Raw genomic sequence first — 57,671 nt, 5'->3', positions numbered from 1 at the left:
CCAGGTCTGGCCCAGGTCGGTCTCGCAGTTCCGGGCACGCCGCCGGCGATAATCGAGATCGTGGAGAAACTGGTCGGTTCGTTGACTGCGCAAGGCTTCACACCCCACGATGCGATATTGGCGGTGGACTTCATCTCCGAGGTGACGATGACGCAGTTCGCAATGATGGCGGCGATGGACAAGACCGTCAGCTCCGCCGATTCACGTTCCGCGCGACAGGCGTATCAGGAAAGTTGGAATGCATCGGAGTCGTTGATCGAGGGAATCGGCGACGAATCGACGTGGCACGGGCGAGGTTGGTTGGACGAGAAGATCACGATCATGCTCGACGGCCTGGAAAAGCGTGTTATCGGCTGACATTTCTACTAGCTTTGAGAGTAATGCCCGTTTCGGCGTGATACAGGCTAATGTGCACACATAGGACGGGTGGTTGCTGCACCGGGAGGCGGGGATCATGGATCTCGAAGCGATTGTTCTCATCCAAAGACTCAAGTACCGATACGCACGCGCCTTGGACACCAAATCGTGGGTCGAATTCGCCGACACTCTGACCGTCGACGCCACCGCGATCTACGGAGAACAACTCAGTTTCGATTCCCGAGATTCGTTCGTCTCCTTCCTCGAGAACACTCTCGGATCACACATCATCACCGAACATCAGTGCGGGCAACCCGAGATCGACGTCGACGGAGACACCGCAACCGGGATCTGGTGCCTCGCGGACACAGTGGTCATCCCCGAAGACGGCATGCTGCTTCGCGGATCGGCCTTCTATCACGACAGATACACCCGCTGCAGCGACGGTGAATGGCGAATCTCCCACACGAGCTACGAGCGGACCTGGGAATCGGTGGTGGCGCTCGCCGACATGCCGAGTTTCCGATTGACGTCCAACAAGTGGGCGCTGCTGCAGCAACCGTCGTTCGGCGACTCGGTCGTTCGCAACGTCTCCTGAGGCCACCCGCGATTAGAGTCGGCTCATGGTTGATGCAGATTTTTCGCTGCCTGACGTACGGACGTGGATTCGCGGTATCCCCGCGCTGACCGGAACTCCGCCGCCCGCGCCCGAGTGTTTTCCGGAAAAGCCGGGGGAGTTGTTCCTCGACTGGCTCCGTGCGGCCGTGGCCTTCGGCGTCGTCGAGCCACACGTGTGTGCGCTCTCGACCGTGGACGGCGACGGTATGCCTGATTCTCGTTTCCTCATCCTCAAGGACGTGACCGAGGGTGGGTTCTGGTTCTCTGGTTCAGCTGCTTCGCCGAAAGGTGTTGAGTTGAAAGAAAATCCGCGAGCATCGCTCGCCTTCTACTGGCGCGAAACAGGCCAACAGGTCCGGATTCGCGGAACGGTTCGCGAGGGCGACGACGCACTTCGACGCCGAGACTTCGTCGAACGCTCCGTCACGGCGAGAGCGGTGGCGACGGCAAGTGAGCAGAGCGAGGTGCTCGAAGACTTAGGGGCGTACGACACGTCGGTGGCCGCTGCGGAAGCAAGAATCAGCGACGACCCAGGGTTCGTGTCGGAGGACTGGCGTGCGTGGTGCCTCGAGCCGGAGTCTGTCGAGTTCTGGCAGGCAGACTCCGGGCGTCGACATCAGCGGTGGTTGTACCGGCGCGGCTCGGACCGGGCATGGACACGAGCAGTGCTGTGGCCCTAGGTGACAGCTGGGTCGAGCTCAGCTGGCGCTGATTTCCGGTGAAACGAGGTTGACGACAATCGACTGTCCGCCCAGCTTGGCGTGGATTTCGGGATGTTCGAACCCCGAGGACAACAGGTAGCTGCCGAGCATCGTGAGCAACTCGTCCAGATCCGTCGTGGGGTCGGAGGAATGTGTGCTCGAGGGTGAGGCCTGATTTGCGATGAGTTCGGTGTGGGTGAGTCGACCGGCCACTCGAACGGCGGCTACGCCCATCGCGTCGCGACGTACGACGGTACGACTCCGAGTTTCGAGCGTCCTCGATGATTCGCGTGTTGAAGCTGGCACTGAAAGGTCCTCTCCGCTGCTGTGTGCGGCCGTGGTTCGGGCAGGAAGCGGAAACGTGAATGCATCGGATTGCTTGGGTGCGGTCGACAGAAAATCCGCTGTGGCGGTGGCACTGCTGGAACCGTTACCCGTGGAAAGGTTGCTCCCAGAACCATTGCTTGCAGAACCATTACTTGCGGAACTATTGGCTCTCGATCCGTTGCCGGAACCGTTGGGGCCCGCTATTCCGTGAGAATTCTTGTCTTCCATTGTTTCGCTCCTGATGCCCGTAAACAGACCGCCGGTTTGCTTAATCGACGCAAACATACCAGGAGTTGGTTTACGGTCACACCCCTTGTGGAGTTCGGCGTTGAATGCGCAGCCACATTGCGAAGCCCCACAGGACGAAGAATGCATAGACCAGATAGAGGATCGCCGAAGGGTAATAGCCGGCTCGGAAAAGAAGGGGAACACCAACGGCGTCGACGCCGATCCAGATGAGCCAGAATTCGGTCCAGCCGCGCGCCATGCCGTATGTCGCGAGGATGGAGCCGGTGAAGATCCAGGCCTCCGCCCACGCTCCGTACGAGCCGAGGAGGTCGAAGATCCAGGCAAAAGCGATTGTGCCGCTGGTCATGACGGCGATCATGGCGACGCGCTCGCGAGTTGTCGCCCAATGGGGCAGGACTGCGCGACCGGAGTCGCGTGCCCCGCGTCGCCACTGAGTCCACCCGTAGACGCTGACGGTGATGAACAACAACTGACGGCCGGCCTGGCCGTAGAGATTGAGCTCTTGCGGAGTGTGGAAAAGTGCGCCCATGAACACCGTGAACAACAAGGCATTTCCGGCTATACCGACGGGCCACGCCCATACCGAGCGTCGCGCGCCCGCGATCGCGGAGCCGATTCCGAACGCGTTTCCGATGATCTCCCGCCAGAGAATCGTGGCGCTGCCGATGTGCAGTTCGGCGTCGAACAGCGCCTCGATCAGGCTCATCAGTCCGCAGCAGCGACGAGGGGTTCGAGCGTCAGATCCGGGAGTTCCTTCTGGATGTACTGCAGGCGCCACTTGTCACTGACCAGGGCGAGCAGAACACCGTCGGATCGGGTGAAGACCTCCACACCGCGCTGACGGTTCAGTTCGACCTCGGACGCGGCGTCGGTACGGCGAGCCAATGCGTAGCCGAGCGGTTCCATCTTGGCCTCGACGTTGAACTCGGCCTTCATGCGCGCTGCGACGACCTCGAACTGCATCGGGCCGACAGCCGCCATGACGGGGGATGCGTCGCCGCGGATGTCGTTGCGGAGAATCTGGACGACGCCCTCGGAATCGAGTTGGTCGACAGCACGGCGGAACTGCTTGTACTTGCCGGCGCTTTCGGCGCGCAGGATCGAGAAGTGTTCCGGCGCGAACGACGGAATCGGCGGGAACTCCACCTTCTTCTCGGTGTACAGCGTGTGGCCGGGTGCGAGTGCGGTGGCGTTGACGAGGCCGACGACGTCGCCGGGGAACGCGGATTCGACGGTGGAACGTTCACGTCCGAATACCGTCTGGGCGTACTTGGTCGTGAAGGGCTTGCCGGTTTGGGCGTGTGTGACAACCATGCCGCGCTCGAACACGCCGGAGACGATGCGCATGAACGCCAGACGGTCGCGGTGCGCGGTGTCCATACCGGCCTGCACCTTGAAGACGACCGCACTGAACGGATCGGTGACCTCGCGCGGCTTGCCGCTGAGGTCTTCGCGCCCACGCGGCGGCGGCGCCAATTCGACGAGGGTGTCGAGGATCTGGCGGACGCCGAAGTTGAGCATCGCGGACGCGAAGATCACCGGGGAAGTCTGACCGGCGAGGAACATCTCCTGATCGTGGTCCTGGCCGGTAGCGGAGAGCAGTTCACTCTCCTCGGCCGCGGTCTCCCACTCGGAGCCTTCCTTGGCGAGCGCCGCGTCGGCGTCCATGACCTCTTCGGGGGCGATCTTCGCGCCGCCTGCTGTGCGGGTGAAGCGGACGTACTCGCGAGCCTCACCGTCTTCACCGCGCCGCAGCAGTCCGCGGAAGTCGCCGGCGATGCCGACCGGCCAGTACAGGGGGGTGGGCGTGAGGCCGATCCGTTCGCTGATCTCGTCGAGCAGTTCGAGAGGAGTCTGACCGGGACGGTCCCACTTGTTGATGACGGTGATGACCGGAATGCCGCGGTGACGACACACCTGAAACAGCTTGAGCGTCTGCGGTTCGAGGCCCTTGGCAGCGTCGATGAGCATGACCGCCGCGTCGACGGCGGTCAGGACGCGGTACGTGTCCTCGGAGAAGTCGGAGTGACCGGGGGTGTCGACGAGGTTGATGACGTTGATCTGCTCGTCCGGGGTCTCGGAGGAGTGGTAGTTGAACTGCAGTGCGGTGGAACTGACGGAAATGCCGCGGGCTTTCTCCATCTCCATCCAGTCCGAGACCGTCGACTTGCGGCCTGCCTTGCCGTGGACGGCTCCTGCCTCCGAGATCTTCTTCGCGTGCAGTGCCAGCGCTTCGGTCAGCGTCGACTTTCCGGCGTCGGGATGCGAGATGACGGCGAAGGTGCGGCGACGCTCTGCCTCGGCGGACAGGCCCTTGGTCGTCGTCGTGACCGCGACCGACCCGCTCTCGGTTGAATCGGGGCCTTCGGTGTCGGACTGGACAGTCGAGTCGGAAGGGACGGTCGAGTCGGACGGGGTAGTCAACGAAGAACCTCTCGAAGTGGGCGTCGGTGCCGGCGAGTGCCGGTGCGCGGACAGGTGGAGAGTGCGGCAGCACAACAGAGAAAGGATACTCGCAGACCACGATGCAATAGCCACTGCGGCGTAACACTCGGCGAACGATCGCTGATTATCCATGTATGTGTGTGTTCGAACACACAGCCATTTGTGTCCTGCGAAGAGTTGCACTGATCGAAGAGTGACACTGACCGAGGAGTTGCGTTGAGCAAGTTCACCGAAGAGATGTATGCGACCGCCGCAGTCACCGACCGCGGCCTGGTGACGGGAGAGCCGGACAACGCTTTCCGTCAGACCTGGGGCGACATCCACCAGGAGGCTCGGCGCATGGCCGGCGGCCTGGCCGAGGTCGGTATCGATCGCGGCGTCGCGATCGGCATTCTCGCCGGACAGCCCGTCGACATCGCACCTGCCTGCCAGGCGACGTGGATGCGCGGTGCGTCGGTGACGATGCTGCATCAGCCGACCCCCCGAACGGATCTGGGCGTCTGGGCTCAGGACACCGAGACTGTGATCGACATGATCTCCGCGAAAGCCGTCATTCTGGGTGCGCCCTTCGACGCGGCCAAGCCGCTCCTCGAAGAGCGTGGCATCACCGTCGTGACGGTGGACGAGCTTCGCAGCGGAACGTCGATCGATCCCGTGGAGACGGCCGAATCGGATATCGCACTCCAGCAGTTGACGTCCGGTTCCACCGGTTCGCCCAAGGCCGTGCAGATCACGCACGAGAACTTCTACACAAATGCCTACGCCATGATCAACCGCATCAAGTTCTCCATCGAGGACGACGTGATGGTGAGCTGGCTTCCGCTCTTCCACGACATGGGCATGGTCGGCTTCCTCACGGTTCCGATGCAGGTGGGCGCAGAGGTCATCAGCATCACGCCGATGGATTTCCTGCGCACCCCGGTGCTGTGGGCCGAGCTGATGGGCAAGTACGGCGGAACTGTCACCGCCGCACCGAACTTCGCGTACTCGCTCTTGGCTCGTCGACTCGCACAGGCGGAAGACGGGGCAGTCGACCTGTCCAGCGTCCGATACATGTGGAACGGCGCCGAGCCGGTGGATCCCGACACGATGGATGCACTCGCCGAGGCCGGTGCGCGTTTCGGTTTGAACCCGACTGCGCTGGCGCCCGTGTACGGAATGGCGGAAACCACGCTCGCCGTGTCGATTCCGGATCCCGATCAAGGTCAGGTCCTCGACTACGTCGATCCAGACTTTCTCGAATCGATGTCTCGAGCGGTGCCGTCCAATCGCCCCAACGCTCGTGCCCTCGCCACACTCGGCAAGATGGTGCCTGACCTCGAGGGACGCATCGTCGACCGTGACGGTCAGGTGCTTCCGGCCCGCGGTGTCGGAATCATCGAGGTTCGCGGCAAGGCAGTCACTCCCGGGTACGTCACGGTCGACGGACACAAGCCGGCCCAGGACGCCGACGGTTGGCTCGACACCGGTGACGTCGGGTACTTCACCGAGGAAGGACTGGTCGTGGTGTGCGGGCGAGTCAAGGACGTCATCATCATGGGCGGCCGGAACGTGTACCCCACAGACATCGAACGGGCGGCCGGAACCGTTGCCGGTGTGCGTCCCGGAAATGCCGTCGCGATTCGTCTCGACGCCGGCCAGAAGCGTGAGAGCTTTGCAGTCGCCGTCGAGACCAACGCTTTCGAAGATCCGGAAGAGGTCAAGCGTATCGAACGCGAAGTGGTCCACGCCGTGGTTGCCGACGTCGGTGTCCGACCTCGCGCCGTTGCGGTCCTGGGTCCCGGCAGTATCCCGAAGACGTCGTCGGGGAAGCTCCGCCGCGCGAATTCGGCTGCACTGCTGGGTAACTGACCGTCAGTGCAGGCGGTTCTGTGCGGCTTCCAACCCGAGTTCAAGCAGTAGCTCCACTGCATCCGCAGCCTCTTCGCATACGAGATCGAGTTCTTTTCGCTCCGTGGACGAGAACGGCTTGAGAACGTAGTCCGCCGGGTCCATGCGGCCCGGCGGACGACCGATCCCGACGCGCGTGCGCAGGTAGTCCTTGGTGGTCAACGAACTCGAAATGGACCGCAGGCCGTTGTGGCCGCCTTCGCCGCCGCCGAGTTTGAGTCTGATCGTCCCGAAATCGAGATCCAGTTCGTCGTGGACGACGATGATGTTCGCGGCGTCGACCGAGAAGAACCGTGCGAGACCGGCGACAGCGCCACCCGAGAGATTCATGTACGAGCGTGGTTTTCCGAGAATCACGCGCCGGCCGGCGAGGCGACCTTCGACGATTTCGGCACCACTCTTCTTGTGTACGTTGAACTTTCCGCCCATGCGCCCGGCAAGGGTGCCGGCGACCATGAAGCCGACGTTGTGCCGGGTCTTCTCGTACTGGGGGCCGGGATTACCCAGGCCGATGACGAGGGCGGTATCTGTGCTCAACGGACGCTACTTTCTGGCTTGATTTTTCCTGCTACGCACGAACGGCGCGTCACTCCGAATCGGAATGACGCGCCGCGCGCAGTGAGTTCTGTTGGAACCGAGAGGATCAGGCCTCTTCTGCAGCCTCGTCGGCGGCGGGAGCTTCTGCGCCCTCTTCGAGGTCTGCCTCGGTGGGTGCAGCAACGACGTTGACGATCAGGGTGTCGGCGTCAGCCTGCAGGGTCGAGCCCTTGGGCAGTTCGAGCTGGCTGGCCAGGATCTGGGTGCCGATCTCGAGACCCTCGACCGAAACCTCGATCTGCTCGGGGATGTGAAGCGCGTCGGCCTCGATGGAGATCGTGGATGCGTCCTGCGCGACCATCGTGCCTGCAGCAGCATCGCCGACGACGATGACGTTCACGTCGATCGTGACCTTCTCGCCCTTCTTGATGACGAGGAGGTCGGCGTGCTCGATGTAGTTGCGGATGGGGTGCACGACGACCGACTTGGTCAGTGCAACCTGCTCCGTGCCCTCGATGTCGAGGGTGAGGATGGCGTTGGTGCCGTGTGCACGGAGGATGGCGGCGAAGTCGCGAGCCGGCACATTGAGGTGGCGGGGATCTTCACCGTGGCCGTACAGAACCGTGGGGACCTGGCCGTCACGACGTGCGCGGCGAGCTGCGCCCTTGCCGAATTCGGTGCGGACGACGGCGACGAGGTTGTTTTCTTCAGACATGATGAAACGGCTCCTACAACTCACGGGGTTCGTGCTCGGTTTACTGACGTGTGGTTTTGCCTGCGGCAAGGCGGACAGGCGCGCACACGGCCAGGAGCGAAACGCTCGAGCTGAGCCGTAGCCGCGTCGATCACGGTAAACCTGCAACGTGTGGAACTGCTGCGATTCACCCTCGCCGAGACAACTTTGGATACGCTACCGGAGTTTGCTCCCGGCCGCTAATCGCAGGTGGTGGGGACCTGGCCGTGTGGACGTGGTTCGCGTCACATCGAAAGCGGTAGCCTGACGGAGTGACCATCGTGGGGAACGCTCCCGAAGGCAGTCGGCTCGGTGCCGTCGTGCCGGGTACCGACCTGTCGCAGCATGCTCGCCTACTCAGTCGGGTGCACGACGCAGTTCTCTCCGGCCAGGAACCACCGGCGCAGCCGCGGACCGTCGTGGCGCGGTCGTGGTCGAGGGTGGCCGCCGGCGGGCTCACGCCGGATCACTGCGGTGCGTCTACTGTCGCCGATTTCTCCGAGTTGGAGGCGAGGCGTTCGCGTACCGCGCTGCGAAGCGTTCTGCCCGAACTGCGAACCACGCTCACCGAGGTCGCCGAGGACGCGGGCTTCATCGTGGTCGTTGCCGACGCCGACGGTGTCCTGCTCTGGCGCGAAGGGGCGAAGACCGTCAAACGTGCGGCGGACGCTCTCGGGTTCGCGGAAGGCGCACGCTGGTCGGAGCAGTCGGTGGGGACCAACGCGATAGGTACCGCGCTGATCGAAGACTCTGCGGTGCAACTCTTCTCGGCCGAGCACTATGCGCCCACGCATCACAATTGGTCGTGTACCGGCTCGCCTGTGCACGACCCACGGACGGGCGAGATACTGGGCGTGGTGGACATCAGTGGATCCGCAGCTTCGGTGCATCCCACCACCGTCGCGCTGGTGCGCACCGCGGTTCGCCTCGCGGAGGCGACGCTGTGGCGCGAGCACGCGGCTTCGCTCGAGCGCCTGCGCTCGCGGGCGGCACCGCTGTTCGCGGCAGGAACAGGTCCGGCGCTGGTGGTCGACGAGTACGGCTGGGTGGCCGGCGCCAGCGGGATTGCCGCGCCTGACCGCGTGGCAGCACCCAGTGCGGGAAAGCCCGTCATCGTGCCAGGTCTGGGGATGTGTCTGCCTGAGCCGCTCGGAGACGGCTGGCTGTTGCGCACCGGCGTCGGCGGGCCGTTGATCGAGCTGGAGCTGGCCCTCGGCGCATCGCCGCAGGTGACGGTGCGTGGTGACGCCAACTGGACGCGCGCGCTTTCGCCGCGTCACGCTCAGATCTTGCGGGCACTGGCAGCCGTCGGTTCGGCAGGTGTGGATGCCGCAGGCCTGAGCGAAGTGCTCTTCGGTGATCGCGAGCATGTCGTGGCAGTGCGCGCCGAGGTGTCCAGACTGAGGAAACACCTCGGCGCGGTCCTGCAGACTCAGCCGTACCGCTTTGCCGAGGGCGTGCGAGTTGTGGTGATCTAGCGCGCCGCGCTGATTCCGGCACGACGTCCGAAGAAGCTGCCGTCGCCGAGACTTGTCCCGCTGGCGTAACCGCCCGCACAGACACCGGACGTGCAGCGACCCGCTGCGAAGAGTCCGGGGATCGGCGCACCCGAGACGTGCAGAACCTCGGAATCGACGGTGGTCTTCAATCCTCCCAGCGTGAATCCGCCTGTGCGGCCACGGAGATCGATTGCCGCGAACGGGCCGACGATCGGCTTCACCCACTCGGACTTCTTGCCGAGCACCGGATCCGAACCTTCAGCCGCGTGCCGGTTGTAGAGGTCGACGGTGGATTGCAGCGATCCGGCGGGCAATCCCATCTCGCCTTCGAGTTCCTCGACGGTCTCCGCCACCCAGCTCGGCTGCGCCCGCAACTGTGCACTGGACGATTCGGCATTCATGCCTTCCTCGTACGCAGCTTCGTCGATCACGAGGAATGCCTGGTTGTCCTGCTGGAACAGCGTTGCCTGGCCGACGCGGCCGGGGTAGGTGTCCTCGGGGATGTATCGCTGACCGCGGCCGTTGACAAGAATGCCGCGCACCATCAACTGCGGGTCGCAGAAGAACGCGACCTCGGTGGCGTCCATGTGTGCGGTGTCGGCGCCGAGTGCCTGACCGATCTGGATTGCGCGGCCGTCGTGCGCCTCGATGGAGGCCGCCGGGTGGCCGAAGATACGCGGTGCGTTCGAGCGCACCATCTCGTTGTTGTACGCGAAGCTGCCCATCGCCAGCACGACGCCCTTGCGTGCGCGAATCGCGACGTCTTTGCCGTAACGCTTGGCGACGACGCCGACAACCCGATCGCCGTCTACCACCAGAGTTTGGACGCGCAGATCGTATTCTGCTCGGACACCGAGCTTTTCGGCCGTCTCGACGAGTGGCTTCATCAGCATGTAGCCGCCGCCCTTCTCGCCGGTGTTCTTCTCGGACATCTGCGGAACGTGTCCGCGGGGCGCGGGATCGACGAGGGTGTTGAACGGCGCGGCGTTCTCGCCTCCCGAGTACATCAGGCCGTCGTCGTACGGCGGTTCCCAGCCGGGCTGACCCCAGAACGATTCCTTGAACGGGACCCCGGCGTCGACGAGCCAGTTGTAGTGATCGACGCTGCCCTCGCAGTACGCGTCGATCTTCGTATCGTCGGTTCCGGGGCCGAGCGCTGCCTTCATGAACGTCTTCATGTTCTCGACCGAGTCCTCGAACCCGCACGCCTTCTGCAACGGCGTTCCACCGCCCAGGTAGATGAATCCACCAGCCAGTGACGCGGCTCCGCCCCAACCGCCCGTCCGCTCCAGGACGAGCACCTCGGCGCCGGCACGCGCTGCTTCGATCGCAGCGGTGACGCCGGCGATGCCGTATCCCGCGACGACGACGTCGGCCTCGTAGTCCCAGGTGGTGATGTCGGCAGCGGAGATCGGTCTGACGGTGGGGTCGGCCATGCGAATAGTCCTCTCGGAAGGCGAAACTGCTGATCACCCCACAGTTGCAGTTTCGACTTCCACAGATCAGGCATGGTCCCGGTCAACGGGAGGTTTGTAATCCCCTGACCGCGCACAGAAATGTGTCCAGGTCGGCTTCGTCGACGAAGTAGTGCGGCGATGCGCGAACCACGGCATCGAGCCCGCGGGCATCCATGTCGAGGAGGGTGGACCCGCGACCACTGACGGTGACGGTGATGTTCTGTGCTGCAAGCTGATCCCGAACCAGGTGCTCGGAAATACCGTCGACGGTGAAGGAAACGATGCCGCTCAGATCGGTTCCTCGATCGCGGACTTCGACTCCGGAAATCGCTGCCAGACCTTCCCTCAGCGTGACTGCTCGGGATTCGATCTGCTCCCACGCCGTGTCGGTGCCGATCGTGAGCAGATAGTCGGCGGCGACGCCGAGACCCAGGCGCGCAGCGACACTCGTTTCCCAGAGCTCGAATCGTGTTGCGTCCGGTGCGGGTACGAAGCTGTTCTCGCCGGTCCATTCCGCTCCGTGCAGGTCCATCGCAGCGGGTTCGAGTGCGTCGACGAGTCCGGGGCGGACGTACAGGAATCCGGTTCCGCGTGGCCCGCGGAGCCACTTGCGGCCGGTTGCGCTGAGGGCGTCGACGCCGAGTTCGGTGACGTCGATGGGCAATTGGCCGAAGGACTGGCATGCGTCGAGCAGAACGAGCGAGCCGTGGGCCCTCGCGAGTTCGACGACCTCGCGGACGGGGTTGATCAGGCCGCCGTTGGTGGGGACGTGGACGACGGAGACGACGCGAACCCGATCGTCGAGCATGTTCTCGAGTGCGTCGAGGTCGATGCGTCCGTACTGATCGCTCGGGATGATCTCGACGTGGGCACCGGTCGAACGCGCCCGCCCCAGTGCAGCGATGGCGTTGCTCGCGTATTCGACTCCGCTGATGAGAATTCGATCACCGGGTCCGAGCGGAACGGCAGCGAGGAAGTCGTTCCACGCGCGGGTCGCGCTGTCCGTCAAAGCGATATCGGTTGCCTGAGCACCGATGACCCGGGCCAGCGAATGGGGAACAGCAGCGAGGGCGCCGCTCTGACGAGCAGCTGCGACGTATCCGCCGACGTCGGCTTCACGTCGCAGGTGCTCGATCATCGTGGTCAGCACCGGCTCGGGCGGGAGCGAGGATCCCGCGCTGTCGAGGAACACCTTGTCGAGGCATCCGGGAGTGTCGCGGCGGATCGTGTCGAGATCGAACATGGCACCTTCCGTTCATGTCGGTGTGGTTCAAACTACCTGTGAACGAAGCTGTCCCGATGGAGCGAAGGCTGGGCACGGTCGATGCCGTGGTGATCGGCCTCGGCGCGATGATCGGCGCCGGAGTCTTCGTGGTGTTCGCGCCTGCTGCCGCAGTAGCCGGTACCGGGTTGCTTGTGGGCCTGGTGATTGCAGCGTTCATCGCCTACTGCAACGCGACGTCGTCGGCGCAACTTGCGGCCCGATACCCCACTTCAGGTGGGACCTACGTCTACGGACGTAAGCAGCTCGGACCCTGGTGGGGGTTTGCCGCCGGCTGGTCGTTCGTGATCGGGAAGACCGCGAGCTGCGCGGCAATGGCTCTGACTTTCGCGACGTATGTTGCGCCTACGGCCTGGCGTGTCCCCGTCGCGGTATTGGTGGTGGCAGCGCTGGTTGCAGTCAGCTACCGCGGAGTCACGCGGACGGCGCACATGGCCAGGGTGATCGTCGCCGTGTCGACGACGGCGCTGTGTGTAGCGCTGGTGGTTGCCGTCGTCGGTCCTGGTGCGGTGCGCGAGTTCCCGGATCTCGCATTCGGGTCGTGGTACGGCATTCTGCAATCGGCGGGACTGCTGTTCTTTGCCTTCGCCGGGTACGCCAGGATCGCGACGCTGGGGGAGGAAGTGCGTGATCCGCGTCGAACGATTCCGCGGGCGATCCTGATCGCACTCACCGTCGCCGTCATCCTCTATGCGCTGGTAGCGGTGGTGCTGTTGGTGACGCTGGGACCTGATCGGCTGGCGAATTCGGCGCGACCACTGGCAGATGCGGTGGGCGCAGTCGGGTGGAGTTGGGCCGTTCCCGTAGTGGTGATCGGTGCCGCGGCGGCGTCGGCGGGGGCGCTGCTGGCTCTGATCGCCGGCGTGAGTCGTACGGCGATGGCGATGGCCCGCGAGCGCGATCTGCCAGTGGCCCTCGCTGCAGTCCATCCACGGTTCGGGGTCCCTCACCATGCGGAACTTGTGGTCGGTGCCGTTGTGATCGCCTTGGTCGCGACAACCGATCTTCGTGGGGTGATCGGCTTTTCGTCGTTCGGAGTGCTGCTCTACTACTTCGTCGCGAACGTGAGTGCGTACAGCCAACGGGGTGTGGACCGGTTGTATCCGAAGTGGCTGCAAGCGGTCGGCGCGGCTGGTTGTGTCGTTCTGGTCGTCACACTTCCGTGGATCGCGGTTGTTTCCGGGGCAGGTGTGGTTCTGGCCGGTTGTGGGTACCGGTGGATACGACTGAAGAAATTCAACGACACGTAACACCACAAAGGGTGCATCTCGGACGTTGGCGTTCTATCGTCGGTAGCGACCGCGAAGACCGCCCGAAGGGGAAGTCGAATGGTGACAGCAGCGTTGACAGCAGCACAGACCACGCAGGTGGATTCACGTCCTGCGGCCGAGGCCTACGTCGGTGGTGTGTGCTTCAAACAGGGGCCACCCCGTTTGGTCGGAGCTGAGCTCGAATGGCTGACCAGCCAGGTTCCCGGTGGGGAGCGGCCGTCAGCAGCGACTCTGGCAAAGGCACTCGGGCGACACGCACCCACCAGTATCGACCCGGATTCACCAGCGGTTCCGCTTCCTCGTGGCAGCCTCGTCACCGTAGAACCTGGCGGACAGATCGAACTCTCGTCAGCGCCGCGGACGTCCGCCCGAGAACTGTGTGACTGTCTCGACGAAGACCGTCGTACTCTCGAAACACTCCTCGCGTCGTACTCCATCGAAATCAGTTCTGCCGCGGCCGACGTCGCCCGCCCACCTTCCCGGATTCTCCGGTTGCCACGTTATTGCGCAATGGAATCCCGCTTCGCCGGGATAGGACCGTACGGCACCTTGATGATGTGCAATACAGCAGCAGTGCAGGTCAGTGTCGATGCCGGCGGCAGCCCGGAGTCCATTGCCCAGCGTTGGCGGCTCCTCGGGGACATGGGGCCGGCGCTCATCGCTGCGTTTGCGTGTTCTCCACGCTTGCAAGGGGTTCCGAGAGGGGATTGGGCGTCCCAACGCATGCGGACGTGGCTCGAACTCGATTCCTGGCGAACGGTCGCAGTCCCGGAAGTGCAGGACTACGCCGGCTGGGCGCTCGATGTTCCGCTGATGTGTGTGCGAAACGAGGGCGACGATTGGACGGCTCCGCGGGGTGCCACTTTCGGGGACTGGATAGACGGCGCTTTGGATGCCGAGATCGGACGCCGACCCGTCTGGGCGGACTTGGACTATCACCTGTCCACGCTGTTCCCGCCGGTTCGCGCTGTCGGCCATCTGGAGGTTCGCTACATCGATGCGCAGCCGGGAGATCTGTGGCGAGTACCGGTAGCAGCGATCGACGCGTTGCTGTCCGGGCCTGCCGTGATGCGTGAGGCGAGTGATGCCGCAGCGTCGACGGCCGGGAGATGGCGGGATGCGGCAGAGTACGGTTTGGACGACGTCGAACTGCGTTCGGCGGCAACCTCTCTGATGTCGCTTGCCGCGTCGTACGCGCCGGAGCCGCAGTTTGTCCGTCTTCTCGATGCCGCAGCCGAACGGTGTTGTCGCGCAATTGTGCCCGGTGAGAGCGACACATGACGGGGGAGATCACCAAGGAAGCGGTCGAGGCCGTACTTCTGCGAGCGCGTGAGCGGTCGACGCTGCTCACCGACTGCGTCGACGATACCGAATTGGTCGCTCAGCATTCCCCGTTGATGAGTCCACTCGTGTGGGACCTGGCGCATATCGGCAATCAAGAGGAACTCTGGCTGGTGCGAGATGTCGGTGGCCGCGATCCGGTGCGTAGCGACATAGACGAGCTGTACGACGCGTTCAAGCATTCGAGATCGTCGAGACCCACACTTCCCCTGCTCAACCCGGCCGAGGCGCGCGAATACGTACGTACGGTTCGCGGGAAGGTCTGGGATGTGCTCGAAGCCAGCACCTTCGGACGCACAGAACTCGACATGGACGGTTTTGCCTTCGGGATGATCGCGCAGCACGAGCAGCAACACGCCGAAACCATGCTCGCAACACACCAATTGCGTTCGGGACCCACGGCACTCGTTGCGACACCCGCTCCGCAAGCGGCCCGCATGCCGGAACTCGACGAGGTCACGATTCCCGCCGGCCCCTTCGTCATGGGGACCGACGACGAACCGTGGGCACTCGACAACGAGCGCACTGCGCATCAGGTCTATCTCACCGACTTCGCGATCGACAGATTCCCGGTCACCAATGGGCAGTTCGTCGAATTCATCGAGGACGGCGGCTATTCCCGACCGGAACTGTGGTCCCGTGACGGTTGGCGGCATCGCGTCGACGCGAAGCTCCGTGCACCACTGTTCTGGGAACGCGACAGTTCGGGTTGGTGGCACGAGACTTTCGGCGTCGAGGCTCCGGTCCCACCGGACAAGCCCGTCGTGCATGTGAGCTTCTACGAAGCCGAGGCCTACGCGTGCTGGGCAGGCAAACGGCTTCCCACCGAGGCGGAATGGGAAAAGGCCGCGCGGTGGGATCCGGAATCCGGAAGATCGCGACGATTCCCGTGGGGGGACGTGTCCGCAGACGAGAAACTTGCCAATCTCGGTCAGCGCCATCTCGGTCCCGCCGGCGTCGGCTCGTACCCGGTGGGTGCATCGGCAGCGGGTGTCGAGCAATTGATCGGTGACGTGTGGGAGTGGACGTCTTCGGGTTTCCATCCGTATCCGGGTTTCCGGGCCTTCCCCTACCGGGAGTACTCGGAGGTGTTCTTCGGCGGCGACTACAAAGTGTTGCGAGGGGGATCGTTCGGGACCGACAGCGTTGCCTGCCGGGGGACGTTCCGCAACTGGGACCACCCGATCAGGCGCCAGATCTTCTCGGGTTTTCGCTGCGCCAGAACGATTTCGGGTAGATCCTGACATGTGTCGGCACCTCGGGTATCTCGGGCCGCCGCGTTCGGTTCGTGAACTCCTCCACGACGGCGAGAACTCACTGATGCGACAGTCGTGGGCACCTCGCGAGATGCGTGGCGGCGGGACCATCAATGCCGACGGATTCGGCGCGGTGTGGTGGAACGGTGGAAGGCAGGGACGGTACCGCAGTATCTCGCCGATCTGGTCGGACCCGACAGTCGACGAGACGTTGTCCCACATCGTTTCCGGATCCGTTCTCGCCGCCGTACGTTCCGCGACGGAGGGGATGGCCGTCGAGATCGGTGCCTGCGCACCGTTCGTCGACGGAACCTACGCTTTCAGCCACAACGGAGCGGTATCCGGTTGGCCTGGCTCACTCGCCGACTTGGCAGCAGAAGTTCCGGCCGTCGAATTGCTGAAGATGCCCGCGCCGACGGATGCTGCCTTGTTGTGGACAGTGCTTCGGCATCGGTTGAAGTCGAAGCCCGCGGAAGCCGCCGTGACGAGCCTCGTTCACGATGTGGCTGCGGCGGCACCGGATTCACGATTGAACCTCCTGTTCGGCGACGGGCAGGAACTGTGGGCCACGGCGTGGGGCCACACGTTGTACACGCGGGTCGACGAGTCGCGGGCACTGATCGTTTCCGAACCGTCCGATCGTTCACCGGACTGGGAGCAGGTGCCGGACCGGCACATCGTCTGCGCGCGTCCCGGCCATTTGATCATCACCCCGATACCGATGGGAGAACAATGAAAACCCCTACGCTCGAGGTTTATCTGACACCGGCCGAATCGGTCGACGCATTGCGAGCCGAGGCCAGGGAGGGCTTGACCGCTACGCCGAAGTGGCTCTCGCCCAAATGGTTCTACGACGCGCGTGGAAGTGAACTGTTCGAGGAGATCACGGCCTTACCCGAGTATTACCCCACCCGTACCGAACGCGGCCTGCTCGCTCGGTACGCCGACGAGATCGCGGCGTTGACCGAACCCGAGATCCTGATCGAACTGGGTTCAGGTTCCTCTGAGAAGACGCGGTTACTCCTCGACGCGATGACGGCTCGCGGAACTCTGCGAACGTATGTACCACAGGATGTTTCGGTGACGGCCCTCGAAGGTGCGGCGCAGCAAGTCGGTGCCGAGTTTCCCGGAATCGACGTGCTCGGAGTGGTCAGCGACTTCACCGGTTCGCTGCATCATCTGCCAGGTGGTGGACGGCGGGCGGTCGCGTTTCTCGGTGGAACTCTCGGCAATCTCGTTCCGGCAGAACGAGCCGAGTTCCTCTCGGGGATCGCAGCGGTGCTCGCTCCGGGGGAGAACCTGATCCTGGGTGTGGGATTGGTGATCGATCCCGCAGTTCTCGTGCCCGCCTACGACGACGCTGCCGGTGTGACTGCGCAGTTCAATCTCAATGTTCTCTCGGTCCTGAACAAGCAACTGGGAGCGAACTTTCCCTTGGAGGACTTCCGTCACGTCGCGCTCTGGGATGCCGAGAACGAGTGGATCGAGATGCGCCTGGAAGCACTTCGTGAAGTCTCGGTGCATATCGACGACCTGGATCTGGAGATCACCTTCGCAGCGGGCGAGCAGTTGCGCACCGAGATCTCGGCGAAGTTCACCGAGGAGGGGATTGCCGCGGAACTCGCGTCCGCGGGCTTCGGGGTACGGAAGGTGTGGACGGATCAGGATCAGCGCTTTGCGCTGTTGTGCGCGCAGCGGGCGTGAGCGTTCTCTAATCGACTCGAAACGCGGGTTTCCGCGTCTGGGAACGACTTCTGTGCGCTCGGTTCCGGCAGCGCAGACCGATTTGTCTGTTTATAGTGAGGCGCAGAACGGTTTCCGACCCGAGGAGAACGCGTGCGTCATCCGAAGCTCGCCGCATTGACCGTGGCCCTGACTGCAGTACTGGTGATGCCGGTAACGCAGAGCGTGGCTCAACCATTCCCCTTCGACCCCGGCAGTTTCGGCAACGGAAGCACCGGATCGTTGGGGAGCGACGACCCGGACATACCCATCGAGGACACCCTCCCGCAGTTGTCGGTCACCACACTGGTCGACGGACTCGACCACCCCTGGGACGTGGTGGCGGCCCCGGACGGTGCAATCCTGACCGGACAACGATCCGGCGGATTCTTCGTTCGCCGAGGCGACAACACGACAGGTCCAGTCGCTGCTGACCTTTCGGATCTCTACGCGCAGTCCGAAACCGGGCTCATGGGCATCGCGCTTGCTCGCGACTTCGCTCAGTCGCGCACCTTGTACACCTGCCAAGGATTCAGCGCTGGGGGAGTCACGGACGTTCGAGTGATCGCGTGGACCGTCGACGCCGGATGGACCGCACTCACGCGAACCGGAACTGTATTGCCAGGAATCCCGGTCTCGTCCGGGCGTCACGGGGGTTGCCGAATTCTTGCGGCGCAGGACGGAACGCTGTTCGTCGGGACGGGTGACACCGCGACGCCGAGCGTCCCCCAGGATCCGAATTCGCTGGGCGGCAAGGTCTTGCACATCAACGCCGACGGAACTCCGGCGGCGGGGAATCCGAATGCTTCCAGCCCGGTCTACACGCTCGGGCACCGCAACGTCCAAGGCTTGGCCGTGCAACCCGGAACCGGCCGGGTGTACTCGGTTGAACAGGGCACAAGTGTCGACGACGAAGTCAACCTGCTTACCCCCGGCGGAAATTACGGCTACCGCCCGGATCGGCTTCCCGGAACGTACGACGAATCCGTGCCGATGACCGACCCGGTGCGAGTGCCGGGAGCAATTGCGGCGGTGTGGCGTTCGGGTAGCTCGACGTTGGCTACCGCCAGCGCTGCCTTCACCGGTGGAGCTGCATGGGGTGCCTGGGACGGTGCGCTCGTAATGGGTGGCCTCAAGAGCAAGGAACTGATCTTCCTCCGCCTGAATGCCGACGGACGCTCGGTCGACGCGCAGACCTTCGGGTTGGAGAACCAGTTCGGTCGCTTGCGGTCGGTGACCCCGACGCCCGACGGCTCGCTCCTGGTGACCACCGACAACGGCGCCGGCGACAAGGTGCTGCGGGTGACGCCCACGCCCTGATCTTCAGTACCAGGCGATGACCCGGCACGGACCACCCGAACCACCCGCATGCGTCGGCGCTCCCACCATCACCGTGGCGCCGACGGCCGGAAGTGCGGACAGATTTGCGATGGCTTCGACTGCGTACTTTCCTGAGCCCAAAGCGCTTCGGTGAGCCCCGTGGGTGGTGCTTCGGCCCGCGTCGATGCTGAGGGTGTCCGAGCCCACGGCGACGATGTTGCGCTCGCGGACGAGAAAGTCGATCGCCTCGGGGTTGAATCCCGGTGTGTGTTGCACGCCGAGTGCATCTCGATTCGTGAAGGCGCCACCGGCACCGGCCCGGGTATCCCAACCCGAGTTCATCGCAACCAGGCTGCGGGGAGCGATGGTCCCGTGGAGGGACTCCCAATCGAGGATATCCTGGCGGGTGAGCAGTGTGTCGGGGTCGACGGAGGCTCGGGCACTGATGTCGACGACCGCAATCGGCACGACGAGGTCGGCGACGGGAATCTTCTCGACGGTGATTCCGTCCGCACTGGCGTGTGCGGGAGCGTCGATGTGAGTACCAGTGTGTTCTTCGAGGCGGAGTTCGTTGAGGTAGAAGTTTCCACCTGACTCGGCGGAGCCGAGCGAGCCCAGAGATCCGGCGGCGTCGGCGATCTTCGCCAGGTTCCTCATCTCGAACGAGCGCGCGCCCGGCCACACCGGGAACTCCGGCGTCAGTACGTGGGTCAGATCGACAATGGTCCGACCCGATGGCGTTGCCGACGCAGTGGGCTGTACAGCGCCGGCCATGACGGTCGCGCCGAGGGCACCGGTGCCCAGCGCCGCGAACATCGATCGACGGCTGATCTTCCTGCCTTCGCGTCCGATCGATTCGTAGACCTCCGACAAGACCTTCGGTGAGCACATCAGAAACTCCAGATCACTGGGATCAACACCGTTGCAACTATCAGGAACCACAACAACATCGGGAGTCCGAGCTTCCAGTAGTCGCCGAACTTGTAACCACCAGGGCCCATCACCATCATGTTCGCGGGAGTGGCTACGGGCGTCAGGAAGGAGGCCGCGGCAGCGACGGTGACCGTCATCAGAAGGGGCAGCACCGAGATGTCGAGTTCGATGGCGACCGAGATCGCGATCGGCGTGATGATCAACGCGGTTGCAGTGTTGCTGATCAGCTGGCCCAGAGTCGCCGTCACGACGAAGAGTCCAGCGACGACGACATACGGGCTTGCCCCACCGACGACGTCGACAAACGCATGCGCGAGCTTTTCGGCCGCGCCGGTCTGCTGGATTGCGGTCGACAGCGGGATCATTCCGCCGACGAGAATCAACGTGGTCCACGAGATGGACCGATGCGCCTGCTCGACGCTGATGACTCGTAGCAGCACCATCGCACATGCCGCGAGGAGTCCGGCTATCGCGGACGGCACCAATCCGAACGTCAGCATCACTACCATCGCCGCAACGACGACGAGAGCGATGACCGCGCGGGTTCCCAACGGGGCTGCCTGCTTACGGATCTGGGCAGGTGCGTCGACCACGAGGACGTTCGGATCGACGGCGGTGTGGGTGTCGAGATCGTCCCAGCTTCCTTGCAGGAGAAGCGTGTCACCGGCCGCCAACTTGACGCCCTTGGGGCCGCAGTCCTCACCGGCGCGCTGGACTGCGAGTATCACCAGATCTCCACTGTCGGTCACCATGCCCGGAAAAGCCCTGTCGCCGATCATTTCCGAGCGCGGCGGGATGATCACTTCGACCACGCCGTCGTGCTTGGTGATCAAGGGCTCTGCGGACGGCGCATCCTTTCCCATGAGCTGATACTGCTTCGCGAGGGTCTTGGCATGCCGGCTCAGGTCAGGCGACATCGACGTCCCCGCACGATGGGGGAGGACGTGAGGACCGAGAAGTACGGCGATCGCAATCGTTCCCAATACGAGCGGCGCACCGACCAAGGTGAAACTGAAGAACCCGAAAGCACCGGCCCCGGATTCCTCGGCGGCTTCGGAAACGATGATGTTGACCGGTGTTCCGGTCAAGGTGAGCATCGATCCGGCATGGGCGGCAAATGCCAACGGCAGAAGCAGTTGTGACGTCGATTTACCGAGACGTACCGCCAAGACGACCACCATCGGTACCAACGCGGCTACGGCCCCGTTGACGCTGATCAATGCGGTCAACGCGGCAACCAGCAACATGATCGCACTCACGAGACGGACTCGGGATTCGCCGACTTTCGCCAGCAGTTTCTCGCCCGCCCATGTGGTGACACCGGTGGCGTCGAGGGCTTCGCTGACGACAAAAAGCGCGGCGATGAACACCACCGTGGGATCGCCGAATCCGGCGAGCGCCTGCTCCATCGTGATCACACCGGTGGCGTACAGCGCCAGGGCAGTGCCGATCGCGATGATGCCGACCGGGATTCGGCCGATCACGAACAGCGCCACGACCAGTGCAAGCACGACGAAAGTGATGGTGATGTCATTCACGATTCGTAAAGGTACCTGCTCATACAGAACGGCCCCGTCTCGCAAGTGAGACGGGGCCGTGGGACGGACGCGAGGGGAATTAGTTGGAGGCGGCGATGCGGGCCTTCTCGAGAGCGGCCAGCGTGCGAAGAACCGTGGCCTTCTGCTTGTTCAGATCGCTCAGTCGTGCGCGAGCCGGCAACCCTTGTGCGAGTTCGGCGACCTTGATCTGCTCGTCGATCGAACCGAGCTGATCGAGAAGCCCTAGGACGCGCGTCTGGAGCGTGTCGATGTCCACGGTGTCGGTCTTGACCGGAGCGGCAACACGCGTCGCTGTGCCCGTGCTGGCGGGGCGGGAAGCGCGTGCGGGTGACGTGTCGGCGACAACCGTTGCGGCGCGGGGCCGAATTGCCTTGCGAACAGCGGCCGCATCAGGAAGGACGTCCATACGGATCTCGTTCAGGACTCGGCGTGCCTCGCGTGCGTTGACGCGGTACTCGCGCTCTTCGTCGTCGTCGGACTGCAGCGTGCCGCCGAGCGGGCGCAGACCGTACATGCCGAGGAAGCGCTTGGCGTCGTCGATGATGCCTTCGTTTTCACGGCATTTTCCGCAGCGGGGTTCGTTGCGGAACATGTCCACGGAGTTGTCGTCTCCGCACCAGACACAAGATCCTGGGCGCCACCGCCGGATCGTCGGAACTGATGAATTCAGGGAATGAGATTCGGGCCGGGATTCCAGGGTTTGCGCGTCGATCACGACGAGCCACACTAGGCGAAGATTGCGGCGCGGTGAACACCGCCCCAACATCGACCTGGGTTTCTCGACGGGAGCGTGATCAAGATCATGTCAATCGCCGCATTCGGCGGTATTCGTGTGTCCCACAGGTGGTTTCATGATGACCGGGTGGTCTGTTTCTGAGACCTTCACGAAGACGACGACGGGCGCGTACCGGTGACCGTGAAGTCACAGGTACGCGCCCGTAGTGCGGCGCGAGACTAGGCGCTGCCGTTGAACAGCGAAGTCACAGAACCGTTCTCGAAAACTTCCTTGATGGTGCGAGCGAGCAGCGGTGCGATGGACAGCACCGTCAGCGTCGGGAACTTCTTCGACTCGTCGATCGGAAGTGTGTTGGTGACAACAACTTCCTTCGCGCCACACGTCGACAGACGCTCGGCCGCAGGGTCGGAGAGGACGCCGTGGGTTGCAGCGATGACGACGTCACCTGCACCGGCCTCCTTGAGCACCTTGACCGCGCCGGCGATGGTTCCGCCGGTGTCGATCATGTCGTCGATCAGGATGCAGGTGCGACCTTCGACCTCACCGACGACGCGGTTGGACTTGACCTGGTTGGGTACCAACGGGTCGCGCGTCTTGTGAATGAATGCCAGCGGTGCTCCGCCGAGCGAGTCGGCCCACTTCTCGGCGACACGAACGCGGCCCGAGTCGGGGGACACCACCGTGATGTTCTCGAGGTTGTAGCCCGCGCGAATGTGGTTGGCCAACTGGCTGTGTGCGTGCATGTGATCGACGGGGCCGTCGAAAAAGCCCTGGATCTGATCGGTATGCAGGTCGACCGTGATGATGCGATCGGCGCCGGCGGTCTTGAGCAGGTCGGCAATCAGGCGAGCGGAGATCGGCTCGCGTCCGCGATGCTTCTTGTCCTGGCGGGCGTACGGGTAGAACGGAAGAACGGCGGTGATGCGCTTTGCCGATCCACGCTTGAGAGCGTCGATCATGATGAGCTGCTCCATCACCCACGTGTTCAGCGGTGCCGGATGACTCTGCAGGACGAACGCATCGGAGCCGCGAACCGACTCTTCGAATCGAACGAAGATCTCACCGTTCGCGAAGTCGCGCGCGGTCTGCGGGGTGACGCGGATGTCGAGTTCCTTCGCCACCTGCTCCGCCAACTCGGGATGTGCGCGACCCGAGAACAACATCAGGTTCTTCTGGTTGTCGATCCAATTCGCAGTCACTGGTTCATGCCGTCCTTTTGTGCTTGCCGGTCGATCTGGTGGTGATCTGTGCTGTCTGTTGTGCAGGGCTGTCAGGTTGTTGCAGGGCCGTCAGGTTGTGCAGCTGCTGCAGCGGCATCGGCCGCGGGTGTGCCGGGACGATTCTTCTGGACCCAGCCCTCGATGTTGCGCTGCACCCCACCCGAGACGGCGAGCGCCCCAGGCGGTACGTCGTTCTTCAAGACCGTGCCCGCACCCGTGTATGCGCCGTCTCCCACGACGAGAGGGGCGACGAACATGGTGTCGGAGCCTGTTCGGACATGCGACCCCACCACAGTACGGCTCTTGTTCACCCCGTCGTAATTGACGAAGACGCTCGAAGCTCCGATATTGCTGTGATGGCCGATGGTGGCGTCGCCGACGTAGGTAAGATGCGGAATCTTCGAATGCTCGCCGATATCCGCGTTCTTGGTTTCCACGTAGGCGCCGATCTTGCCGTGTGCCCCGAGGCGGGTACCAGGCCGGAGATAGGCGAAGGGGCCGACAGTCGCGTCCGCGCCGACAACGGAGTCGGTCCCGTGCGAGCGGACGACGACTGCGCGCTCACCGACTCTCACGTTGTCCAAGGTGGTATCCGGGCCGATCACGGCGTCTTCGCCCACCGAGGTCGTGCCGGTCAACTGAACTCCGGGCAGGAGCGTCACGTCCTGTGCGACGTGCACGCCGCAATCTATCCATGTGCTCGCAGGATCGACGACGGTGACGCCGGCACGCATCCACTTCTCGAGGATCCGACGGTTCATCTCGCGGGCGAGCATCGAGAGCTGCACGCGATCGTTGGCCCCCGCGACGAGAACCGAATCCGCGATGTGCTGAGCACGAACACGCTTGCCCGCGCGACGGGCGATCATTATCACATCGGTGAGATAGAACTCGTGTTGTGCGTTGTTGGAGTCGAGGGACGCCAGCGCGTCGCGCAGAGTTTCGAAGTCGAAGGCGTAGACCCCTGAATTGACTTCGGTGATCGAGCGCTGCGAATCGGTGGCTTCCTTCTCCTCGACTATGGCGTTCACCTCGCCGTCCGTCGTACGAAGGATTCGCCCGTAGCCGGTGGGGTCGACGGCCGTCGACGTCAACACCGTCACCGCGGCCGCGGGAGCAGCCGTGTGCTGGGCGAGGAGGTCTGCGATGGTCTTGCCGTCGAGCAGAGGCACGTCGGCGGCTGTGACGAGTACGGTCCCGGAGAAGTCGGCCGGCAACCCCTCGAGCCCACAACTGACAGCGTGCCCGGTGCCCTTCTGCTCGTCCTGAACGGCGACGGTGACGGAACGGTCCAGTTCCCCGGCGACTGCGTTCACGGCTTCGGTGACACGCTCACGATCGTGACCGACGACGGTCACCAGGTGCGTGGGATTCAGTGAGGTTGCCGCGTGAAGCGAATGTGCCAGCATGCTGCGTCCGGCGAGAGTGTGGAGGACCTTGGGAGTCTTCGACTTCATTCGTGTACCGGCACCCGCTGCGAGAACGATCACGGCGGTCTGCACTGGTTTGAGCTCCCTCTGTCGATCAAGACATACATTCCGCTCGGGAAAGCATGTTGTTCACCAGCTCCGCCGCCAGGACTCGAACCTGAACTATCTGAACCAAAATCAGAGGTGCTGCCATTACACCACGGCGGATTGCCACGCATTGCCGAGCCTTGCGGCCGAACGCGCGAGAGAATAATCGCATGCCGACCCGCCGTAGGTCGAACCGCTCCTCCGATCGGGCCCCTGAAGTCCCGATAGGCTGAGCGTCCACAGCAGTAATTTGTGTGTCGGCGAGAGGAAGACAATGGCGACGGTGTCCGGTTCGGGTGGCGGGGATCCAGTTCCCGAACGAGTGACACGGATCCGGATGACCGGTACCCAACGTCGGCAACAGCTGATCGAGATCGGGCGGGCATTGTTCGCCGAACGGGGATACGAAGCGACCTCGATCGAGGAGATCGCCCAGCGCGCGAACGTGTCCAAGCCTGTCGTGTACGAGCACTTCGGCGGCAAGGAGGGGCTGTACGCCGTCGTAGTGGACCGGGAGATGTCGCGACTCCTCGAGATGATCACGTCTTCGCTCTCACAAAATCGCTCGAGAGTTCGAGTCGAGCGGGTTGCGTTGGCTTTGCTCACCTACGTGGAAGAGCACACCGACGGATTTCGGATACTCGTGCGCGATTCGTCCGTTGTCGCGCCCAGTGGGACATATTCGAGCCTCCTCAACGACGCGATCAGTCAGGTGGGCTACCTGTTGGCGGGGGACTTCTCCAGACGCGGTTTCGACCCCGGACTAGCAACGATGTACGCACAGGCGCTTGTCGGCATGGTGTCCACTACGGCTACTTGGTGGCTCGACGAACGGACTCCGTCGAAGGAAGTTGTCGCCGCTCACCTCGTGAATTTGTGTTGGAATGGGCTGACGAATCTGGAAGCCGATCCACAATTGGAGGGTTAACCAGGCGCGCCTGCCGCGCAGAGATGGATCGCGGTCTAAGCTGTGTTCGCTGTATCACGATCGTTTGATGGGCAAATGTCTCATTTGTTTGCAGGGTGGGTTGAATGCCGAACCGTGCCATCCATTTTGACGCTGTGAACGGGTAAGACCAAGAATTCGTTCGATGTGTGGTGATTGGAGGCCGGATCGATGGTGAGGCAAGAGCGGGCAGAAGCCACCCGTGATTCGGTGCTGCGCGGAGCAGCGGGTGTGTTCTTGCGCCTGGGCTATGCCAATGCCAGCTTGAGCGAGATCATCGCCGAGTCGCAGGTGACGAAAGGCGCCCTGTACTTCCATTTCGGGTCCAAGGAAGAACTCGCGCGGGCGGTGATAGACGAGGGTTCGGCACGTTTCGACGCAAAATGTGAGCTCTGGTTGGACCGTCGAACTCCCGCACTCGAGTCACTGATCGGTATTTCGTCGGTCATCGTCGACATCGGTGCGCATGACGCCATGGTTAGAGCGACGTTCCGCTTGTTGGTCGAGATCGGGGACTACCGGGGCTCCGGGCCGGCGACTCTGGACGTGTGGCTCGACATTTACCGTGAACTTGCCAGCCGTGCCGCCGACGAAGGTGATCTGCGTTCGGACGCGGATTCTGCTGACATTGCTCGTTTCCTGTTGGAAGTTGCGTCGGGAGTTCGGCTGATGGCAGCCGCGACCGGGACCGTTCGTGAGCTTTCGGACTCCATGAAGGCATCGTGGAATCTGATACTTCCGATCGTGGTCCCGGAATCGAAAGTGGAGTACTTCAGGCAATTCGCGGCCCGTCGCCTTGCCAGTGATCACTGAAATCACTGGCTCTCCGCACTGCTCCTTTGGTCAATTTGCTGCAAATGTCCTGGTAGGGACATTGTTCTCTTTGTTCTGCATTCGAAACAAACTAAGAGTATGTTTATAGTGTTGATGGGAATCTGGAAGTCCGATCTTGCCGTCAATCTTCGGATTGCGGTATGTTCTATCGGTAGCTGAAGAATTGCTGAGAATGAAGGTTTGTCAGGGCAGGGTGACGGCGTCGGCGCACCGGGCAGCATAGGGGGCTGCCCGGCGTGTACGACCCCAGATGGGGAGTCGACAGATGGGTGACACTGCGCCGACGCCGATGCTCGACATCGGCCCGCGGATCGGCTGTGACGTAGTGAACGTCGTGGATGTCACTCGAAGTATCGAACTCTTCGGGCGGAGGTATCTCGATCGGACCTTCACCCCGCACGAATTGCAGACGTGCGCCGGGCCGGCGCGGGATCAACGATTGGCTGCACGTTTCGCCGCCAAAGAGGCTGTGGTGAAGGTACTGCGGCCTGGTGACGTTCCCGTTCCGTGGAGTTCCATCGAAATCACTCGGGCCGAGTGGGGTGGCTGTGGGGTGACACTGTCCGGTAATGCCGCGGAACTCGCGCGGGCCCAGGATCTGCACGATTTTCAAGTATCTATCTCGCACGAAGCGGACGTGGCCATCGCAATGGTGATCGCAACACGCTCGGGCGCTCGCATCGAAAAGAAGGACGACATCGTTGATGATTGATCAGGCAATTCGGAAAGTGCTCGTCGAGCACGGTCGGCTGGCAGTCGACGTGAGCACGATCGACGGAGAGGCCGATCTTTACGAGTTGGGTTTGACGTCGCACGCGAGCGTGAATGTCATGTTGGCGCTGGAGGATTCGTTCGACATCGAGTTCCCTGACGAGTTGTTGCGGAAGAGTACTTTCGCAAGCGTCAAGGCGATCGAGGGTGCGTTGACGGAGTTGGGTGCTGCATGAACGCTCCGCAATCGCAGTGCTCCACCGGAACGGCCCTCGAGCGGGCCGCACGGTTGGCCGACGAAGTTGCAGCGGTGTGGGCCGACGACGTCGATGCAGAAGCAAGGTTTCCGCGTGAAGCTGTCGACGCCATGCGAAGCGAACGGCTGCTGTCCGTAGCTGTGCCGAGGGAACTAGGCGGCGAAGGGCTCTCGCTGCAGGAAGTGTCGCAGATCGCCCGTGTGATCGGAACACGCTGTGCAGCAAGCGGAATGATTTTCGCGATGCATCAGACGCAGATATACTCGTTGGTCAAGCACGGCAACACCGAAGCACTACGCGAGTTTGTCGAAGAAACGGTCGACAAGCAATTGCTGTTGGCATCGGCAACCACTGAGCTGGGAATCGGTGGTGACGTCAGCCGGAGTTACTGCGCGGTGGAAGACTTGGGCGGTCACCTGCTGTTGATCAAGAACGCGCCTGTCATTTCGTACGGTGAACACTCCGACGCGATAGTCGTGACGGCTCGGCGAACACCGGAGAGTCAGCCGAACGATCAGGTTCTCGTGGTGTGTCGTACCCCAGACCTGACGCTCGAACGCACCACCGAGTGGAACACGCTGGGGCTGAGGGGAACTTGCAGTCTCGGTTACATCCTTCGGGCCACCTCGACGCCGGAGATGGTCGCCGACGTACCGTATTCCGATATCTCCACCCACACGATGCTTCCGGTCTCGCACGTCGTCTGGAGTTCGGTGTGGTTGGGAATTGCCGACGCTGCAGTCGAGAAGGCGCGCAAGTACGTGCGTGCCGCCGCCCGCAAGCAGCCCGGGGTCACTTCCCCCGGAGCGCTGCGGCTCGCCGAAGTTGCCGCTTCGGCACAACAATTCGCCGATCTCGTCGGCGCCTCTGCACGCAGGTACGACCGCGCAGTCCACGCGGAGGAAGGCGTTGCCGATTTCGAGGCGACGGGAGCGGTGGGATTTTCGCTCGCAATGAACAACCTGAAAGTCACAGCGTCGACAGCGGTGGTGGAAATCGTGGGGCAGACAATGTTGATCTGTGGAATCTCGGGATATCGCGAGGACACCGAATTCTCGCTCGGTCGGCACCTTCGTGACGCGCACGGCGCAGCGGTGATGGTGAACAACGATCGAATCATGGCAGGTTCAGCGCACATGGCTATCGGATACCGGGGAACGCTATGACGAACGAGACTGTGACGACCGAGACTGTGACAGGCGAGACCGATCTGGATCGGGCCCGGGCTGCATTTCAACGTGAACTGCTCGTCGAAGGACTTCTCGTCGAGACGGAGGTGCCGGGACTCTACGGGCGTTCCGGAGTGTTCGAGGACATCGTCGACGGTATCGACCGAGTGGTGATTGCAGCGGGGCCAGGCGACGCCGCGACTCGGCTGCGGTTCCCGCCGGTGTTCCCGCGGAGCAGTTTCGAGCGCACCGACTACATCGCTTCGTTTCCCAACCTCACCGGCGCCATCAACACCTTCGCCGGTTCCAATCGCGATCACGCGCGACTGCTGGCCGATCGCGCCGACGGACAATCGTGGGACCGCCACCTCGAGCCGACCGAGACCATGCTCGTGTCCGCAGCGTGCCATCCTGCCTATGCGCGGTACACCGGAGTTCTGCCCGAAGGCGGCGTGCTGCTGGACATCTACGGTTTTTGCTTCCGGCACGAACCGGCCATCGATCCGGCTCGCATGCAAGCGTTTCGGATGCACGAGTTCGTGACGATCGGTGACGCCGCGGCAGCGCGAGCGCATCGCGAGCACTGGATCGAGCGGGGGCTCGAGGTGCTCGGCCGGCTCGAACTCGACGCTACCCCGGTGATCGCCAATGATCCTTTCTTCGGGCGCGCCGGAAAGATGCTTGCAGCCAACCAGCGTGAAGAGAATCTCAAGACGGAACTGACAGTTCGGCTCTACGGAGATCTCGACGAGGGCACGGCGATCGTGTCCTCGAACAACCATCTCGACCATTTCGGTGTCAACTTCGACATCCGAACGGCGGAGGGGGAGGTGGCACACAGCTCGTGCGTCGGCTTCGGGATGGAGCGAATCGCGTTGTCCTTGTTGCGGACTCATGGTCTTGACGTGGCTGCATGGCCAACCTCCGTTCGTGAACGAATGGGCATCTGATGTCACGGCTCATCGACATTTCACCTGATCGCTACCGGCCCCATTCGTTGCACCAGGACGACCGCGTGTGGGCGCAGACCAACTGCTACACGGATCTGTGGATCGAAGTGTTGCATTCGCTGGGATTGGACCCCGTCCCGGCATTGGCATGTGCCTTCTCATCGCGGTTCGACGGGACTCAGTGGACGTTCCTCAAGCTCAAGGCCGAGGACATCTACGCGCTGTACGGAATCGAAGTCGCCGAGATGAACGTCTGGCGGGCACCGCTGATCCATGTCGAGGACAACCTCGCGGTTGGGATGCTGTCGACGGTTGAAGTGGACGGATACTGGCTTCCCGACACTCTTGGAACGAGCTATCACGAGGGGCACACCAAGACCACGATCGTGCCCAATCGGATCGATCGCGTTGCCGGCGAGCTCGAGTACTTTCACAACAGCGGCTACTACTTGCTGCGAGGCGACGATTTCTCCGGCGTCTTCGATCTCGATCGTTCCTCACTTCCTTCGTTCGTGCCCTATGTCGAACAGATCAGGTTGAATCCGGTTCACGCGACCAACGCCGGAAACATCGCCGAAGTGGCTCGGCGGAATGTAGCGGTTCGAGCGGTGGGTAATCCGGTGCGAGAGCTGGGACGCAAGGTGATCGACGACCTCGAATGGGTGCAGGGGGCGGGTATGGATGCGTTTCACCTCTGGTCCTTCGGGCTACTTCGTCAGTGCGGGGCCAGCGCGGAGCTGGCTGCCGACGCCAGCGAGTTCTTGGACACTGCAGGTTTCTCCGGGACAGGCGAAGCTGCGCCAGATTTCCGCAAAGTGGCATCCGGTGCCAAGAGCGTGCAGTTTCAGATGGCGCGTGCCTCCAGGGGCCGCGCGGTGGACCCGCGTGAGCAACTCGACGAGATGGCCGTGTCGTGGAAGAGGGCGATGGAAATCGTTGCCGACACAGTCGGCGTCGACTCGCATCGACACTTGAGGTTGGTCTAACAGTGCCTCGTTCGTCAGCAGACCTGCTGGCCGGCGCGATATGGCGATGCGCTGCAACCGAACCCGGATCCATATCCGACCCGGATGCCCTCGAAGCCGTGACCGAGTGGGTCGCAGCGTCCGTGCCTGGAACAGTCGTCGGTGCGTTACGTGCGGAGCAGACGGACGCCGGACGCACGAAGTCCGTTTCGTCGTCGTCTGTTTCAGAATCGTCTGTTTCATCATCGGACTGGTGGTTCGTGACTACCGTGGCCACGACCGGTGAGGGGTCGTGGCTGCTCCAGTTCGACGGTATGACGGCGTTTGCGGATGTCTGGATCGGCGGTGTCCGTGTCGCGTCCACTGAATCCATGTTCGCACCTGGGGAAGTGAGCATTCCGGCCGGAGTCGGCGCTGGTAAACGTGTCCAGGTGGCTGTTCATTTTCATTCTCTCTCCGCGATTTTGAGATCGAGGCGTCCTCGAGGACGTTGGCGCTCGTCGATGGTCCGTGAACAGGGCCTTCGGTGGATCCGAACCACGATGCTCGGTATGGCTCCCGTGTTCAGTGGTGTACCGGTACCGGTGGGTCCGTGGCGGGGTATCCGCTTGTTGGACAAGGGGATTGCCGCCGTAGTCTCTGCTGTCAAGCATGCGAGTGTTGACGGCACAACCGGTCGCGTTGCCGTCAGTGCTCGGCTCACCGGATTGCCGGCCTCGCTGGAGTACGTGACCGTGCGCGTCGGCGAACACTCGCGGCAATTGGCTGTATCCGCCGGACCGGATGGATTTCTCGAGGTGTCCGGTGTCGTCGTAGTGCCGGACGCGCAGTTGTGGTGGCCGCACACTCATGGCACCCCGCGCACTTATCCGGTGACGATGGAAGCGGTCGGAGTCTCCGAGCATCTCGGTTCAGTTGGCTTCCGGACGGTGGAGTTCGACAGATCCGATGGTGGATTCCGTTTGTATGTCAACGGCATCCGGGTGTACTGCCGTGGTTCGGTGTGGGTGCCGACCGACCCGATCTCGCTTCAAGGCGACGCCGGCACCACTCGCGTCTTGGAACGCCTGGCAGAGGCCGGCCTGAACATGATTCGAATCCCGGGGACGATGGTCTACGAGAGCGACCACTTCTGGGAGGAATGCGCGCGACTGGGCATTCTCGTGTGGCAGGACATGATGTTGGCGACGCTCGATCCGCCCGACACCGACGAATTCTTCGAACTCGTTGCCTCCGAGGTCACCGAGTTCTTGCACAGAGTGCGCGGAAATCCCGCTTTGGCAGTCTTCTGCGGCGGCAGCGAGACCGAACAGCAGCCGACCATGCTGGGCTTGGTCGATCAACACATCCCGCTCATTCATTCGAGACTGCCGGAGTTGATCTCGACGGTGGCACCCGAACTCGAGTACGTGACGTCGTCCCCCTCGGCGCCTCGCGGGGGCGAGCAATTGGCAACGCATGTCGGAAGCGGGGTCGCTCACTACTTCGGGGTGGGTGCCTATCGTCGTCCACTGGCCGACGTGCTCAGCGCGCGAGTACGTTTTGCGACCGAATCATTGGCATTTTCGATTCCACCGTCGAATGCCGTGATCGAGAACGAATTCGGTTCACTCGCCGTCGCGGGGCACCACCCGGCATGGAAAGCCGCGGTGCCTAGGGACAACGGATCGTCGTGGGATTTCGAGGATGTTCGGGACCACTACGTCTACGCGCTTTTCGGCGAAGACGCTCGTGAAGTCCGGTGGTCCGACCCGGAACGCTATCTCGACCTGGGGCGAGCAGCTGTATGTGAGGCGTTCGCATCGACGCTCGGATACTGGCGTCGCCCGGACTCTCGGTGCGACGGCGCCTTGACACTCGCACTGCGAGACCTGGAGCCCGGACCGGGATGGGGGGTCCTCGATTGGAGCGGCAGCCCCAAAGCTCCGTGGTTCGTGCTCCGTAGGAGCGCCAAACCGATCGCGCTCCTCGTCACGGACGACGGTATGGACGGATTGAGGCTCGACGCGATCAACGAGACCGCCGAACCTGTCGTCGGCGAGATCAGGTTTCGAGCGCACAGTCGGTCAGGTGTCGTCCCGGTCGACGTCGCGCTACCGGTCAAGGTGGAAGCGCATTCAAGTCTGACCTGGTCCGTGGACAGCCTTGTCGGCCGTTTCACCGACCTCACTCACGTGTTTCGGTTCGGGGCGCGGACATACGACGCCGTCACCGTCACACTCGAAGACGAAGACGGCGAGATGGTGGACGAAGTGGTCCACCTCCTGGGTGGCTCGGCGCGGCCTCGCGAGCGATCGGTCGGACTTGTTGCCACAGCGCGCAACGTCGGTGACGAAGAGTGGGTAGTCGACGTCTCGACGGATGCTTCCGCCCAATACGTTGCCCTCGAACTGCAGGGCTTCGAGCCCGAAGACTCCTGGTTCCACCTCGCGCCGAACGGTCGCAGGACTGTACGTCTACGGAGAACCGGTCAGGCGACGAAGGTGATCGGTCGCGTTCGGGCGCTCAACTCATACGTGAGTGCGGCCGTGGCGCCGCCGATCACTCCGGTCACACAATCCTCGCCGTCCAAGCGGACGTCGAAGAAGACGAGTGCTACGGGAAACTGAACGGATCGGCCTGCGCTGCGAGATCTCACACCGATAGAATCGAACCGGCGCACAACTCTGCCTCGGTGGGGATATTGCGCTCGGGCTGTGCGTCCGCAACCCGTCATCACTGTTCAGGAGCGCGTTCGTTGACTTCCTTGTCCTCTGCCCAGACTGCGCTCGCTGGACTCGCCGAGGTCGCCCTCGCAGATGCCGCGTTCACTCCGGTGATCGAATCCATCGGCTCGGCCGCCTTGGACATCGTGGCTCCGAAGCCGGCTCGACCGTTCATCGCCGCTGCACTCGCCGCTCGCACGCCGGTGCTGCTGGTGACGGCCACCGGTCGTGAAGCCGACGATCTCACTTCGGAACTCACCGAGATGCTCGGTGGAGGAGTGGCGCAGTTTCCGTCGTGGGAAACATTGCCGCACGAGCGACTGTCGCCGAGCGCGGATACCGTTGGGCGACGGGTGGAGGTACTGCGCAGACTCGCCAGACCAGACGACGCCTCGTACGGATCGCCTCTTCGGGTGATCGTCACCACGGTGCGCTCTCTCGTTCAGCCGATGGCGCCAGGCCTGGGCGAGATAGAACCGATCACGTTGCGCGTCGGCACCGAGATCGATTTCGATTCCGTTCTGGTTCGTCTGGTGGAGATGGCGTACAGCCGCGTCGACATGGTGGGAAAGCGTGGTGAGTTCGCGGTCCGTGGTGGCATTCTCGACCTGTTCTCGCCGACGGCGGATCATCCGGTCCGTATCGAATTCTGGGGTGACGAGGTATCGGAGCTTCGCTACTTCTCAGTTGCCGATCAGCGTTCGCTAGCGGACGTCGACGTCGATTCCGTGATCGCGCCGCCGTGTCGTGAACTGATTTTGACAGCTGATGTTCGTGATCGAGCTGCCGCACTCGCCGCTGAGAACCAGGCTGACGCGTCGTTGGTCGAGATGCTGGACAAGATCTCGGCAGGTATCCCCGTCGAGGGGATGGAAGCTCTGCTCCCGGTTCTCAAACCCGGTGAACTGCAGCTACTTTCCGATGTACTTCCCGAAGGGGCGCACATTCTTCTGTGTGATCCGGAAAAGGTGCGCACCCGCGCCACCGACCTGGTGCGCACCGGCCAGGAATTCTTGGAAGCATCGTGGACGGCGGCGTCGATCGGCGGCGCTGCACCGCTCGACACGTCGATCCTCAACGGCGGAGGAGTCGATCTCGGTGCCTCCGCGTACCGGTCGCTTCGTCATGTTCGCGAATCTGCCGAAGCTGCCGGCCGACCCTGGTGGACAGTCAGCCCGCTGGCGTCGGGAAACGGTGAAGAACTCGAACTCCCGGTGCATGCGGCACCGCAGGTGCGCGGTTCCGACGACCTGTTGGCCGAGCTGTTCGTCAGCCTTCGGGCGCACGTGAGCACGGGCGGTCGCGCGGCGATCGTGGTGGCAGGTGCCGGAACCGCAAGCCGCGTCGTGGAGCGACTCGGTGAAGCCGAAGTGCCCGCCAAGATGCTCGATGCCGGCGCTACCCCCGCCCGTGGACAGGTCGCGGTGCTCCGCGGATCACTGCATGACGGACTGGTACTCGCCGGCGACGACTCGACGCCTGGGATGGTGATCGTCACCGAGTCCGATCTGACCGGCAACCGCGTTGCTGCGGTCGGCGACGGAAAGCGCTTGCCGGCCAAGCGCCGCAATCAGGTTGATCCCCTCGCGCTGTCGGCAGGGGACATGGTCGTGCATGATCAGCACGGTATCGGCCGGTTCGTCGAAATGGTCGAACGCACCATCGGTGGGGCGCGTCGTGAATACCTGGTCATCGAATACGCGCCGAGCAAGCGCGGTCACCCGGGCGATCGTCTGTTCGTCCCGATGGAATCGCTCGATCAACTCTCCCGATACGTCGGTGGGGAGTTGCCGGCGCTGAGCAAGCTCGGTGGATCCGACTGGGCAAACACCAAGCGTAAGGCCCGCAAGGCAGTTCGTGAGATCGCGGGCGAGCTGGTTCAGCTCTACGCAGCGCGTCAGGCTGCTCCCGGGCATGCGTTCGGCCCGGACACACCGTGGCAGAAGGAACTCGAAGACGCATTCGCGTTCACCGAGACGATCGACCAGTTGACCGTTATCAGTGAGGTCAAGGCCGACATGGAGAAGCCGGTTCCGATGGACCGGGTGGTCATCGGTGACGTCGGGTACGGCAAGACGGAGATCGCCGTCCGCGCCGCGTTCAAGGCAGTGCAGGACGGCAAGCAGGTGGCGGTGCTGGTGCCGACGACTCTGCTTGCACAGCAACATCTTCAGACCTTCACCGAACGAATGTCGTCGTTCCCGGTGAAGGTGCGAGGGCTGTCCCGGTTCACCGACGCCAAGGACTCGAAGGAAATCATCGCCGGCATGGCGGAAGGTGAGATCGACATCGTCGTCGGTACTCACCGGTTGCTGCAGACCGGTATTCGCTGGAAGGACCTCGGGCTTGTGATCGTCGACGAGGAACAGCGATTCGGAGTCGAGCACAAGGAACACATCAAGGCGCTACGCACCCACGTCGACGTCCTGACGATGTCGGCTACCCCGATTCCTCGTACTCTCGAGATGAGCATGGCCGGGATCCGCGAAATGTCCACGATCCTCACACCGCCGGAAGAACGTCATCCTATCCTCACGTACGTCGGCGCGTATGCGGACAAGCAGGTTGCCGCGGCCATCCGGCGTGAACTTCTGCGCGACGGTCAGGTCTTCTACGTTCACAACCGTGTCAGCTCGATCGACAAGGCAGCCAAGAAGATCCGCGAACTCGTCCCGGAGGCTCGCGTCGTCGTCGCGCACGGTCAGATGAACGAGGACACTCTCGAAAAGACCGTGCAAGGATTCTGGGAACGCGACTTCGACGTGTTGGTCTGTACCACGATCATCGAAACCGGTCTGGACATCTCGAACGCGAACACACTGATCGTCGAACGCGCGGATTCGCTGGGCCTCTCGCAGTTGCATCAGCTTCGCGGACGCGTCGGGCGTAGTCGTGAACGTGGATACGCCTATTTCCTGTACCCGGCCGAAAAGCCTTTGACGGAAACGGCATACGACCGACTGGCAACGATTTCGCAGAATTCGGACCTCGGCGCGGGTATGGCCGTCGCGATGAAGGACCTCGAAATCCGTGGAGCCGGAAACGTTCTGGGCGCAGAGCAGTCCGGCCACGTCGCGGGGGTCGGGTTCGATCTGTACGTCAGGCTGGTCGGTGAGGCGGTCGAAGCCTTCCGGGCTGCAGCCGACGGCAAACCGATCACAATGGACGAGGGCACGAAGGAAGTCCGGATCGACCTACCGGTGGACGCGCACATCCCGCCCGACTACGTCACCAGTGACAGGCTCAGGTTGGAGGGGTACCGCAAGCTCGCTGCGGCAACTGATTCCGACGGCATCGCTGCCGTAGTCGAAGAACTGGTCGATCGCTACGGCCCACTGCCCGAAGAGGTTCGACGGCTGATCTCGGTGGCCAAGCTTCGACTGCTCTGCCGCGAGTATCAACTGGAGGAAGTCGCCGTCACCGGAACTCAGCTCAAGATCTCGCCTATGTCACTGCCCGATTCCAAACAGATCAGGCTCAAGAGGATCTATCCGAGCGCGCAGTACCGGGCAACGACCGGGCTCGTGCAACTCCCGCTGCCTCGCACCGGCGGAGTCGGCTCGGATCGCCTGCGGGACGTCGAATTGCTCCAGTACATCGCGGACTTCATCCTGGCGATTGACGGGCGCGCCGCCGGTGCTGTCCTGGTCGAGGCGTGAGCACACGGTGAACGAATCGCCCGTCGTCGTACTGCTCGATCCTTTGCGGCCGCATGTCTTTCCGCTGGAGGCGCTCCCGTTCCTGTCCGGCGCGATCGATATCGACCCGGACGTCCCCGACTCGGTACGCGGCGCACTGCCGGCCACGACACCCGGCGCCGCGGTGACTGTGATGATGGACACCGCCGAGCCGAAGATCGCGGCGTTGTCTGCCGCTGGGGTAAAGATGATTCGCGCCGAACCCATTCACGGCGATCGACTGGTGGAAGCGGCGTCGATCATGGACCGGTTGTGGAATCGCGGCGGTTGGGAGTCGACCCAGACGCACGAGAGCCTCTCCGTTTACCTCGTCGAGGAGACCTACGAGGTACTCGACGCGATTCGAAGCGACGACGAGAGCGATCTTCGGGAGGAACTCGGAGACCTGTTGCTTCAGGTGTTGTTCCACTCGCGGATCGCTCAAGCACACGGTGTTTTCGAATTGGACGACGTGGCCGGTGCATTGATCGCGAAACTCGTGCACCGCAGCCCGCACCTGGTCAGTTCCGGGGCGGTCGACATCGCTGAGCAAGAGCGGGCGTGGGACGCTTTGAAGGCTGCCGAGAAGGCTCGCGCGTCATCCATGGACGGCATCGCTCGGTCGCAGCCGCCGTTGCTCCTCGCCGAAAAAGTACTGAGCAGGGCCGCCAAAGCTGGTGTGATCGAAAGCGCCGATGAAGCTGATCTGGAAGCTCTGATCGAGCAGTGCCGACGCGCCGACACTGCACTCCTGGGCGCCCTGGACATGCTGATCGCCGACATTCGGATTCGTGAGGGAAGACGTCTCGAAGACGTGGAGGATTAGCCCACTTTGACGTAATTGCCCGGTAATCACCTGGCAATCGGAAAATAGCTTGGGCTTGGTGAGTGCAGTTGAAACAAACCTAAGGTATGTTTACGTACGAAATGAGCAACACTGGGTCGTTTTCTTGCATGAATTGGCCTTTGATCGGCGGTTATGTAGGGGGGTCCGATGACGGTTCATTTCTGCACTGCGAGCAGCGAGGTACGGCAACCGGCGGGGTGTTGCCGTACCTGGACGCTCGCGGTGGCTACCGATCAGCGATCCCCCAAGCCGTTCGATCCGCTGACGCCGTTCGTATGACAAGAAAGACTGATGGCAAATGAGCGTTCATGCTGAGGTGGAGAGCCGGTCGGCGGTATCGCAGGATTCCGCTCATGTCGGAACAGACTGGCGCCGGGCATACCGGAAGCGGATCGCAGTGAGCGATTCGATCACGGTCCTGTTCGTGATCGCACTCGCTCAGATCGGCAGTATGTGGCCGCATCCCATCGAGTGGCTGACACCACTTAAAGTGATCGCGTCTGCAGCGTTGGGCGGACTGTGGATGATCGCCCTCGCACGGGGGCGTAGCCGTCATCAGGCGATGCTGGGCGAGGGCAGTGACGAGTACGAGAAGGTACTGCTCGCTACCGGCCAGGTCTTCGGAGTAGGCGCATTGGCCGGGATCATTCTGGGCGTGGGAATTGCGCGAAGCTACCTCATGATCGCACTGCCCGTCGGACTCGCTGCGCTGCTTCTCGGACGCTACCTCTGGCGACGCGACATTCGAAAGAAGCGTGCGATCGGGGATTGCCGTAACTCGGTGCTGTTGGTTGGTGGACATGCGTCCGTCGTTGCTACTACGCGTGCCTTCGTGCGGGAATCCTCGGCAGGCTACGACGTTGTGGGAGCGTGCATTCCGCGTCGGGCGACCGCGTTGGACGATCACATCGTTGTCGACGGAGCAGCAGTCCCGGTAATGGGCAACGAGTTCGAGGTAGTCGAGGCGATGCGCGCAAGTGGCGCAGACACCGTCATCGTAACCGGGACCGAAGACCTCGGACAGGTGGGCATTCGCAAACTGATGTGGGACCTCGAAGCCGAGGGCGTCGACATGGTGGTTTCACCGGTCGTGGCCGATGTGTCGAAGGCTCGCTTGATGTTTCGCCCTGCGGCGGGACTCCCGTTGATTCACGTTGCGCGGCCGCGCTACCAGGGCGCGAACCGGCTTGCGCCCGCTGTTTTCGACGCGGTGTTCTCGATGCTGATGATCCTCCTCGTGGCGCCGGTCATGCTCGCCGCTGCCGCTGCAGTCAAGTTCACGTCCAAAGGCCCGGTGTTCTACAAGGCGGAACGCATCGGCCTCAACGGGAAACCGTTCCCCATGTTCAAGTTTCGTACCATGGTGGAAGGCGCCGATCAGCAGGTTGTCGATCTGATGGGGGACAACGAAGGCGCCGGGGGTGTGTTGTTCAAGATGCGTGAGGATCCACGAATCACGTCCGTCGGCAAGATCCTTCGTCGATTGAGTATCGACGAGCTACCGCAGTTCTTCAACGTCATTCGCGGAGAGATGAGCGTTGTCGGCCCGCGGCCGCCATTGCGTCGCGAGGTCGAGATGTACGACGACGAGGTTGCCCGGCGCCTGCTGGTCAAGCCTGGCATCACCGGTCTCTGGCAGGTAAGTGGTCGCAGTGATCTCTCGTGGGAAGAATCTGTTCGACTGGACTCTTCCTACGTGGAGAATTGGTCTATCCTGCAAAATCTTTCGATCATTACTCGTACCGTCTCAGCGGTCGCGAAAAGCGACGGAGCGTACTGACTACGCGGTTGGTGCCGGCGCGGATATCCGCGCCGGGCACCCTCCTGTCAGCTGTCGAGCTCAACAATGCGAGAACAGATTCTTGACGTAGCCGGCAGTTTGGTAAACGTAGTTGAATGCCCACGTCCCGATCGAGAGTTCCGGACGGCTTGCGACCATGACCAGTTCTCCTTGATAACACTGCGAAATGATGTGCCGCGCCCGCGAGATATGAGGAACGAACGTCACGACGATGACAGTCTTCCATCCGTTGGCATTAGCCATTCTCTCGATTTCGAACCCCTCGCCCTCGGTGGTGGACGGTGACGGGACGAAACAGTCGACAGGGAAGTCGAACGTACCCTCGCAGATCGACCGCATCTTCTTGTCGTTGTCGCCGTAAGGATTCGAGAAGATCAGGCGTGGTGCGTAACCGTCTTTCATCAGTTGGATTCCGACCTCCTCGCGTCCGTCGTGTGCTCCGCCGAGGACAACGATAGCGTCAGCACTTCGTGGTGCATCGATCTTGGGTGAGACGAAGACGGGCCAACCCGTTGCCGCACCAAGGGCGAGGAGTGATAGAGGTATGCCCGCAATCTTCAAGGCCGATTTGATCTGTTTGATGGCCCCACAATACCTGGACTCAGGAGACGACGATGACCGGATGGCAACCACTTCGGACGGTGGCGGGGTTGACCGCCTTACGGGATGCCTATGGGCAGAACATGTCTGGACTCGTACCTGAGACCGGTGTGTATCTCGCCGACGACGGTTGGTGGATCGCTCTCACGGGTGCACCCGATCCCAGCTACAACCTTGCATTGGTCCATGGGGGTGATGTGCGGAAAAACACGGTCGCCGTTGTGGAACGAGTGCTCGCAGAGCGACTGCGCACCGTTGTCATGCTCGCCGGGGCGGGTCTGGATGCCGCGACCGTCCTCGCGGATGCAGGGTGGGTGTGCGTAGGTTCGAGTTCGCTGCGCGCGCTACCGAATTCTCCGTCAGCGCCGGATGCCGCGGTGCGGATCCTGGAAGATGGCGACCTGCGTTCAGCACGACAACTTGCGGAGGATGTTTTCGGTATCGATCGCGAATCTGCGACTCTGGTGTATCAGGAGGCGGCCCCCGACCGACCAAGTGAGCGTTCAGTCGTCGGCCTGTTCGAACTCGACACGCTGCAGACCGCAGCGATGCTGTCGTTCGGTAAGCCCATCAGCACTGTGTGGGCGGCCGGAACCAGGGCGCAAGGACAGCGGCGCGGACATGGGGTACGGGTCCTTCGGCAAGTGTCGGCAGCCGCATTCGAGGCTGTCGGCGACGGCGCCGTGTGTGGTCTCGCCAGCGCTGCCGGCAATGCTCTGTACGACGCGAGCGGAGCCGAAATCGTCGAGTACTGGCAGATGTGGTCGCGACCGCGATGGCTACTTGGTAGCTGACATCAGCCGTCAGGTATGTTTGTGTGCGTTCGGCAAACTTTTGGTTTCTTTCAGCTACGCTTCAACGCGCGATCCAATCGGGGGTACTCAAGATGGCAGATTCGAGTACCAGGGATGCGGTGATACGTCGCGAACTCGGCGTTCCGCCCACTTTCGACCTGGTGAGGCATGCACGAAACCTTGCAAGAGTGTTCTTCCCCGCTCTTGTCATCGCATTGCTCGTCAGTGGGATTGTCTACGCTGTGCGGGGAAGCGCGACACCGGTGTATCAATCCGACATCGTCGCGGAGGTTCAGTCTGCCTCTCAGATCGTCGTGACGGACGCGAACCTCGGCCAGTTGGTTGCCCCCTATGTCGCACTGGCCACCGATAGCGATGTGGTTGCCGCCATCCACGACCAGTTGAATAACGGGTGGACGACAGCGGATGTCTCGAGCCACATCTCGGTGACGCCGGGTACTTCTCCGGCATTGGTATTCGTCAAGGCGACTGCCTTCAGTCAGGCTGACGCGGACGCGCTGGCACGAATAGTCGTCGCCACCTTGAGCGACGCGCAGGCGCGACGCAATGCAGACACGCTGGATCGTCGTACCCGAGTTCTCACCGACGACATCGCTCGATTGAACGGGGACTTGGACGCAGCGCGGCGAGAAAGCTTGGACGAATACGAGACGCCCGCCGACGATCCGACTATCAAGGCGGATCTCGACGCGAGGCTGGAGCAGTTGCGCCAGTTGAGATCGACCGTATCCGGTTCCGACCGACTGCAGTTGCTTTCCGCCCCCGCGGGAACGGGTCTGCCGGTTGCGCCGAAGCCACTCGTCGAGTCGGCGGTTGCGTTCTTGGTGGTCCTCATTCTCGCTGCCGAAATCCTCTCTGCCTGCCGGGGTCGATTCAGTTCGCGAGTGACCGACGCGTGGGCACGTCGAACGGCCCGGAAATACGGAGCCTCACTACTCCTGCAGCACTCCGAAGCCGCTGAGTTTCCGCCGAACCTCGCGCTGACGATATGCCAGCGTGCAAGTCTCGGTGATCATGTCCTGGTGCTTTCGGGTGACGGCGTTCCCTCCACATCATGGGATGTTCCTGCGCACGTGCGATCCGGGGTCTCCCGATATTCGCTGAAGTCGGACTGGTGGCGCCGATTTGACTCCAATGGAACCGGGTTTGCCCTGGTTGTTGTCTCCGCACAGCACGCCAACCAACGGGAGATCGTCGAATGCCTCAGGGCTTTGGCCGAAGTCGATGTTGCGCGAACACTGGTACTCGTGGGTCCGTCTGCTCCCGAGCCTCTCCTCGACGTACTTACCCTCGCGGTGCTGCGTCGCAGACGCAGGCCCGCAAGTTCAGTGAAACTGGCGGCCGAGCCGACCAACTCGGCCACGAACTCACAGGCCCCGTCCGACAGCGCCTGGGTGAAGTCCGGTGCGCCGCGGCTGAACGAGCCTTCCGTTGCCGTGCCGTACGGAATGGATACTTCCGCCCTGGATTCGAGAAGGGATCGCGCCAGCCTGGTGGATGCGAAAACGGTCAGTATTGCGAAGAAGAACCTGCCGAAGGCTACGCCCAAGCCGAGCGCAGGGGTCGAGATCGAAGAGCCGCAGATCGTGCAGGCTGTTGATGTCGAGGGCGCCGGAGTCGAGGCGTCCGCAGTGGAGATTTCCGGAGCGGAGTCGACCAGCAATGATGCAACTGGTGTCAAGGCGTCCGGGGAAGCCGACGGCATCGACTCCGAAGCCTCGACCGAACGAATTATGTTGACCTCCAAAGATATAGCGGAAATTCGAAAGAGGAGGCAAAGAACTCGCGTGAGCCTTATACGTTCGGATTCAGCAGACGGACAGTCGGAATCCTGAAGGACCGGGCTTTCACTAGATCTTGGGTGTGCTGCACCCTCCAACTGCCTGTTTCACCGCTGCGAGTGCGGGTTTCGGAGTGTAATTGATCGTGACCAGACCGAAGTTCTGTTCGATATCCGAAGTGTTGGTTCCGCGATCACGCATGCTGTAGATGAAAATGCGCTCGATGTAACCGAGCACCTTTGCTTGCGCGAATCCATCCGAGATGATGTTGGCCTGTAATTGCGGGCTGACGGCGGTCGGGCCTGTACCTGTCGGAGCTCCGAATTCGGTTGCCCAGACTTTCTTTCCGCTGTCCCCGTTCTGCACCATCGATTCTCGCATCAGTCGGATCCTGTAGAAAGTGTTCCAATTCTGGGTGGACGAATCCGAAGGTAGCGCAGGCCAACTGTACGGATGGATCGAAAAGACATCGAATGAAGACTTTGCTCCTGCCGCGTACATACCCTTGAGATATGTGACCGGTGAGATGTCGGATCCGTTGTCGACGGCCGGTGCCAAACCGCCGTTGAGAATCTTTGCACCCGGTTGTACCGCACGGATACTTTCAGATGCGGCTTTCAGGAGTGCAGTGTATGTGTTCACATTCGGCTTGGGGCGGAAGAATTGTGTCAGGTTCGGTTCGTTCCAAATCTCCCAAGTGCTGATTCTGTTCGAGTACCGTTGTGCTGCTTGTTGTGCAAACTTGGCAAACGCGGCCGGATCGGATGGATACCCGTGGGTATCGTTGACCCCGGCGACGCGAGCCCAAGCCGGCGTGTACGTAACGATTCCCAAGACGCTCAATCCTTGGAGACGTGCTCGATCGACGACGCGGTCCGTTGCGCTCCAATTCTGTTGGCCCTTGGTTGATTCAACGGCGGACCAATCGACGTCGAACCTGAGCCAGGTCGCGCCGGCATTCTTCATTGCGGTCAGTTCTGCATCGAGATCATTCTGAGAGAGACCGTTGAGTGGGGCGCCCGCGGCGATCCCTAAACCAACGGAACTGCACGTCGAGTTCGGGGTTGGGGTTGTTGTTGGAACTGGACTCGGTGCACACGCGCTCAATGACCCGACAGTCAACAGGGCGCAGGCGAGGGACAATCGAAGTCGACTCACGCCGACCACCTTCTTTCCACAGTGACTCGAAACCGGTGCGGGACAGACAAGTTGGAAGCCGAACTAGATGACCAATCCGACAAATCAAAGAATTGCATGAATTGGGTCACTTGGCACCAGTCTCGAAGTCGGTTCTGCAGTACTTCCGTCCGGTTGGGTGCTACTGCGAAATGCGCCGGTTGGTATTGTCCGATTTTCTCGGTGACTGTGGTCGAAAATGATCAATAGTTCAGAGGCATCCTCCAGTTTCGTTTGCATCTTGCAACACGGCCATTGCGGGCTTCGGTTCGAAGTCGAGATCCAGAAGGCCAAAGTTTTGTTCGCGATCACCGGGATCGGAGCCGCGGTCCTGGAGACTGTAAACGAAGACCTTCTGAACGAACCCGAGGCTACGCGCTTCGTTGAATCCGTCACGCAGTATCTCGGCTTGCATCGACTCGGTCACAGCGTCGAGACCAGTTCCTGTTGGTGCCCCGAATTCGGTCGCCCAAATAGATTTGGTCGAGTCGCCGTTTGCAACCATTGTGTCGTGCATCAGCCGCATTCGATAGAAAGAGTTCCAGTTTCGAGTCAACGGGTCCGAGGGCAGTGCCGGGTAGGTGTACGGATGCATTCCGACAACGTCGAAGTGTTGTCCAGCTCCATATTCGTAGATGTTCGCGAGGAACGTCGTGGGGCTTATGTCAGCGCCGTTGTCAGTTGCGGGGGACAAGCCACCGGAGACAATTGTTGCGCCCGGTTGCACTGCCTCGATTGCTACGCTCGATGCGGCGAGCAGCTTCGAGTAATACTCAGGATCCGGCGTCGGATTGAAGAATGTTTGGAGATTGGGCTCGTTCCAGATCTCCCATGACGAAATGGAATTCGAGTAGCGGGCAGCGGCAAGCGCCGCGAACCTACCGAACGCGTCCGGGTCGGCCGGACGGGTATGCGTGTCAGGACTCGTCGCTGCCGGATCTCTTGCCCAGGCAGGCGTGTAGGTGATGAGACCGAGAATCTCGAGCCCGGAAGATTTCGCGATGTCCACGAGGCGATCGGTTCCGGACCAATCGAAGGTGCCCTCGGTACTTTCGATGGCGGACCAGTCGATGTCGAATCTGACCCAGTGCGAACCCGATGATCGAATAGCTTCCACCGTTCGATCCATTTCGGCGTCACTCATTGCGGTATAGCCGGAACCAAGTGCGATGCCAGTATTGTCTGACGAAGGTTGAACTGCGCAAGGTTCGCCGGTTGCGGTAATCGAAGAATGGACTACCAATCCGACAATCAACAAGACCACTGCGACTGCGGCGACTCGACGTGCCTTAGCCATCGATGAGCTCCTTCAGCAGAGCCGGAAGATTCTTCTGGATGTCATATCGGTCCTCTACCTTCCGCCGGCCGATGCGTGACAATTCGGATCGTGCACTCCCGTCCTCCAACAGTCTCGTTATCTCGGCTGCGAGTTCTACTGAATCAGATGGCTCGACGAGCGATCCGGCGCCGTCCCCCAGCAGCTCGCTGGTGCCGCCGAGATCGGTTCCGACGACTGGCACTCCGATGCTCATTGCTTCGAGTGCCACGAGTGGGCCGGCTTCGGGAGAGGTGCTCGCAGAAATCGCGATGTCCCATCCTTTGATAGTTGCCAGTGAATCGACATATCCGAGAAATGTGACGCGACCCGCCAGATCCGGCTGCTGTGCGCGTTCACGAAGTACTTGTGCGTACATTTCATCGCCCGGGAACGGAAGTCCGGCGATTTCGAGTTGGACGTCTACTGTGCGGGCGATGGCATCCATCAACACCAAGTGGCCTTTCCACGGCGTCAGTGACCCGATGATTCCGACAACTCGGCGTGCCGGTGATCGAACTTCCGTTACCTCAGGGGGAACTACAACACCAAGTCGTGACACCGAGGTGGGAATTCCCAGCGAAAGAACAGGAAGCGATGTCGGTCCGGAGACGGCGACTGCTCGTCGGATCCCGGGTTTTGCAATCCGTACGACGATTCGTTGTTTTGTGCTCGAGAGAGTGTCGTGGACAAGCCACGTTGCACGTTGCGGTACGCGGCCGAGCCTGATCACCGGCAATGCGAACAGTGAGTTGACTATCACGGTCGAGCTGGCCGACTGAGCCCGAGACGCAATGATGCGCCCGGCAATTCGCCAATTCTTTGCAACTTCGAGAATCGCCAGGACGCGTGCCAGACCCCCTTCGCCTCTGAGCGACAGGGTTGGTAGCGTGACCGTTTCGAAGTCGACTGACGCGCGTGCGCGATCCCTCAGCGGCCCTTCCGGACAAGCCAACATTACCGTGAAACCCTGCTCGTGTGCCAAACGCATCAGCTGGAGCATGACCAGTTCGGCGCCGGAGATCTCTCCAGTGTGGCTGACGAAAATGATCGTTCGTGTCATTTTACTTCCCTGTCGGGTTTTACCATTGCGAGTGGCGACTTCCCGCCCGCGAGCGATACAAGTGCATAGATTCCGACTGTCCCAAGTGGAGCGAGAACCGAAACGACTGGCCATGGCACGCCCAACCTTTCGACGCAGATCGTTCCTGCTACTGTGACCACCGCGCAGAGGGCGACGGCCGCTCCGAGCGGGAGCATCGGAAACATTCTGTGAACCGGCAGACTTTGCCGCACTACAACCCAAATTGCAACGAAAAGAAGCAGTTCGGTCGATACGGTCGCAACTGCCGCTCCGTTGAATGACATTCGAGGAATCAACACGATGTTGACCACGATATTGAAGAGTAAGCCGCCCAATGCAATCCACGGATATATTCGATGCCGGCCGCTCGCAACCAGGATCATCAACCCCAACTGGGTGAGCATCGAGAAGCATGCGCCAAGCACCAACAGTCGCGTCGAGGTCCCTGCAATTGCGAACCGCTCTCCGTACAGAAAGGCGAGCACTCCGGTGGCAGCAGGCCAGAACGCGGCGATCGATGCGCTCCCGAGAACTGTCAGGACGATGAATGTTTCGCGGCTTCGTTCGCGGAACACTGCCACGCTGTCGGGCCAATAGGACACGAGAAGTGTTGTTACCGGGGTGACTACGGTGATTGCGACGATTTGCAGAAGGTCCGCGAATTTGTACCCGATGGTGTACAAGCCGACCGAATCGAAAGTATCGAGCTTGCCCAAGAGCAGCACATCCACTTTGGACAGAAGCGTGACCAAAGCGAAGCCGATGCTCAAAGGGATTGCTTCGATCAGCATTTCCCGCCACCTACGAAACTGCGCTCGTGACGACGGCCTAGGCCCGGCGACGCCCTTTCGGACACCGCGCACTTTCACGACGGCCGCGACCACTTCGTTGATAACCGCAGGGATGACGAGAACGAGGAGGATCGGCTGCCACAAAACCGCGACGATGGTCGCGACAAGCTGGGCGAGTTGCCCGACGCCCTCGGCGATCGCGACATACGTCATGCGCAGGCGGCTCTGGTACATGACGGAAAGTGCATGGCTGGGAGTGGCAACGACAACGACCAAACCAGCGACCGCCGTTGCTTCGACCACTTCTGCGGGGTAGCGGAGAATCCAGACATAACCCACCGCGACGATGTATCCGAAAAGACCAAGGGCGACCCGTAGGGATATGAACGCGGTGGTGACCAGCGAAACTTCCCACGGATTGCACTCGACCAACTTCGCGAGCACCACTCGGCCGACGCCGAGATCGGTGACGACGGACAACAATCCGAGCAATCCGAAGATGAGGGAGAACTGACCGAATTCGTCAGGGCTGATCGAACGCGCGATCAGAACCGAGCCGGTCCACCCCATCGCTGCCACTGCGATCCGGCTTCCGAGCATGATCGCAGTGCTTCGGCGTGCATCGTTCGCAGTCAAATCCGGAGCGGCCGGCCCGTGGATTTTCGTCTCTCGCTCGCGACGTTCCTTCTCGAACTTGTCGATAGCGGCCTGGCGCAATTCGGCGAACTCTCGCGGCGATACGGGCTCGGTGCCCGTCGAATTGCGATTCGTCATGAGCAACTCACACGCTCAGCCCTGCAGTGCGGTACGCGTCAACCGTGTATTCGGCTGTTCGGGTCCACGTCGATCGGGCCGCGACACGTGGCGCAGATATACGGAGTGCGGTGTTGACATCGTCGTCCAGGACGACTGAGCGAAGAGCGGCCAACCAGGAAGCCTTGTCGTGCTTGCGGACAAGCACGGCGGCGTTGTCGGCGAATTCGGTCAGTGCTCCGACCGCACTCGCAACCACTGCCGCGCCGCACGCCATGGCTTCGAGTGGCGGCAGACCGAACCCCTCGTAGTGGGAGGAGTAAGCGACAGCAGTTGCGGCGGAATAGAGTGCCGGAAGGTCTTCTGTCGCGACGTAACCCAATCCTCGGGCGGAACGGGGCGCGTCGGGGCCAGTCGAGCCGGAGCCCGCCAGCAGAAAAGGAATCGACAGCTCCGTGCACGCTTCGGCGACCAGAGCGACATCTTTTCGAGGTTCGATCGTTCCGACCTGCAGCACGAATCGCTCCGGTAGTTTCAATCGCCGCCGAACTTCGGTCACTGCAGCTTCGGTGGGGATCGTGGCCCAGGATGCGGGTGCCAGCGGCGTGACAACGGCATGCCGACCGCTCAGTGCGAGTATTCGTTCGGCGGTGAAGTCCGATACTGCAATGACGACGTCGGCCTTGCGTAGCGCCGCGGACAGGAGTCGGCGTTCGCCAGCTGCTCGATATCGACTGAAGGCCCACGGAACGTCGAATACCGACATGTCGTGAAACGTCGAGATCTTCAGGCCGCCTTGCCCGATCGGGAGGTCGACGTCGAGGCTGTGGAACAAGTCGCTGCCCGCGACCGGCACCATCGCCCACGCGGCTCTGCGTGCTCCGGAGGCAACAGGGCGCGTCACGGCGCGCACTCCGGTTGGAATCTCATCGACAGCGTCGATTTGCACTGTTGCGCTGAGGTTCGTCGATTCGCTGATCAGTGGGGAGAGTTCTCGGAGTAGTTCGCGTGCATAGGTTTGGACGCCGCCCCCACCAGGTCGGAGTGCCATGGCTCCGAGGGTGATTCGTGATCGGATATCGCTTCTTTCTCCGAGTGGTGTTGAGTCAGTGCGCATCCCACGGTTCCAATCAGTAGCCAAAAGTAGAGGTCGAGGGGAAATATCTCGAAATATGTCGAGACGACAGAAGCGACCGCGGCCGCGACGATCGAGGCGCTGACACCGAGAGCCAAAGCGCCGTCCGAGCCGGGAAGCACACGCGATGCCCTCAGCGCGGACGCTCCGGAAGATATGAGGACCAGGACAAAAATCCACAAGCCGATCGGTCCGAGCTCGACTGCGACTTTCATGTAGTAGTTGTCGGGCTGATAGGGGATCAGCCCAAGTGTTGTCGCGGCCTTGATCGTCATCGTGTTGAGCATCGGTTGCGCTGCTTCCGCCGCCTTTGCTGCCGCGGATCCTGTTGCGCCCAGACCTTGCCCGAGTGGATGCACGAACAGCGAGCTGATTGTCGACGACCATCCGCTACCGCGTTCTTCGAGACTGTACGACGAGAACAGTGGTTTGACGATTGATGGTGGTGCCAACAGAAGTACAAAGGGAACGGCAGCGGCAGCCGCGCCGAACAACATCAAGATAGACCGATACTTGTATACGGCAATCCAGAGAAGCCCGACAGCCAACCCGATGTAGCTGGCCCGCACAATCGAGACTCCCATGCCTACGACCATGATCGGAGTTGCGGCTAGAAAGATAATGTTGCGCAGCCGTTTCGGATCCGCGAGCGCGACCGAAATACCGACGATCAAACTCAGCATCACGAAGAGACCGAACGCAAACGGACCGGTGAAAGTGCTGAAGCTTCGCAAGATCGAGCCGGTGATTCGAATCTGTTCGGTGTAGCTGTAGCCGAGATCCACCAGGTATGCAGGCCCTACTGCTTGCTGAAGGAGTCCGATGACTGCTGTCAGTATCCCCATACCCATCAGGACGGACACGAGATGATCTCGGTCGTCCCGCGAGAACGGTGCGCGCCAGAGAATGACGGGTATCAAGATGTAGAAGTAGGTGATCTTTATCGATGTCACCCCGGCGATACCGGACAGAAGCAGTGCTGACGCGGAACCGAAAGCTACCCAGGCCGCGGCAGCCGGCCACCAAGGCATCGAGGGGCGCACTACCCGAAGGCGATTGGGGCTGACGAAGGTGCATCCCAACGTGAGCAGGAGCAACCCCTCCTTCCAACCGGCCATCGATGTCCCGCCGGGAATGATCGCCAACAGACCGTGGAGCGGAGCGAACAGTGCAACAAGCAGCAAGCCGCGTTGTGGTCGCTGGTAGATCGCAACGACGATGGGTACTGCGAAGATTGCAGCAACAAACATGAATGATGTGTTCACGCGATGAACCGGTTCGCATTCGCCGTGTCGGCCCGAGGGACCGTCGTAATTCCGAATGCTTTCGCAATCGAAGAAATCGCCTTTGTTTGCACGATATTTCGGAGGTCACGATGGTAGGACGGGTGATCGCCGACCGGTGGCATGATCGCGTCGAACGTTTGTCCTCGGTGAGTCATCCGGGCAACGCCTTCGGGTCCGCGTTGCTGATTGAACCATGCGGCGTCCGCGGGGGAGAGGATGACGGTGGTATCCACCCCACGCTTGCAGAGTGCCTCCAGCATTACCTCAGGAACCTGCGTGATTCCCCTGATTCCCAGAAGCTTCCACGCTGGATAGGGGAGACGGGACTGCAGTACGCCTTTCACCCGTCCGCGGAGGGGAAGTTTCGTGGTTTCGGCACCTGGATCGATTCGAGGAGCCTCCGGCAAGACAGCATCCATCAGGGACTTCTTGCGCCTCACCGACCACAAGATCATGTTTACGAGTATTGTCGATCTCGCACCCATCTGGAGCGCCATGGACGCTGAGGTCCATGCCCCCGAACACAATCCGGTCATCACGAGGTTTCTCGGATCTGCGCCGAGTGCGGCAACGGCAGTGCGTGCGTCCTCGTCTGCCGCGTGTGAATAGACCGACGTCGGATTGTCGGCGTCGATCGGACCCGAGTCGCCGACCCCTCGTCGGTCGAATCGGAGACTCGTGACCGAGAGAGCCGCGGCCTCACGAGCGATGGTCACCCACGAGCGGCCAGGCCCGACTCGATGCTCGATTGCAGTAGTGAAGAACAGTAGTCCGCGCTCGGGAGGCGCATCGGTGGTCGATATGTTGCCTGCCTCGGATTCGGGAGAAGTTGCGGGATGCGTGCGGATCGCGAAGAGCTCCTGAGCGCCGAATCGTTCCAACGTCTCGAACACCTCCTCGCCGACTTCGGTGACCGCGACGCGAGCTGTGGTGGTGATCGCGGGAGTGAACGCGGAGGAACTCGTGGGCGCGTGGCGATCCAACCACTGTGCGATTTCGCTGATGTGTGTGTAGGGGATGTCGACGTAGAAACTGGGAGGCGACGTGAACGCGTCGTGGTTCTCCAAGATCATCATCTCGGGATCAAGAGTTGCTGCGAGCCCGGCGACAGCTCTGCTGTCCAGTACCGAAGACTTCACGGCCAGAAGGGTGCGTGGACGTCCGAGAAATGGTCCGGTGATGCGGAGACGTGACAGTTGGTCGGCGCATTCGGGAGCCAGCACGCCACCCATGATCGACACACGTGAGTCGGCGGGATCGTCCTCTCCGACGCTGATCGCGTAGAACGCACGTTGTTCCCTGAGGTAGTTGCGGCCGGTCAGAATTGGGTCCCACAGGACTATCGAGTTGACGTGTCCGCACTCCTGCAATGCCGACGCTGCCAGGAGGGCACCAACTCTCAGTCCGACGATGCTGACGGATTCCGCGCCCGCTTGTCGGACATAGTCCACAGCGCTGACGATGCTCTTCAGCCAGAGGGTGAGAGCGTCAGGATCGTCTTCGGCACCGGCCGAGTCGCCGACTCCCGCGTACTCGAAACGAAAAGCGGCCATACCCTGTGCCGCGAGTTTTTCGCCGAGAAGTCGCATGCCGCGATAGGTGTCGATGTGCTCCTTGCCCAGCGGGGGACACATGACCACGGCTTCTCGGACAGTTCCTGAAGAGGGCACGTGAACGAATCCGAGCAACGGCCTGTCTGCCGACCCGAACCACGTGGCCAGTTGAGTCTCGATGGTGATCACTCCGGTCAAGATCGGTTGCCTGTATGTTGCTAGTAAACATACCAGTAGTCTGTTTGATGCCGATCCAGCAATCTCTAGGTTTGTGAAGCGCCAAAAAAGCGCATAGGAGTCCGAAAATGTCAGGTGTACTCGTCCATGAATGGATAGAGCGTTCGGGCGGCGCAGAGAAGGTGCTGGACGAGTTCGTCAACTGTTATCCGGACGCTGACCTCTATTGTCTGTGGAACGATGCTCCCGGGCGTTACTCGACAACCGATGTCAACGAAAGTGTGCTCGCTGCAACGCCATTGCGTCGTAGCAAAGCGCTCTCATTGCCTGTCATGCCGTTCACCTGGCGAGGGTTGGAGAACCGCGGCTATGACTTCGCGCTGATCAGCTCCCACGTGTTTGCCCATCACGCAACATTCAGGGAGCAGTCTGCGCGATTCCGGAAATTCGTCTACGTGCACACCCCCGCCAGGTACGTGTGGAATCCCGAACTGGACGAGCGTGGAAACTCGCCACTCGCGAGGCTGGGATCACCCATTCTGCGCAAGATCGACCGCAAAAGAGCGTCGGAGGGAGCCTCGTTCGCAGCGAACAGTGTGTTCGTCAGTCGACGGGTTGAGCGAGCCTGGGGCGTGCAATCACGGGTCATCCACCCTCCGGTGGACGTCGACCGGATCTCCGCCGTCGAGGATTGGCGGTCCCGATTGAGCGAAAACGAAATTCAGCTACTATCCAGTTTGCCCTCGCCATTCGTTCTCGGTGCCTCGAGGTTCATTCCGTACAAGCGTTTGGACTGGGTGATCCGGGCAGCCGAGCGGGCCGGAACGGCTGCTGTCATCGCAGGGTCGGGCCCGGAAGAGGATCGGCTCCGCGCGATGGCTGACTCTGCGTCGGTTCCCGTTCGAATTGTTCGGCGCCCCTCGGATGCGTTGCTTTTTGCGCTGTATCAGCAGGCACTCGCATACGTCTTTCCGGCGATCGAAGACTTCGGAATCATGCCGGTGGAGGCAATGGCTGCGGGTGCGCGCGTGATTACGAACAGCATCGGGGGAGCTTCGGAAACCGTGACACCTGGTGTCGACGGACTCCATTTCCACGACGACAGTTGGGAATCGGTGGCCGAGTGCATCCGAGATGTCGCCGCAGTGGACGTGAATGGTGCACGCTCGTACGAGAAGTACTCCGTGCGCAGATTTCGTTCCGAGATCGCAACCTGGACCGGTGTCCCGGTGTTCGGCTACGCGAACAGCGCGGAGCCCCAGTAGCTCCCGTCGGCGAGACCGCCGGGGCAAGCGAAGACCGCAGAACCGACGTGCTGGATGTATTCGTTCAGCGCATCGTGTCGTGAAAGGTTTTGCTGCATCGGAACAAACTGCTCGACCGGATTCCGGCAGTACGCAACGAAAAACAGTCCCGCGTCCAGGTGGCCGAAGCCATCGGAGCCGTCCGTGAAGTTGTATCCGCGGCGCAAGATCTGAATCCCACCGAGTTCCTCGGCAGAGGCCAGGCGCACGTGTGAATCCTCCGGGATGACGAAGTCGTGTCCCATTTTGGAATCGAGATCGAGCTCGTCGAACTCGTCCTTGCCACCGAGCGGCGCTCCGCTCCGTTTGGAGCGGCCGATGACAGCTTCCTGTTCCTTGAGTACTGCGCGATCCCACTGCTCGATCAGCATGCGGATTCGTCTGGCGACGAGGAATGATCCGCCTGCCATCCAGGCCTGATCGTCAGTGGGATCAACCCAGACGTGCTGGGCGAGTGCGTCCGGATCTTCCGCCTTGATGTTGGCTGTTCCGTCCTTGAACCCGAACAGATTTCGTGGCGTCGCCTGCGTCGTCGAGGTCGAGGATGTTCGTCCGAACCCGAGTTGCGACCATTTGACCGACGCGGTCCCGAACGCGACTCGCGCGAGGTTGCGGATCGCATGGACGGCAACCTGGGGGTCGTTGGCGCACGCTTGGATGGCGATGTCGCCCCCGCTCCGATTCGGGTCGAGGTTGTCCGCCCGGAAGTGGGGGAGATCGAGCAGGGCAGCAGGTTTCTTGTCTGCGAGCCCGAAACGGTCGTCGAAAAGTGACGGTCCGAATCCGATGGTCAGGGTGAGTTGCGACGGCGCGAGATCGAGTGCCTCACCCGTATCGCTCGGTGGTGCATACGGACCGTCGCCGGTCGCTCCGTCTTCGGTTGCTTCCTGACCCGCCGTCATTCGTTCGGCCATCGCCGTCCACGTCTGCAGCAGCGTGATCAGTTCGTCGCGCGACTTCGTCGTCACATCGAAAGCGACGAAGTGCATACGATCCTGGGCCGGCGTCGTGATGCCTGCCTGATGCTCGCCGCGAAAGGCGACCACGTCTGCGTGATCGGCGCCGGAACTCTCGTCGGCGGTCACCCGCCCGATGACGGCACCGGCACCGGCCAGAACGGCGCCGGCCCCCACGGCGCCGAACAGTCGGCGTCGTGAGACTGCGTGCGGTGCTGCGTTTTCCGCAGCGGGTGTGCCTTCTGGTGAATCAGTCATCTACTGTCCCGCGACTACTTCCTGGACCTGGCTGACCTCGGCGGACAGTGCATCGATTTTACGCGAGAGTTCCTGACGCTGCGCCTCGGTGACGGTGTCGTAGTACACGAATCCGTCGCCGACCCGGAACTGCGCCAGCGCAGCGTCGAGGTCGGCGAATCGGTCAGCGATGCGCTGGGCGAGCTCGGGATTACGTTCCTGCAGGATCGGGTTCAGTGCCGCGATCGCCGCTTGCGAGCCGTCGACGTTGGCCTGGAAATCCCACAGGTCGGTGTGCGAGAAGATGTCTTCCTCACCGGTGATCTTGGAAGTCGAGATCTCGTCGAGCAGTCCTTGGGCGTCGCCGGCGATCTTGGTTGGATCGATCGTGTAATCCTCGGCATTCACCTGGTCGGCAAGATACTGAATGTCTTCGAGCAGTTGATCGGCGACCGCGTTGGTATCCGGCTGAAGCCCGGTCACCCACAAATCCTTCTCGAGGCGGTGGAATCCCGTCCAGACCTGACCGGGCTCCAGATCCGCTTCGCGCAGGTCCAGCTTGGGATCGAGTTCGCCGAAGCTCTCGGCTTCGGGTTCGATGCGCTCGTAGTAGGTACGTGCGATCGGGAAGAGTGCCTTCGCCTGGTCGACGTTGCCGGACTGGACGGCGGCGACGAACTGAGCTGCGGTGTCCTGCAGCGCGACGATCTGGCTGCGGATGTAGCGACGGTAACCGTCGGCAGCTTCGGCGAGCTGGCCGCTCTCGTCGGTGGCCGCCTGCGAATCGCCCGTGACGACGAAGTCCTGACGGATGCCGGTTCCGACCATGCCCGGCTTGCACGCGAGTTGATAGGTCGCAGCCTCGGGGAGGGAGACGATCAGCTGCCGGGTAAGGCCGGGGCCGATGTTCTCGACTTCGCCCATCGCTCGATCGCCCTCGGCGAAGACGTAGAACTCGGTGACCTTCGAGCCGTTGTTCGTCACCTGGAACGTCGAACTGCCAGTGGTTCCAGTGGTGGCACTGACGTCACACGAATCGTCGGTGGCCGTGACGACGATGTCGCCGTCGCTCGCGGTCGTCTTCTCGGTGCATGCGGCGAGGGAGAAGGGAAGTACCGCGGCCGTGGCCAGTACGAGGGTGGATTTACGCATGTCGGCAATGCCTCTCAGGATTTTTCGGGAACGTGTGTGTCGTGCGCAGGCGGGGTTGTCGGTTCCGATGGGCTCGACGGAAGGGGACGTAGGAAGAGCGCGAGGACGACTACGAGGTAGACGACCCATGCGACGGCTTGCAGGACGGTCGGGTCCGGGCGGAAGTTGAAGATTCCGGCGAGGACGGTGCCGTACCAGGTCGACGGGTCGTAGCCGGGTGTCAGGTTGAACGCGAGATTCGAACCGCCCGGCAGGACGTTTCCGGTCTGCAGAGCGCGAACACCGTACGAGAGGATTCCGGCGGCTACGACGATGAGGAAGATCGCCGTGTACCGGAAGAAGGTCGTCAGGTTGAGACGGAGGGCGCCGAAGTACATGGCGACGGTCAAGACGGCGGCCAGGAGAATTCCGAGGAGCAGTCCGACCAACGGCCAGGAGCTGCCTGCGGTGTTCTCGGCGTAACCGACCATGAGCAATGCAGTCTCGGCGCCTTCACGACCGACCGCGAAGAACGACAGCGACAAGATGGCGACGGGTCCGGCGATCAACGCCTTCTCCATCCCCGCTTTCAGATCTCCGGAAATGTTTTTGGCGGCCGTGCGCATCCACAAGACCATGATCGTGACGATGACGACGGCGATCAGGGAGGCAACGCCCGCGATGATCTCTGCGGTCAGGCCGTCGACCGTCGACGTTCCGTAGTGGATCGCGAAGAAGATGATCGCCACCATCGCGACGGCGATCGCGACGCCGAGCCACACCCATTTCAGTGCGTCCTTGCGCTGGGCCTTCACGAGGTAGGCGGCGAGAATCATCACCACGATGCCCGCTTCGAGGCCTTCGCGCAGACCGATCAGGCCACTGCCGAATAGCTGGGTGGCAACTGATGGTGTGCTCGCGGCAGCGAGTACCGACACGGGCACGGGCGACTCCTGACTGAGTGAGTGCAACAGCTTCTGACGAACGCATGAGGCTAGGCCAGCCTTAACTCAGAAGAAGATACTCCATCATCGACGGCGAACCATGCTCTCACCTGTACTTTTGCTGTTCTTTACCAATGGATTCGGGAGTAGTTCACTCGCATGTGGATGATGGAGGGGTGTACCGAACTCCCACAGCCCGCAGAAGTCCCCGGCGTCTCTCGCGAGCCGTAGCAGCAGTAGCTGCCGGAACAGCTTTGCTGGGCGCAGGCGTCGTGGCTTGTGGATCGAACGAACCGAAAGTAGCCATTCCGGAGGGCATACCCCCAGGTACCGGCTCTCCGACGCCGCCGATCGACATCAATGCTCCCGGCCGCAGTGCTGATCAACTCGCCGACTGGGCAGCGGGATTGTCGGACGACATCGGGATCGGGACGACGGCACTCGAGGCCTACGGGTACGCCGCTGCGGTGATGGCCGAGACGCTTCCCGGCTGCGGAATCGGGTGGACAACTTTGGCCGGTATCGGCAGCGTCGAGAGCCGCCACGGGACCTACGACGGCTCGTCGGTCGACGCGTTCGGCCAGGTTGCTCCGATCATTCGGGGAATCCCTCTCGACGGTGGCCCGGGAGTTGCCGAGATCCCCGACACCGACGGCGGGGCGATGGACGGCGATCCAGTGCACGACCGTGCGATGGGGCCCATGCAGTTCATCCCCGAGACGTGGCTCAAATGGGGAGTCGACGCCAACGGCGACGGCCGGGTGGACCCCGACAACATCGACGACGCTGCCCTCACGGCCG

The 57,671-nt window shown here is 62.0% G+C and carries 49 protein-coding genes and 1 tRNA gene (2 of these 50 running past the window's edge); 26 read left to right on the top strand and 24 right to left on the bottom strand.

Going from position 1 to position 57,671, the window contains the following annotated elements; translation table 11 throughout:
• From P0M12_RS03735 to P0M12_RS03725, 3 genes are all read left to right on the top strand, one after another.
• Positions 1 to 357 carry the 3' portion of a TetR/AcrR family transcriptional regulator gene (locus P0M12_RS03735; RefSeq protein WP_054780876.1) on the top strand. The gene continues 285 nt to the left of window position 1, outside the view, so 357 of the gene's 642 nt are visible here — the last part of the coding sequence; its start codon lies off the left edge, out of view; it ends in the stop codon at positions 355 to 357.
• 97 nt (positions 358 to 454) lie between these two features.
• Positions 455 to 955 carry a nuclear transport factor 2 family protein gene (locus P0M12_RS03730; RefSeq protein WP_003946235.1) on the top strand — a complete coding sequence of 167 codons (501 nt, stop codon included), beginning with the start codon at positions 455 to 457 and terminating at the stop codon, positions 953 to 955.
• Positions 956 to 980: 25 nt separating this feature from the next.
• Positions 981 to 1,655: a pyridoxal 5'-phosphate synthase gene (locus P0M12_RS03725; protein WP_277377455.1), complete on the top strand. Its 675-nt coding sequence runs from the start codon at positions 981 to 983 to the stop codon at positions 1,653 to 1,655.
• Between the two features lie 18 nt (positions 1,656 to 1,673).
• On the opposite strand, the gene P0M12_RS03720 is transcribed toward P0M12_RS03725, so the two are convergent.
• From P0M12_RS03720 to P0M12_RS03710, 3 genes are all read right to left on the bottom strand, one after another.
• On the bottom strand, positions 1,674 to 2,231 hold the full coding sequence (locus tag P0M12_RS03720; RefSeq protein ID WP_277377454.1) for a hypothetical protein: 558 nt from the start codon (positions 2,229 to 2,231) through the stop codon (positions 1,674 to 1,676).
• Between the two features lie 76 nt (positions 2,232 to 2,307).
• Positions 2,308 to 2,958, bottom strand: coding sequence for a nicotinamide riboside transporter PnuC (gene pnuC, locus P0M12_RS03715; protein WP_050654516.1), 651 nt, complete (start codon positions 2,956 to 2,958; stop codon positions 2,308 to 2,310).
• A complete protein-coding gene (locus P0M12_RS03710) occupies positions 2,958 to 4,676 on the bottom strand; it encodes a peptide chain release factor 3 (protein WP_007728924.1) in 1,719 nt (572 codons plus the stop codon). Before P0M12_RS03710 ends, pnuC begins: the two co-directional genes overlap by 1 nt.
• A gap of 237 nt (positions 4,677 to 4,913) precedes the next feature.
• Here P0M12_RS03710 and P0M12_RS03705 point away from each other — a divergent pair, with 237 nt between their 5' ends.
• Positions 4,914 to 6,548 carry a fatty acyl-AMP ligase gene (locus tag P0M12_RS03705; protein WP_007728923.1) on the top strand — a complete coding sequence of 545 codons (1,635 nt, stop codon included), beginning with the start codon at positions 4,914 to 4,916 and terminating at the stop codon, positions 6,546 to 6,548.
• A 3-nt stretch (positions 6,549 to 6,551) separates the two neighbouring features.
• Here the strand turns inward: P0M12_RS03705 and pth are convergent, their stop codons facing one another.
• Both pth and P0M12_RS03695 read right to left on the bottom strand, forming a co-directional pair.
• Positions 6,552 to 7,124 (bottom strand): aminoacyl-tRNA hydrolase, encoded by a 573-nt coding sequence (gene pth, locus P0M12_RS03700; protein WP_003946229.1) that lies wholly within the window; start codon positions 7,122 to 7,124, stop codon positions 6,552 to 6,554.
• 106 nt (positions 7,125 to 7,230) lie between these two features.
• Positions 7,231 to 7,839 carry a 50S ribosomal protein L25/general stress protein Ctc gene (locus P0M12_RS03695; protein WP_003946242.1) on the bottom strand — a complete coding sequence of 203 codons (609 nt, stop codon included), beginning with the start codon at positions 7,837 to 7,839 and terminating at the stop codon, positions 7,231 to 7,233.
• Between the two features lie 290 nt (positions 7,840 to 8,129).
• Between P0M12_RS03695 and P0M12_RS03690 the strand changes: the two genes are divergently transcribed.
• Positions 8,130 to 9,335 (top strand): GAF domain-containing protein, encoded by a 1,206-nt coding sequence (locus P0M12_RS03690; RefSeq protein ID WP_191908640.1) that lies wholly within the window; start codon positions 8,130 to 8,132, stop codon positions 9,333 to 9,335.
• Here the strand turns inward: P0M12_RS03690 and P0M12_RS03685 are convergent.
• Both P0M12_RS03685 and P0M12_RS03680 read right to left on the bottom strand, forming a co-directional pair.
• On the bottom strand, positions 9,332 to 10,792 hold the full coding sequence (locus P0M12_RS03685; RefSeq protein ID WP_277377453.1) for an FAD-dependent oxidoreductase: 1,461 nt from the start codon (positions 10,790 to 10,792) through the stop codon (positions 9,332 to 9,334). The two genes, P0M12_RS03690 and P0M12_RS03685, sit on opposite strands and share 4 nt — an antisense overlap.
• Positions 10,793 to 10,874: 82 nt before the next feature.
• Positions 10,875 to 12,056: an aminotransferase class V-fold PLP-dependent enzyme gene (locus tag P0M12_RS03680; protein ID WP_277377452.1), complete on the bottom strand. Its 1,182-nt coding sequence runs from the start codon at positions 12,054 to 12,056 to the stop codon at positions 10,875 to 10,877.
• A gap of 14 nt (positions 12,057 to 12,070) precedes the next feature.
• Between P0M12_RS03680 and P0M12_RS03675 the strand changes: the two genes are divergently transcribed.
• From P0M12_RS03675 to P0M12_RS03650, 6 genes are all read left to right on the top strand, one after another.
• On the top strand, positions 12,071 to 13,345 hold the full coding sequence (locus P0M12_RS03675) for an APC family permease (protein WP_277377451.1): 1,275 nt from the start codon (positions 12,071 to 12,073) through the stop codon (positions 13,343 to 13,345).
• A 78-nt stretch (positions 13,346 to 13,423) separates the two neighbouring features.
• Positions 13,424 to 14,647 (top strand): ergothioneine biosynthesis glutamate--cysteine ligase EgtA, encoded by a 1,224-nt coding sequence (gene egtA / locus P0M12_RS03670; RefSeq protein ID WP_003946302.1) that lies wholly within the window; start codon positions 13,424 to 13,426, stop codon positions 14,645 to 14,647.
• A complete protein-coding gene (egtB, locus tag P0M12_RS03665; protein ID WP_277377450.1) occupies positions 14,644 to 15,951 on the top strand; it encodes an ergothioneine biosynthesis protein EgtB in 1,308 nt (435 codons plus the stop codon). The genes egtA and egtB overlap by 4 nt, the downstream gene beginning before the upstream one ends.
• A 1-nt stretch (position 15,952) precedes the next feature.
• Complete coding sequence (gene egtC / locus P0M12_RS03660) at positions 15,953 to 16,699, top strand: ergothioneine biosynthesis protein EgtC (RefSeq protein WP_007728904.1); 747 nt, start codon at positions 15,953 to 15,955, stop codon at positions 16,697 to 16,699.
• Positions 16,696 to 17,667 carry an L-histidine N(alpha)-methyltransferase gene (egtD, locus tag P0M12_RS03655; RefSeq protein WP_261254798.1) on the top strand — a complete coding sequence of 324 codons (972 nt, stop codon included), beginning with the start codon at positions 16,696 to 16,698 and terminating at the stop codon, positions 17,665 to 17,667. Before egtC ends, egtD begins: the two co-directional genes overlap by 4 nt.
• A gap of 132 nt (positions 17,668 to 17,799) precedes the next feature.
• Complete coding sequence (locus P0M12_RS03650; protein WP_054188780.1) at positions 17,800 to 19,005, top strand: PQQ-dependent sugar dehydrogenase; 1,206 nt, start codon at positions 17,800 to 17,802, stop codon at positions 19,003 to 19,005.
• 3 nt (positions 19,006 to 19,008) lie between these two features.
• Here P0M12_RS03650 and P0M12_RS03645 read toward each other — a convergent pair whose 3' ends face one another.
• From P0M12_RS03645 to P0M12_RS03620, 6 genes are all read right to left on the bottom strand, one after another.
• Positions 19,009 to 19,896, bottom strand: coding sequence for a cyclase family protein (locus P0M12_RS03645; protein ID WP_054827666.1), 888 nt, complete (start codon positions 19,894 to 19,896; stop codon positions 19,009 to 19,011).
• On the bottom strand, positions 19,896 to 21,476 hold the full coding sequence (locus P0M12_RS03640; protein ID WP_007728891.1) for an SLC13 family permease: 1,581 nt from the start codon (positions 21,474 to 21,476) through the stop codon (positions 19,896 to 19,898). The genes P0M12_RS03645 and P0M12_RS03640 overlap by 1 nt, the downstream gene beginning before the upstream one ends.
• Before the next feature lie 79 nt (positions 21,477 to 21,555).
• A complete protein-coding gene (locus P0M12_RS03635; protein WP_058226039.1) occupies positions 21,556 to 22,089 on the bottom strand; it encodes a hypothetical protein in 534 nt (177 codons plus the stop codon).
• Positions 22,090 to 22,451: 362 nt separating this feature from the next.
• The gene (locus tag P0M12_RS03630) at positions 22,452 to 23,432 is read right to left on the bottom strand and encodes a ribose-phosphate diphosphokinase (RefSeq protein WP_003946284.1); all 981 of its coding nucleotides are present in this window, start codon (positions 23,430 to 23,432) and stop codon (positions 22,452 to 22,454) included.
• Positions 23,433 to 23,503: 71 nt separating this feature from the next.
• Positions 23,504 to 24,955, bottom strand: a complete 1,452-nt coding sequence (gene glmU / locus P0M12_RS03625) for a bifunctional UDP-N-acetylglucosamine diphosphorylase/glucosamine-1-phosphate N-acetyltransferase GlmU (protein ID WP_083291724.1) — start codon at positions 24,953 to 24,955, stop codon at positions 23,504 to 23,506.
• Between the two features lie 64 nt (positions 24,956 to 25,019).
• Positions 25,020 to 25,090 (bottom strand) — tRNA-Gln (locus P0M12_RS03620).
• Between the two features lie 154 nt (positions 25,091 to 25,244).
• Here P0M12_RS03620 and P0M12_RS03615 point away from each other — a divergent pair.
• From P0M12_RS03615 to P0M12_RS03565, 11 genes are all read left to right on the top strand, one after another.
• The gene (locus tag P0M12_RS03615) at positions 25,245 to 25,898 is read left to right on the top strand and encodes a TetR/AcrR family transcriptional regulator (protein WP_003946303.1); all 654 of its coding nucleotides are present in this window, start codon (positions 25,245 to 25,247) and stop codon (positions 25,896 to 25,898) included.
• Positions 25,899 to 26,087: 189 nt separating this feature from the next.
• Positions 26,088 to 26,729 carry a ScbR family autoregulator-binding transcription factor gene (locus P0M12_RS03610; RefSeq protein ID WP_003946317.1) on the top strand — a complete coding sequence of 214 codons (642 nt, stop codon included), beginning with the start codon at positions 26,088 to 26,090 and terminating at the stop codon, positions 26,727 to 26,729.
• 286 nt (positions 26,730 to 27,015) lie between these two features.
• Complete coding sequence (locus tag P0M12_RS03605; protein ID WP_277377449.1) at positions 27,016 to 27,462, top strand: holo-ACP synthase; 447 nt, start codon at positions 27,016 to 27,018, stop codon at positions 27,460 to 27,462.
• Positions 27,455 to 27,697: an acyl carrier protein gene (locus P0M12_RS03600; RefSeq protein ID WP_003946296.1), complete on the top strand. Its 243-nt coding sequence runs from the start codon at positions 27,455 to 27,457 to the stop codon at positions 27,695 to 27,697. The genes P0M12_RS03605 and P0M12_RS03600 overlap by 8 nt, the downstream gene beginning before the upstream one ends.
• On the top strand, positions 27,694 to 28,884 hold the full coding sequence (locus tag P0M12_RS03595; RefSeq protein WP_193595084.1) for an acyl-CoA dehydrogenase family protein: 1,191 nt from the start codon (positions 27,694 to 27,696) through the stop codon (positions 28,882 to 28,884). Before P0M12_RS03600 ends, P0M12_RS03595 begins: the two co-directional genes overlap by 4 nt.
• Positions 28,881 to 29,837, top strand: a complete 957-nt coding sequence (locus P0M12_RS03590) for an amino acid--[acyl-carrier-protein] ligase (RefSeq protein WP_054781160.1) — start codon at positions 28,881 to 28,883, stop codon at positions 29,835 to 29,837. Before P0M12_RS03595 ends, P0M12_RS03590 begins: the two co-directional genes overlap by 4 nt.
• A complete protein-coding gene (locus P0M12_RS03585; RefSeq protein WP_003946304.1) occupies positions 29,837 to 30,823 on the top strand; it encodes a DUF1839 family protein in 987 nt (328 codons plus the stop codon). The genes P0M12_RS03590 and P0M12_RS03585 overlap by 1 nt, the downstream gene beginning before the upstream one ends.
• Positions 30,824 to 30,825: 2 nt before the next feature.
• Positions 30,826 to 33,411, top strand: coding sequence for a glycosyl hydrolase (locus tag P0M12_RS03580; RefSeq protein ID WP_277377448.1), 2,586 nt, complete (start codon positions 30,826 to 30,828; stop codon positions 33,409 to 33,411).
• Positions 33,412 to 33,539: 128 nt separating this feature from the next.
• A complete protein-coding gene (gene mfd, locus P0M12_RS03575; protein ID WP_030536282.1) occupies positions 33,540 to 37,166 on the top strand; it encodes a transcription-repair coupling factor in 3,627 nt (1,208 codons plus the stop codon).
• Positions 37,167 to 37,173: 7 nt separating this feature from the next.
• On the top strand, positions 37,174 to 38,010 hold the full coding sequence (locus P0M12_RS03570; protein ID WP_030536281.1) for a MazG family protein: 837 nt from the start codon (positions 37,174 to 37,176) through the stop codon (positions 38,008 to 38,010).
• A 319-nt stretch (positions 38,011 to 38,329) separates the two neighbouring features.
• Positions 38,330 to 39,811 carry a sugar transferase gene (locus tag P0M12_RS03565; RefSeq protein ID WP_054826093.1) on the top strand — a complete coding sequence of 494 codons (1,482 nt, stop codon included), beginning with the start codon at positions 38,330 to 38,332 and terminating at the stop codon, positions 39,809 to 39,811.
• 60 nt (positions 39,812 to 39,871) lie between these two features.
• Here P0M12_RS03565 and P0M12_RS03560 read toward each other — a convergent pair whose 3' ends face one another.
• Complete coding sequence (locus P0M12_RS03560) at positions 39,872 to 40,393, bottom strand: YdcF family protein (RefSeq protein WP_233272324.1); 522 nt, start codon at positions 40,391 to 40,393, stop codon at positions 39,872 to 39,874.
• 53 nt (positions 40,394 to 40,446) lie between these two features.
• On the opposite strand from P0M12_RS03560, the gene P0M12_RS03555 reads away from it, so the two are divergent.
• Positions 40,447 to 41,226: an N-acetyltransferase gene (locus P0M12_RS03555; protein WP_277377447.1), complete on the top strand. Its 780-nt coding sequence runs from the start codon at positions 40,447 to 40,449 to the stop codon at positions 41,224 to 41,226.
• A 92-nt stretch (positions 41,227 to 41,318) separates the two neighbouring features.
• Positions 41,319 to 43,082, top strand: coding sequence for a hypothetical protein (locus tag P0M12_RS03550; RefSeq protein WP_277377446.1), 1,764 nt, complete (start codon positions 41,319 to 41,321; stop codon positions 43,080 to 43,082).
• Positions 43,083 to 43,097: 15 nt separating this feature from the next.
• Here P0M12_RS03550 and P0M12_RS03545 read toward each other — a convergent pair whose 3' ends face one another.
• From P0M12_RS03545 to P0M12_RS03515, 7 genes are all read right to left on the bottom strand, one after another.
• The gene (locus tag P0M12_RS03545; protein ID WP_054826105.1) at positions 43,098 to 44,186 is read right to left on the bottom strand and encodes a cellulase family glycosylhydrolase; all 1,089 of its coding nucleotides are present in this window, start codon (positions 44,184 to 44,186) and stop codon (positions 43,098 to 43,100) included.
• A 229-nt stretch (positions 44,187 to 44,415) separates the two neighbouring features.
• Positions 44,416 to 45,501, bottom strand: coding sequence for a beta-xylosidase (locus P0M12_RS03540; RefSeq protein ID WP_054827664.1), 1,086 nt, complete (start codon positions 45,499 to 45,501; stop codon positions 44,416 to 44,418).
• Positions 45,494 to 46,582, bottom strand: coding sequence for a glycosyltransferase family 4 protein (locus P0M12_RS03535; RefSeq protein WP_235867847.1), 1,089 nt, complete (start codon positions 46,580 to 46,582; stop codon positions 45,494 to 45,496). The genes P0M12_RS03540 and P0M12_RS03535 overlap by 8 nt, the downstream gene beginning before the upstream one ends.
• Positions 46,579 to 48,168, bottom strand: coding sequence for a flippase (locus P0M12_RS03530; RefSeq protein WP_158170048.1), 1,590 nt, complete (start codon positions 48,166 to 48,168; stop codon positions 46,579 to 46,581). The genes P0M12_RS03535 and P0M12_RS03530 overlap by 4 nt, the downstream gene beginning before the upstream one ends.
• Positions 48,169 to 48,175: 7 nt before the next feature.
• The gene (locus tag P0M12_RS03525) at positions 48,176 to 49,198 is read right to left on the bottom strand and encodes a glycosyltransferase family 1 protein (RefSeq protein ID WP_223304406.1); all 1,023 of its coding nucleotides are present in this window, start codon (positions 49,196 to 49,198) and stop codon (positions 48,176 to 48,178) included.
• Positions 49,126 to 50,532: an O-antigen ligase family protein gene (locus P0M12_RS03520; RefSeq protein WP_223304407.1), complete on the bottom strand. Its 1,407-nt coding sequence runs from the start codon at positions 50,530 to 50,532 to the stop codon at positions 49,126 to 49,128. The genes P0M12_RS03525 and P0M12_RS03520 overlap by 73 nt, the downstream gene beginning before the upstream one ends.
• 11 nt (positions 50,533 to 50,543) lie before the next feature.
• Positions 50,544 to 52,310, bottom strand: coding sequence for an alpha/beta fold hydrolase (locus P0M12_RS03515; protein WP_233272335.1), 1,767 nt, complete (start codon positions 52,308 to 52,310; stop codon positions 50,544 to 50,546).
• Between the two features lie 116 nt (positions 52,311 to 52,426).
• On the opposite strand from P0M12_RS03515, the gene P0M12_RS03510 reads away from it, so the two are divergent.
• A complete protein-coding gene (locus tag P0M12_RS03510) occupies positions 52,427 to 53,563 on the top strand; it encodes a glycosyltransferase (protein ID WP_020908547.1) in 1,137 nt (378 codons plus the stop codon).
• On the opposite strand, the gene efeB is transcribed toward P0M12_RS03510, so the two are convergent.
• The 3 genes from efeB to efeU are packed head-to-tail and all read right to left on the bottom strand — an operon-like array spanning position 53,536 to position 56,864.
• Positions 53,536 to 54,816, bottom strand: a complete 1,281-nt coding sequence (gene efeB, locus P0M12_RS03505) for an iron uptake transporter deferrochelatase/peroxidase subunit (RefSeq protein WP_158170047.1) — start codon at positions 54,814 to 54,816, stop codon at positions 53,536 to 53,538. The genes P0M12_RS03510 and efeB overlap by 28 nt on opposite strands.
• Positions 54,817 to 55,947 carry an iron uptake system protein EfeO gene (efeO, locus tag P0M12_RS03500; protein ID WP_019744631.1) on the bottom strand — a complete coding sequence of 377 codons (1,131 nt, stop codon included), beginning with the start codon at positions 55,945 to 55,947 and terminating at the stop codon, positions 54,817 to 54,819.
• Between the two features lie 14 nt (positions 55,948 to 55,961).
• Positions 55,962 to 56,864 carry an iron uptake transporter permease EfeU gene (efeU, locus tag P0M12_RS03495; protein WP_277377909.1) on the bottom strand — a complete coding sequence of 301 codons (903 nt, stop codon included), beginning with the start codon at positions 56,862 to 56,864 and terminating at the stop codon, positions 55,962 to 55,964.
• Between the two features lie 140 nt (positions 56,865 to 57,004).
• Between efeU and P0M12_RS03490 the strand changes: the two genes are divergently transcribed.
• Positions 57,005 to 57,671, top strand: the 5' portion of a protein-coding gene (locus tag P0M12_RS03490) for a lytic murein transglycosylase (protein WP_030536268.1). Its footprint extends 146 nt past the window's final position; only the first 667 of its 813 coding nucleotides appear in the window; its start codon is at positions 57,005 to 57,007; the stop codon falls past the right edge of the window.

Source organism: Rhodococcus sp. RCBS9, assembly GCF_029457415.1.
Classification (GTDB): Bacteria; Actinomycetota; Actinomycetes; order Mycobacteriales; family Mycobacteriaceae; genus Rhodococcus_F; species Rhodococcus_F qingshengii.
This window is presented reverse-complemented; position numbering and strand designations above follow the sequence as displayed.

Bases quoted from the DNA above. Each gene is read 5' to 3' on its own strand.
- P0M12_RS03730 (WP_003946235.1), top strand. From the start codon at position 455: ATGGATCTCGAAGCGATTGTTCTCATCCAAAGACTCAAGTACCGATAC.
- P0M12_RS03725 (WP_277377455.1), top strand. From the start codon at position 981: ATGGTTGATGCAGATTTTTCGCTGCCTGACGTACGGACGTGGATTCGC.
- P0M12_RS03720 (WP_277377454.1), bottom strand. From the start codon at position 2,231: ATGGAAGACAAGAATTCTCACGGAATAGCGGGCCCCAACGGTTCCGGC.
- pnuC (WP_050654516.1), bottom strand. From the start codon at position 2,958: ATGAGCCTGATCGAGGCGCTGTTCGACGCCGAACTGCACATCGGCAGC.
- P0M12_RS03695 (WP_003946242.1), bottom strand. From the start codon at position 7,839: ATGTCTGAAGAAAACAACCTCGTCGCCGTCGTCCGCACCGAATTCGGC.
- P0M12_RS03685 (WP_277377453.1), bottom strand. From the start codon at position 10,792: ATGGCCGACCCCACCGTCAGACCGATCTCCGCTGCCGACATCACCACC.
- P0M12_RS03680 (WP_277377452.1), bottom strand. From the start codon at position 12,056: ATGTTCGATCTCGACACGATCCGCCGCGACACTCCCGGATGCCTCGAC.
- P0M12_RS03675 (WP_277377451.1), top strand. From the start codon at position 12,071: ATGTCGGTGTGGTTCAAACTACCTGTGAACGAAGCTGTCCCGATGGAG.
- egtA (WP_003946302.1), top strand. From the start codon at position 13,424: ATGGTGACAGCAGCGTTGACAGCAGCACAGACCACGCAGGTGGATTCA.
- egtB (WP_277377450.1), top strand. From the start codon at position 14,644: ATGACGGGGGAGATCACCAAGGAAGCGGTCGAGGCCGTACTTCTGCGA.
- egtC (WP_007728904.1), top strand. From the start codon at position 15,953: ATGTGTCGGCACCTCGGGTATCTCGGGCCGCCGCGTTCGGTTCGTGAA.
- egtD (WP_261254798.1), top strand. From the start codon at position 16,696: ATGAAAACCCCTACGCTCGAGGTTTATCTGACACCGGCCGAATCGGTC.
- P0M12_RS03645 (WP_054827666.1), bottom strand. From the start codon at position 19,896: ATGTGCTCACCGAAGGTCTTGTCGGAGGTCTACGAATCGATCGGACGC.
- P0M12_RS03635 (WP_058226039.1), bottom strand. From the start codon at position 22,089: ATGTTCCGCAACGAACCCCGCTGCGGAAAATGCCGTGAAAACGAAGGC.
- P0M12_RS03615 (WP_003946303.1), top strand. From the start codon at position 25,245: ATGGCGACGGTGTCCGGTTCGGGTGGCGGGGATCCAGTTCCCGAACGA.
- P0M12_RS03610 (WP_003946317.1), top strand. From the start codon at position 26,088: ATGGTGAGGCAAGAGCGGGCAGAAGCCACCCGTGATTCGGTGCTGCGC.
- P0M12_RS03605 (WP_277377449.1), top strand. From the start codon at position 27,016: ATGGGTGACACTGCGCCGACGCCGATGCTCGACATCGGCCCGCGGATC.
- P0M12_RS03600 (WP_003946296.1), top strand. From the start codon at position 27,455: ATGATTGATCAGGCAATTCGGAAAGTGCTCGTCGAGCACGGTCGGCTG.
- P0M12_RS03595 (WP_193595084.1), top strand. From the start codon at position 27,694: ATGAACGCTCCGCAATCGCAGTGCTCCACCGGAACGGCCCTCGAGCGG.
- P0M12_RS03590 (WP_054781160.1), top strand. From the start codon at position 28,881: ATGACGAACGAGACTGTGACGACCGAGACTGTGACAGGCGAGACCGAT.
- P0M12_RS03585 (WP_003946304.1), top strand. From the start codon at position 29,837: ATGTCACGGCTCATCGACATTTCACCTGATCGCTACCGGCCCCATTCG.
- P0M12_RS03565 (WP_054826093.1), top strand. From the start codon at position 38,330: ATGAGCGTTCATGCTGAGGTGGAGAGCCGGTCGGCGGTATCGCAGGAT.
- P0M12_RS03555 (WP_277377447.1), top strand. From the start codon at position 40,447: ATGACCGGATGGCAACCACTTCGGACGGTGGCGGGGTTGACCGCCTTA.
- P0M12_RS03550 (WP_277377446.1), top strand. From the start codon at position 41,319: ATGGCAGATTCGAGTACCAGGGATGCGGTGATACGTCGCGAACTCGGC.
- P0M12_RS03540 (WP_054827664.1), bottom strand. From the start codon at position 45,501: ATGGCTAAGGCACGTCGAGTCGCCGCAGTCGCAGTGGTCTTGTTGATT.
- P0M12_RS03535 (WP_235867847.1), bottom strand. From the start codon at position 46,582: ATGACACGAACGATCATTTTCGTCAGCCACACTGGAGAGATCTCCGGC.
- P0M12_RS03530 (WP_158170048.1), bottom strand. From the start codon at position 48,168: ATGACGAATCGCAATTCGACGGGCACCGAGCCCGTATCGCCGCGAGAG.
- P0M12_RS03525 (WP_223304406.1), bottom strand. From the start codon at position 49,198: ATGGCACTCCGACCTGGTGGGGGCGGCGTCCAAACCTATGCACGCGAA.
- P0M12_RS03520 (WP_223304407.1), bottom strand. From the start codon at position 50,532: ATGTTTGTTGCTGCAATCTTCGCAGTACCCATCGTCGTTGCGATCTAC.
- P0M12_RS03510 (WP_020908547.1), top strand. From the start codon at position 52,427: ATGTCAGGTGTACTCGTCCATGAATGGATAGAGCGTTCGGGCGGCGCA.
- efeB (WP_158170047.1), bottom strand. From the start codon at position 54,816: ATGACTGATTCACCAGAAGGCACACCCGCTGCGGAAAACGCAGCACCG.
- efeO (WP_019744631.1), bottom strand. From the start codon at position 55,947: ATGCGTAAATCCACCCTCGTACTGGCCACGGCCGCGGTACTTCCCTTC.